Below are 57,022 nucleotides of genomic sequence, written 5' to 3'. Positions count from 1 at the left end.
ATCGAGGCGACGGCGCGGCCCTTGGCGCCGCGGTCGACGGCGATCATCCGGGACCTGGCGGCGTACCAGCCCCAGATGGGAATCCACAGAAGCTCGCGCTTCAGGATGATCGCCGGGTCGTTGACGAGGAAGTGCAGCTTCATCGTCTCCCAGGCCGACTGGTGCTTGGCCGCCAGAATGAAGGACCCGCTCCGAGGGACATGCTCCCGCCCGCGCACCTCGTAACGGATGCCGACGAGCGTACGCTCCAGCCACGAGACGGTTCCGAAATACCACGTGATCACGCGGATCATGCTGCGTCGCGGCAGCAGCAGCGACCACAGGATGCCGACGCAGATGACCGCCGTCCACACATAGAAGGCGACGTTGAAGGCGAGGGAGCGCAGGAAGATCATGGCCGGGAACTTGTCAGGATTCGATCAGCTTCTCAAGCTCGGAGCACGCCCCGGACACGGTGCGGCCCATGATGACGCGTTGCGGCGCTCCAAACCCGAGCCACAAGCGCACGACACCTCCTTTTGGTCAAGAAAGCGGCTTTGGCTTTCTTGTAAAACAAGATTGCTTGAGATTTTTTCGCGAAATGGTAGATTGAAATTTGATAAATAATCCATTGGGGTTGCTGTCTTGGCTGATATTCTCGGTGGAGCGGGTGACGATCATCTGGTGGGCGGTGACGGTGACGACACGCTGTACGGCGGGGCGGGTACCGATACCTTGTTTGGAGGCCTTGGAAACGACGTGTTCCGGTTCGCTCCGGAAACGGGCTATCCCCACGCCGTCATCAAGGATTTCAATGACGGCGACCGTATCGATCTGGCGGCGTTGAACCTGCCCTTCATTGGAGAAGCACCGATTGCGGGAATGCCCGCCGGGTACCACGGGATAGGGCACATCCGCTACAGCGTCGTGGCGGGCAACACCCAGATCGTCATCGACAAAAATGGCGACGGCATGTTGAGCCGGACCATCACGCTGGAGGGGCGGCATGCCCTTGAGGAGCTTGCCGGTTCCTCGGGCATTCTGGTTCGCGTGCAGGACCGTGCGGTCGGCGGCACCGGCGGAAACGACTTGCTGGATGGTGGAGGCGGCCACGACACCCTGATGGGAGGTGCCGGGAACGACACTTTGCGCGGGTTTGGAGGCAACGACAGCTTGGACGGTGGTGACGGTGACGACAGTCTCATCGCCGGGGGTGGTGCGGATACGTTGGCCGGCGGAGATGGGAACGACACGCTGGTGAGTGGTGGCGGGCACATCGTCATGACCGGCGGGGCCGGGCATGATGTCTTCCGCATCCTGCCTACGGACCGACATGACCCCGTCCAGATCACCGATTTCAGCAAGGACGACCGTATCGACCTGTCAGCCCTGGGCATGCCCTTTCTCGGGGAGCTGCCGTATCCCGGCGTGCCGGACGGCTATCGGGGTCGGGGATTCATTTATTACCGGACCACTGCCAAATCCACACTGATCGAGATCGATCGGGACGGTGACGGCATGATGGACCGCACCATCATTCTGGACAAGGGGCTGGTCCTGAACCAGCTGCCCGGAGCGCCGGGCGTCCTGGTGTTGCCAGGCTACCAACCGCCTCCGGAGAGCCCGCCTGGCAATGGCGGTCCGTCTGGCAACCACCGCTTTGTTTCCGGAGGAGGGGAAAACGACGCCCTTTCCGGCGGCAGCGGCGACGACTCGCTGTTGGGAGGCGGCGGAAACGATCTCATTGGGGGCGGCGACGGTGCCGACCTCATCAGCGGCGACGACGGTGATGACACGCTGCTTGGGGAGGACGGAACCGACACCGTGATCGGCGGGCTGGGTGACGATGTCGTCTTCGGCATGGACGGTGACGATCTTCTGACCGGCGACGAAGGCGCGGATACCATCGTCGGCGGTGACGGAGCCGATTCGATCCTGGGTGGCGACGGTGACGATCTTGTGGGCGGCGGCGGCGATAATGATCTGATCGACGGTGGCGCGGGCAACGACACGGTGATTGGGGATGCCGGGAACGACACGCTGTTCGGTGGGGACGGTGACGACCTTCTGCGCGGTTTCGCCGGTGACGATTGGTTGATCGGCGGAGCCGGACGGGACGTCTTCTTGTTTGGCTTCGGCGACGGTCACGACCTCGTGTTCGATTTCAACCCGGAGGAAGACACGTTGAGCTTTGCCGACGTCACCGTTGTCCAACTGATCGCGGGAGCCAAAATCTCAGGTGGGAACACGGTGTTTTCCCTGTCCGACGGCAGCACTCTCACGGTGATCGGGCGCACCGGCATTACGGACGCCTGGTTCACCTGAACGGGAGGCCTTACCGGCTGTCGATGATGGACGCCAGCAAGGACCGCGCGTAGGTCACAAGGTATTTGTTGTATTCCGTCATCAACAGGCTGGCGGTGCCCGGCCACAGCCACCAATCGTTAAGACGCACGTTGGGGGAGGCGACGGGGTGGGGCACCACCTCGACCTCCGGGATCACCATGCGGAACTCCAGCAGGCTGCGCATCATGTGGTAGTTGGCGGTCACCAGCCGCATCGAGCCGTAGCCCTGCGCGCGCAGCCAGTCCGCCGTCTCGTAGGCGTTGCCGATCGTGCTGTCCGCCGAATAGCCGAGCGTGATGCAGCATTCCATCTCGCCGGGGAACTGGCGGGAGCGCTTCAGAAGCTCCTGCACCTCCAGCCCCTCGTAGACGCCGGAGACGAACAGCCGGTGCGCCCGCCCGTCGGCCAACAGCTCCAGCCCGGTGCTCAGCCGGCCGCTGCCGCCGGTCAGCACGACGATGGCGTCGGTGTTGCGGGTCGCCTCGGCGCTGCCCGGCGGCGGCGGGCTGCGGGGGATCGAGGCGGCGAACCAGAACAGCCCGCCGAGCCACGCCAGCCCGCCCAGCATCGCCAGCAGCAGCAGCCGTCGGAATGCCCGCAGGAGACGGGCGCGCCGCGAGGGGACCGCCATCCCTCAGCCTCCGGACGGATGGAGCGGGCGGGCGGTCACGGCATCGACTCCAGCGTGCGCAGCACCGTCCAGCGCGCGGTCAGGGCGGCCAGCAGGCAGGCGGCCAGCGGCACGGCGGCCAGCGCGGCGACGGCCCACCAGGGGGAGGTGGCGAGGTCCGGCAGCAGGCTGGCGTGAAGCCCGGCGGCGGCGTGGCCGATCCCGCCCAGAGTCCCGGCGGCCAGCAGCAGCCCGGTCATCCCGCCGCGCAGGGTCAGGCCGATGACGTGCGATTCGAACTGCCGCGCCACATAGCGGTCGGTGGCCCCCATCAGGTGCAGCAGCTCCACCACATGGCGATGGATGGCGAGGCCGGAGCGCACGGCGAAGATCACCGCCATCACGCCCGCCCCGCCGATCAGCGCCACGATGCCCAGTGCCGCCAGATGCATCGCCCCGGCGAAGCGGCGCAGGTCGGCCAGCCACACCGCGTGGTCGTCCAGCGTGGCGCCGGGCGCGGCGGAGGTCAGGCGCGCCGACAGCGCCGCCGTGTCCACCGGCCCGTTGGTCATCACGTCGATCAGCCGCGGCATCGGCAGCAGCGGGTCGGCGGCCTCCTTGCCCAGCCAGGGTTCGAGCAGCCGGCCGACGTCGCCGCCGGACAGGAGGCTGGCGGTCGCGATGCCGGGGGTGGCGCGCAGGACGGTCAGCGCCGCCTCCGTCCGCTCCTCCAGCGGGGCGGCCTGGGCGCTGTCGGGCAGCGGCATGACCTGCACGGTCAGCCCGCCGGCCAGACCGCTGTCCCAGCGCCGGGTCATGTCCGAGACGAGCAGGGCCCCGGCCAGCGCCAGCGCCGCCAGATAGACCATCAGCGCGGTCAGCCACATCAGGAAGCGCGAGGTGGGGTCCTTCGCCAGCGGCAGGTCGGAGTTTCGGCGGGTTAGCGGCGGCAGGGCCATGGCGTGTCTCCTTCCCTCCGCGTCAGGCCCAGCGCGAGGCGTGCGCCGGCAGGACGTGCAGGCGCCCGTTCTCCAGCATCAGGCGCGGGTGCTCGAAGCGGCGGATCAGCGCCTCGTTGTGCGAGGCGATGACCACGGTGGTGCCCAGCTTGTGAAGCTCCTCGAACAGGTAGAGCAGGCGCATGCCGATGCCGTCGTCCACGTTGCCGGTCGGCTCGTCGGCCAGCAGCAGGCGCGGGCGGTTGATGACCGCGCGGGCGATGGCGACGCGCTGCTGCTGTCCACCCGACAGGGTGGAGGGCAGGGAGTTCAGATGGTTGCCCAACCCCACCCAGCGCAGGATCTCCGTGCAGTGCTCCACCACGTCGGATTCGCGCGCGCCGCCCATGCGCAGCGGCAGGGCCACGTTGTCGAGCGCCGAGAGATGGTCGAGCAGGGCGAAGTCCTGGAACACCACCCCGATCTGGCGGCGCAGCGCCGGCAGATCGGTGCGCTTGACCCGCGCCATGTCCTTGCCGAACAGGGTGACCAGCCCGCGCGACGGGCGGAGCGCCAGATACATCAGCTTCAGCAGCGACGACTTGCCGGCCCCGCTCGCCCCCGTCATGAAGTGGAACGAGCCGGGCGGCAGGGTGAAGCTGATGTCGCGCAGCACCTCCGGTCCGGTGCCATAGCGCAGTCCCACATTCTCGAAACGGATCACAGTCCCACCAAAGGCGCAACGGAAGGCCCCGGCGACGTCCCGCCGGGTGCGCGGATGGACAATGCACCGGCAGGGGCCGGCGCGTCCACCGCTGTCCGTCCCGTCCCGCCGATCATCCGGTTCGGGACGCGGTTCGGGACGGTCGCACGCACCGCCCGTGCGTTCCTTGCTTCACACCCCATGACTACCTATAAGGACAGTCTGCAATTTCGGTGACAACGATCGGCATCTATGATCATCACCTGCCCGGCCTGCGACACACGGTACACTCTTGCCGATTCGGCGGTCGGTCCGCAGGGCCGGAAGGTGCGTTGCGCCCAATGCGGACACATGTGGTGGCAGTCGCCGCAGGATGAGGCCGCCTTTCCCCCCGACGCGGTGACCGAGTTCCATCCGGTCCCGCCGCCGTCCAAGGCACCGGCCGCCAAGAAGTCGGCGCCCGGCAAGCCTCCGGCGGACCCGGGCGCGCGGCGCCGGGCGCTGGTCGGCTGGGGGAGTTTCGTTGCGGTCCTGCTGGCCATCGGCGCCGCCGGTTACTTCGGCCGCGCCACCGTGGTACGGTTGTGGCCTCCGGCCGCCCTGTTCTACGAAACGGTCGGCCTGCCGGTGGAGCCGCCGGGCACCGGTCTCCAGCTTCAGAACGTCCGCTCCGAACAGAAGGCCGAGGACGGCAAGACCGCTCTGCTCGTGGAAGGGCAGATTCTCAACGTCTCCGAAGCGGCGCGCACGGTGCCGGCGCTGCGGGTCACCGCGCTGGGCGCCGACCGTCAGCCGCTGAGGAACTGGACCGTCGAGCCGGTGCCGCCGCAGATCCTTCCCGGTGAGATCGCCACTTTCCGCGATGTCCAGACGGACGCCGCGGGGGTGCTGGAGGTCATGATCACCTTCGATGGGGGTCGCTGAGCACCGCTCCATTAGGATGGTGGGCCCGTTAGGGCGCGTAGCCCCGGATGATCAGGGAAACCGCGCCGTCGACAATCCGGGTCAGCTGCTCCTCGGTCGGGCGCTCGGACAGGCACAGCATGAAGCGCAGGTGCGTGTGCGACTTGACGAGTCCGACGAACTGCTCCGCCGCCAACTGCGGGTCGGGAATGCGCAGCAGGCCGCGGCCGTCGAGGTCGGTCATAAAGGCGCTGATGTGCTCCATGGTGCGGGCCGGGCCCGCCTCGTAGAAGGCGCTCGCCAGCTCGGGGAAGCGGTGCGCCTCGCCGACCACCACGCGGTAGCCGGCCAGCGCCTGTGGCGAGAGGATCAGCGTGACGAAATGGCGGGCGATCAGGCGCAGCCCATCGGCCATGTCGAGCGCGCGCGCCTCCTCGCAGACGGCGGCCATCGCCTGACCCTTGCATTCGCGAGCGACCATGACGCGGAACAGCTCGTCCTTGCTGCCGAAATGGGCGTAGAGGGTCGCCTTGGACACGTTGGCCGTCTTGGCGATGGCGTCCATGCTGACGGCGCCGTAGCCATGGTCCAGGAACAGCTTTCCGGCGGCCTCCAGGATCTGCGCGGGCTTCGATCCTGCCTCCGGGGTGGGGGCGACCAGCGTGCTCATGCGTTCCTCATGTCCTGAAGCCGGGTGTCCTGAAACCGGCCCTGCGTCCTGTTCTACCACGGTGCCGGCGGTGCTTGCGGGACTTCGTATGCCGAGTCCCCGCTGCCGTAGCGCGTTCCGCATTCAACCACAATCCCAAACGTTAAAACTAGACCGTTCAGTTCACTCTTGACAACAGGTAGGCCCGCGATCATCTTTTCGCAAGACTAAACTGAACGGTTCAGTTTCGGCGGGGCGGCAGCAAGCCGGACCGTGCCGGGCAAAGAACCGAAACGGGTGGGTTGGATCACGATGAAAGCCGTGCGGAAGATCGTTCTGTCGGGTGTGGCGGTGGCGGTGCTGGCCGGTGGCGGTTACGCCGGCTGGGAGTGGTGGACCGAGGGTCGCTTCTTCGAGTCGACCGACAACGCCTATGTCCACAGCGACATCACGGTGGTGAGCCCCAAGGTCTCGGCCTATGTGCGGGACGTCCGGGTGGCGGAGAACCAGCAGGTCGCCGCGGGCGACGTGCTGGCTGTGCTGGATGACCAGGACTTCCGCGCCAAGGTGGCAGAGGCCGAGGCCAATGTCGCCGCGCAGAAGGCGGCGCTCGGCACCATCGACAGCAAGCTGCAGCTCCAGAAGGCGATCATCGATCAGGCCGCCGCCTCGGTCTCCAGCGCCGAGGCCGAGCAGCGCCGCGCCCAGCAGGATTTCGACCGCACCCGCGCGCTGGCCAGCGACAGCTGGGCCAGCCGCCAGAAGTTCGAGACGGCAGACGCCGACCTGCGCAAGGCGACGGCGGAGACCGCCCGCAGCCGCGCCGCGCTGGTCGCGGAACAGGATCAGGTCGGCGTGCTGAACGCCAGCCGCAGCGAGACCGACGCCCGGCTGCGCCAAGCGGAGGCCGCCCTGCAGACCGCGCGCAATGACCTGAACAACACGGTCATCCGCGCCCCGGTGGACGGGGTGGTCGGCAACCGCGGCGTCCAGGTCGGCCAGTACGCGCGTCCGGGCGTGCAGCTTCTCTCGCTGGTGCCGCTGCCCGACGTCTATGTGGTCGCCAACTTCAAGGAGACGCAACTCGCCCGCATGCGTCCCGGCCAGCCGGTGACGGTGGAGGTCGACGCCTATCCGGACAAGCATCTGCTCGGCCGGGTGGAGAGCTTCGCCCCGGCGTCGGGCTCGCAGTTCAGCCTGCTGCCGCCGGAGAACGCGACCGGCAACTTCACCAAGATCGTCCAGCGCGTGCCGGTGCGCATCGCCCTGCCGCGCGACAGCGCGCTGTCCGGCCTGCTGCGTCCCGGCCTGTCGGTGGTGGCCGAGGTCGACACCCGCGGCGCCGAGGAGCAGCCGCACGACAGGAACACCGTCATGGGCGCGCTGGTCCCCGGCCGGACGGTCGCGTCGAAGTAACCGCACCGACACCCGTTTTACGTTCCAATCTCTTTCGTCCTGGAGAGGGCGACCATGACCGCCATCACCAACGACGACACCCCCACCGCCCGCAACGCCAATCCCCCGGCGGATGCGGGTGGCGAGACCGCCGCGTCCCGGCTCCAAACTCCCCCGCCCCCCGCGGGCCGGGGCGCGGCGGCTCCTTCCCCTTCCAGTGTCGGGTCCAGCGCCGGGCCGCGCCCGGTGAGCACGCGTGACTGGCTGGGCTTCCTGTCCATGGTCGTCGGCATGTTCATGGCGATCCTGGACATCCAGATCGTTTCCAGCTCCCTGTCGGAGATCCAGGCGGGCCTCGCGGCCAGCGCCGATGAAATCTCGTGGGTGCAGACTTCCTACCTCATCGCCGAGGTGGTGATGATCCCGCTGTCCGGCATGCTGGCGCGGATTCTCTCCACCCGCGTGCTGTTCACCATCGCCGCCGCCGGCTTCACCCTGACCAGCGTCGCCTGCGCCTTCACCTCCAGCATCGAATCGATGATCGTGTGGCGGGCGCTCCAAGGCTTCATCGGCGGAGCGATGATCCCGACCGTCTTCGCCACCAGCTTCTCGCTGTTCCCGCCGGAAAAGCGGGCCGGCGTGTCGGTGATGATCGGTCTGGTCGCCACCATGGCGCCGACGCTGGGGCCGACGCTGGGCGGCTGGCTGACCCAGAGCTTCTCCTGGCACTGGCTGTTCCTGGCCAACGTGCTGCCGGGCATCGCCGTGACCTCGCTGGTGTGGACGCTGGTCGACGTGGACAAGCCCAACCCGGCGCTGCGCAAGGGTTTCGACTTCATCGGGCTGGGGCTGATGGCCGCCTTCCTCGGCAGCCTGGAGTTCGTGGTCGAGGAAGGCCCGCGCCAGGACTGGTTCCAGGACGAGTATGTGGCGATCTTCGCCGTGGTCGCCGTGGTGTCCGCCGTCGGTTTCTTCTGGCGGGTCCTGACCTACGGCAACCCGATCGTCGAGCTGCGCGCCTTCCTGGACCGCAACTTCGCCATCGGCTCGCTCTACAGCTTCATCATCGGCATCGGGCTCTACGGGGCGGTCTATCTGCAACCGCTGTTCCTGGCGCGGGTGCGCGGGCTGAACAGCCTGCAGATCGGCACGATCATGTTCGTGACCGGCGCCTTCCAGTTCCTGTCCGCGCCGATCGCCGGCGCGCTGTCGAAGAAGCTCGACCTGCGGGTGATGCTGGCGATGGGGCTGTGCCTGTTCGGCACCGGCGTCTGGCTGAACGCCCACCTGACCAACCAGTCCGGCTTCTGGGAGCTGTTCCTGCCGCAGGCGGTGCGCGGCCTGTCGCTGATGCTCTGCTTCATCCCCGTGAACACCATCGCGCTCGGCACCCTGCCGCCGGAGCAGCTCAAGAACGCGTCGGGCCTCTACAACCTGATGCGCAACCTGGGCGGCGCCATCGGTCTGGCGGCGATCAACACCGTGTTGCTGGAGCGGGCGTCCCTGCACATGAACCGGCTGGGCGACAACCTGAACCTCGCCCGTCCGCTGGTGCAGGAGACGCTGGACGGTCTGGCCGCCAAATTCGACGGGCTGGTCGCCGACCCGCAGGCCGCCGCCATGAAGACGCTGGCCCGCATGGTCGAGCGCGAGGCGATGGTGCTGACCTTCAACGACTGTCTGCTGCTGATGGCCGGGGTGTTCTTCGCCGGGCTTCTGCTGATGCCGCTGGTGCGGCGTCCAGGCGGCAAACCGGCGGCGGCGGATCACTGATCGCGGCGTGGCCGTCGGGGGTGTGGCCGTCCCGGGTGTGGCCGTCCCGTCGCGCCGGTGAAGCGTCCCGGTGACCGGCGCCTGTCTTCGTGCTATAGGGCAGGCCGTCGCGTCGAAGGGTCTTTCCGCCGTCATGAGCAAGCGCCAATACACCCGCGCCGAGGTCAAGGAACTGCTGTCCGCGCTGGAGCGCCAGTGCCGGGAGGCGTCGAAGCTGGCCCAACTGGCCGAGCATGAGGCGAGCAAGCACAGCTTCGGCGCCTACCGCGAATTCCGCGACAAGGTGGGCGAGTTCCAGGCGCTGGTCATCCTGATCGAGCAGCGGCTGCGCAACCTCGTGGACACCCGCTCCGACGACCTGCGCGACCAGTTCGAGCGGCTGGACACGGTGATGCTGGCTCTTCTGGTACGGGCCAGCATGCGCTTCTTCTTCGTGCTGTCGGCCAACCCGATCCTGCCCATGGGCGCCCGCGAGATTTTCGTGGCGGAGCTGCGCAGCCTGCACGACGCCCACGAGAAGCTGAAGCGCCCCAACTACGCCGGCAAGCTGGGCTCGGACCTGGAGCGCGATCTGGAGACCGCCTCCCTGATCCTGGAGGAGATCATCGACAAGGCGCCGAGCCTGCTCAACTTCCGCGGCGGCGGAGGGGCGTAACCGGCCTCAGCGCTGGATCAGCGCGCTTTCCTTGCCGGACAGCACGAACACCTTGGCGTAGCTCTTGAGAAGCGCGTCGATCAGGGCGTTGACCTTCGGGCTGGACATGGCCCGCGGCTTGGCCGGATCGACGTGGAGGACGCAGCTGTCCTTGACGTCGTTGAAGGCGGCCAGGGCGTGGATGCGGTCGGGCCGGAACTCGTCGGGGAAATTCTCGTCCATCAGCCAGAAGCATTGGAAGTTCCGGCAGGACTGCGGACGCTCCTCATAGACCGTGCATCCCTTGCCCTGGTCGCAGGACACGCACCACTTGGCCGAAGGCTTCTTCAGTTCGGGCACGCCCATCAGCTTGCAGCACAGCGTGCATTCTCCGCAGTTGCGGTCGGCCATAACGCGAGATCCTGATCTGTCCCAATGAAAGAGCGCGGACACTCGCACAAAGGGCGGTGCCGGGGAAAGTGTCCGTTGGATGGGGGGCGGAATGGAGCCGGGATTGGAGGATGCGGGCCTTACGCCAAGCTGGGAAGGACCAGCGGTTCCTCCGCCTCGCGGAGCAGCAGCGCCTCGATGGCGTCGGCGGGGGCCGGGCGGGCGTAGAGATAGCCCTGCGCGTACTTGCACATGATGTCGCGCAGGAACTCCGACTCCATCTCGGTCTCCACGCCTTCGGCGACCGCCTCCATGCCCAGGATGGCGGCCAGCGTGGCGATCACCTGCACGATGGCGGCGTTGCCTTCGCCCGACGAGATGGCCTGGACGAAGCTGCGGTCGATCTTCAGCGTGTCCGCCGGGAATTTGTGCAGGTAGGACAGCGACGAATAGCCGGTGCCGAAGTCGTCGATGGACAGGCGCACGTCCATGTCGCGGATGCCCTGCATCAGAACCCGGCACTTGGCGGGGTCCTTCATCAGCAGGCTCTCCGTGATCTCCAGCTTCAGGCTGGAGGGCGGAACCCCGCTTTCCAGCAGCACGTCGCTCACCAGCCCGATCAGGTCGTCGTCGCTGAACTGGCGGGAGGAGACGTTCACGCTCATGAACAGCGGGGTGGGGCGGGGGAAGCTGGTCTGCCACCGGCCGAGCTGGCGCGCCGCCTCGCGCAGTGCCCATCGGCCCATCGGCACGATCAGCCCCGATTCCTCGGCCAGCGGGATGAATTCGCCCGGCGGGACCAGCCCGCGCTCGGGATGTTTCCACCGCATCAGCGCCTCGAACCCGGCGATCTGGCCTGAGGACAGGGCGACGATTGGCTGGTAATAGAGGACGAGCTGGTTTTGCTCCAACGCCATGCGCAGGTCGGTTTCCGTGCGCATCTGGGCCATCGCCTGACGGCGCAGGTTGCTGTCGAAGACGTCGATGCGCGCCCGACCGCCTGACTTGGCACGGTACATGGCGAGGCTGGCGTCGCGCAGCATCTCCTCCGCCCGGTCGTAGCCGGAGACGCTGAGCGCGATGCCGATGGAGGCGGACAGAACGAACTCGTGCCCGTCCAACGCCAGCGGCCGCGCGACGGCCTCGCCCATGCGCTCCGCGGCGGACAGGGCGTCGCCCACGTCATCGATGCCGTCCAAGAGAACGGCGAACTCGTCCGCCGACAGGCGGGCCAGCGTGTCGCCCATGCGGCGGGTGTCGTCCAACCGCTCGGCGATGGTCTTCAGCAGCCGGTCGCCGACGCTGGATCCCAGCGCGTCGTTGATCGACTTGAAACGGTCGAGATCGATGAAGATGACGGCGAAGGCTTTGCCGCCAGCACGCCGGTTGCGGTCGAGCGCCTGACCGATGCGGTCCAGCAGAAGGGTGCGGTTGGGCAGTCCGGTCATGCCGTCGTGGAAGGCGTCGAACAGAAGCTGCTGCTCCGCCCGCTTCTGGGCGGTGATGTCGGTCATCGAGCCGGCGATTCGCACCGACCGGCCCGACCCGTCGCGAACGGCGAGTCCGCGGACCAGCATCCACAGCTCATCCCCGTCGGCGGCCTGGATGCGGAAGACGTGCTGAAGATGCTCCCGCTCGCCCGTCAGATGCAGGTCGAAGGCAGTGCGCAGCCCGGCCAGATCGTCGGGGTGCACGCGGTCGAACCACTCGCCGATGCGGTTGGACAGGCTGTCCATGGCGAAGCCGAGCATCGCTGCCCAGCGTGGGGAGTAATAGACCTCGTCCGTGTCAAGCCGCCAGTCCCACAGCCCGTCGTTGGCGCCCGCGGCGGCCAGCGCGTAGCGTTCCTCGCTCTGCAGCAGGCGTTGCTCGGCGGTCTTGCGGTCAGTGACGTCGGCCTGGCTGCCGACCAGACGCACCGGGCGGCCCTGCGTGTCCAGCACCGCGATGCCGCGGCAGGCCATCCAGCGGATGCCGCCGTCGGCGTGGTGCACGCGGTATTCGATCTGGAAAACGGTGTTGTCGCCGCCCAGGGCGTCGAGCGCCTCGCGCAACGAACGGCGGTCGTCGGAATGGACGCGCTCCATCCATTCATCCGGGCTGTTGCCGACGCTGCCTTCCTCAAGACCGAGGAGCGACAGCCAGCGCGGCGAATAATAGGCGGTTCCGGAGTCGAGATCCCAATCCCACAACCCATCATTGCTGGCCGCGGCGGCGAGGGCGTATCGCTCCTCGCTCTTGCGGAGCTGGGCTTCGGCGTGCTTGCGGTCGGTGATGTCGGCGACCGACCCGACGAGACGCACCGGATCGCCCGATTCGTCGGGCACCGCCATGCCGCGGCAGACCAGCCAGCGCCAGCCGGAGTCGCCATTGTCCGGCGACAAGCCGGCTCCGGCACGGCGGACGCGGTGTTCGATCTGGAAAGGAAGCGAGACGCCAACCATCTGGCCTTCGAAGGAGGCGTAGAGCCAGTCGATGTCGTCGGGGTGGACGTGGTCGAGCCAATCTTCCGGGCGATTGATCTCGCCCGGCGGCAGGCCGAGAAACTCCTTAAAGCGGGGAGACAGGAACATCGTATCGTTGCGAAGGTCCCAGTCCCAGACGCCCTCGGAGCCAGCTTTCTCGGCCAGCAGATATCGCTCGATCGTGCTGCTCAAAGCCCCCTCACCGCCGCGGCGCGCCCGCATTCTGTCATTCGCAACATAGTGCCCGAATGGTGAATGAGAAATGAAGCCCTGTTGCGAAGGATTTGCGCCATGCTGGCGGAAAGCGTGACCGATCCCGCTTCGCGGGCACTCCGTGGCACGCCTGGGCGCCCTGGGCGAGCCCCGCAGATCCCGTCAACGTAAGGAAGCAGCCGTATGGAGTGGTCCGATCAGGGCGTTGTGCTGTCGGCCCGGCCGCATGGCGAGACCTCGGCGGTCGTCACCCTGCTGACGCGGGACCATGGGCGGCACGCCGGCATGGTCATGGGCGGGCGGTCCAGCCGCACGCGGGCGGCGCTGGAGCCCGGCACGCTGGTGTCGGCGCGCTGGCGCGGGCGCCTGCCCGAACATCTGGGCAACCTGACGCTGGAGGTGGTGCAGGGCTATTCCGCCGCCTTTTTGGACGACCCGTTGCGACTCGCGACCTTGACCGCCGCCTGCGCCCTGGCCGAGGCCGCCCTTCCGGAACACCAGCCGCACCCGGCGCTGTTCGACGGGCTGTTGGCGCTGTTCGGACTGCTGGCCGGCGATGCCTGGGCCGAGTCCTATGTGCGGTGGGAGGTCGGGCTGCTGGCGGAGCTCGGATTCGGGCTGGATCTCGATCGTTGCGCGGTGACGGGGGCGAACGACTATCTCGCCTACGTCAGCCCGCGCACCGGTCGCGCGGTGTCGGCGTCGGCCGGGGAGCCCTACCGCGACCGGCTGCTGCCGCTGCCCGGATTCCTGATCGGTCTGGGCGGCGGGGGGCCGCAGGCGGTGGCGGAGGGACTGCGCCTGACCGGTCATTTCCTGGAGCGCCATCTCCTCAACGGCCCACTGCCGCCCGCAAGGCTGCGATTAAGAGAACGTTACGAGAACGCTGTGGCGCGTGGCCGCTAGATTTGGTATCCACACGCCATGACGTCCCGAGACCCTGCCCAAGACCCCGTCCTCGACATCCAGGAGAAGCCGCTCCGCGACGCGCTGAGCGAGCGGTATCTGAGCTACGCGCTGTCCACCATCATGGCGCGGTCGCTGCCCGACGTGCGCGATGGGCTGAAGCCGGTGCACCGGCGTCTGCTCTACGCCATGAGCCAGCTGCGGCTCGACCCCTCGACTCCGCCGAAGAAGTCGGCCCGCGTGGTCGGCGACGTGATCGGCAAGTTCCATCCGCACGGCGACACCTCCGTCTATGACGCGCTGGTCCGCTTGGCGCAGGACTTTGCGGTGCGCTACCCGCTGGTGGATGGGCAGGGGAACTTCGGCAACATCGACGGCGACAACGCCGCGGCCATGCGGTACACCGAGGCGCGCCTGACCGATGTCGCCAAGGCGCTTCTGGAAGGCATCGACGAGGACGCGGTCGATTTCCGCCCGACCTACGACGGCGACGGGGACGAGCCGGCGGTCCTGCCCGCCAACTTCCCCAACCTGCTGGCCAATGGCTCCAGCGGCATCGCGGTCGGCATGGCGACCAACATCCCGCCGCACAACGCCGCCCAGCTCTGCTCCGCCCTGCGGCTGATCGTGAAGTACAGGCAGCGCCGCGAGAAGGCGCTTCTGGCCGGCAAGGAGGCGCCGCCCCCTCCTTCGATCGAGGATCTGGTCACCCTGATCTCCGGCCCCGACTTCCCGACCGGCGGCGTTCTGGTGGAGCCGCGCGCCAACGTGGTGGAGGCCTACCGGACCGGGCGCGGCTCCTTCCGCCTGCGCGCCAAGTGGGAGGTGGAGAAGCTGGGGCAGGGCACCTGGCAGGTCGTCGTCACCGAGGTCCCGTATCAGGTGCAGAAGGCCCGTCTGGTCGAGAAGATCGCGGAGCTTCTGACCAACCGCAAGCTGCTGCTGCTGGAGGACGTCCGCGACGAGTCGGCGGAGGACGTGCGTCTCGTCCTGGTGCCGAAGAGCCGCAACGTCGACCCCGAGGTCCTGATGGCCTCGCTGTTCCAGACGACCGATCTGGAAATCCGCTTCGCCATGAACATGAACGTGCTGGGCAAGGACAATGCCCCGCGCGTCATGAACCTGTTCGAGGTGCTGGACGCCTTCCTCGACCATCGGATGGAGGTTCTTGAGCGCCGGTCCCGCCACCGGCTGGCCAAGATCGACCACCGGCTGGAGGTGCTGGGCGGCTATCTGATCGCCTATCTGAACCTTGACGAGGTGATCCGCATCATCCGCGAGGAGGACGAGCCGAAGCAGGAGCTGATGCGTGCCTTCTCCCTGACCGAGGTGCAGGCCGAGGCCATCCTCAACATGCGGCTGCGCAACCTGCGCAAGCTGGAGGAGATGGAGATCCAGCGCGAGAACGACGCGCTGAGCGCCGAGAAGGCCGGGCTGACGGAGCTTCTCTCCGACACGGTTCTGCGCTGGGAGAGGATCGGCAAGGAGACGGAGGAGACGCGCAAGCGCTTCGGCGAGGACCGCCGGACGCAGGTGGCCACCGCGACGGCAATCATCGACATCCCCGTCGATGCCATGGTGGAGCGCGAGCCGCTGACCGTGCTGTGCTCTCAGAAGGGCTGGATCCGCGCGGTGCGCGGCCATCTGACCGACGCCGAACGTCTCGACGTCAAATACAAGGAAGGCGACAAGGAAGGTTTCTGGGTCCATTGCGAGACCACCGACAAGCTCCTCGTCTTCGGCACCAACGGCAAATTCTACACGCTGTCCGCCGACAAGCTGCCGCGCGGGCGCGGCTTCGGTGAACCGGTGCGGCTGATGATCGATCTCGGCAACGAGGCGGACATCATCACCCTGTTCAAGCACCAACCCGACCGCCGCCTGCTGGTCGCGTCGGAGGATGGGCGCGGCTTCCAGGTCGAGGAGAACGAGGTCGTCGCCCACACCCGCTCCGGCAAGCAGGTTCTCAACCCCGACGACAACAAGGACGCCAAGATCTGCATCCCAGCGGAGGGCGACCACGTCGCCGTCATCGGCAACAACCGCCTGATGGTGGTCTTCCCGTTGGAGCAGGTGCCGGTGATGGCCCGCGGCAAGGGCGTGCAGCTCCAGAAGTACAAGGACGGCAGCCTGTCCGACCTGAAGGTCTTCACCGTCGCCGAGGGGCTGAGCTGGAAGCACGGCGAGCGGCAGTTCAACGTCACCAACCTGACCGGCTGGCTGGGCAACCGCGCCGGCGTGGGCAAGATGCCGCCCAACGGCTTCCCCAAGGTCAACCGCTTCACGTAAGCCGGCCGTTTCCCGGCCCCATACACCTAACGTTGCGCGCAAACGGGGGGCTTTCGGCCCCCCGTTTCACTTTTGGCGGAATCTCCGACGGAAAATTCCCGAATTGGTAGGGCTGAGCCATGCTCGGGCTTGAAGTCTGCCCCGCGATTCCGGCATAGTCGTTGTATCAAAATGAACTCGGTGCCGCCGACCGAAGGAGTGCCCGAAGGGCGCGCCGGGGGCCGGAGGAACACCGGGCGACAGGGAGGCACGCGCATGGTCACCACAGATCCGTGTGAAGGTACAGCGGCGACACAGGGGCCTGTCTCCATCAGCCCCGGTCCGTGACCCGCACGGTGACGTCGATCCGGCGTTGCCAGACAACTTCCTCAAAAACAACAGCCTTTCGGTTCGCACGCCGCGCTCCCTTTCCGGGGGCCGGAACGGCGGTGTGCGCCCACGCCGGGACGAGAGGACCCAAGGAGACCGCCATGAAACGCCGTACCTTCATCACCAGCGCCGGTGTCGGTGTCGCCGCCAGCACTTTGGCCGCTCCCGCCATCGCGCAGAGCAACCCCGAGATCAAGTGGCGCTGCGCGTCGAGCTTTCCCAAGAGCCTGGACACCATCTACGGCGGGGCCGAGCGGGTGGCCAAGCGCGTTGCCGAGATGACCGAGGGCAAGTTCCAGATACGCACCTTCGCCAGCGGTGAGATCGTCCCCGGCCTTCAGGTGCTGGACGCCGTGAAGGACGGCACCGTGGAGTGCGGCCACACCGTCTCCTACTACTACGTCGGCAAGGACCCGACCTTCGCCTTTGACGCGGCGATGCCCTTCGGCTTGAACGCGCGCCAGCAGAACGCCTGGATGACCCACGGCGGCGGTATGGAGCTGATGCGGGAATTCTTCAAAGGCTACAACATCATCCAGTTCGCGGCGGGCAACACCGGTACCCAGATGGGCGGCTGGTTCCGCAACGAGTTGAAGACGGTGGAGGATCTGAAGGGGCTGAAGTTCCGCATCGGCGGCTACGCCGGCACCATCCTGCAGCGTCTGGGGGTCGTGCCACAGCAGATCGCCGGTGGCGACATCTATCCGGCGTTGGAGAAGGGCACCATCGACGCGGCGGAGTGGGTGGGCCCCTACGACGACGAGAAGCTGGGCTTCAACAAAGTCGCCAAATATTATTACTATCCCGGCTGGTGGGAAGGCGGCCCGCAGGTGTCCTTCCTCGTCAACATGCCGCAGTGGGAGCAGCTTCCCAAGCATTATCAAGCGATTCTGGAGGCGGCCTGCGCCGACGCGACCGCCGACATGCTCGGCAAGTACGACGTGGTGAACATGCTCGCGGTGAAGCGTCTGGTCGGCACCGGCACCCTGCTTAAGCCTTATCCACGAGAGATCCTTCAGGCCTGCTATCAGGCGACCTTCGACGTCTACGAAGAGGAAGCCGCGAAGAACGAGAAGTTCCGTAAGATCTACGAGCAGTGGCGAAAGTTCCGTGACGAAGAATATCAGTGGTTCCGCGTTGCTGAATACACCTTCGATACCTTCGTCTACTCGACTCCGGCGCTGAAGAAGAAATCGTAAAGGAACATTGGTCACGAAAAAGCCCCGCTGAAGCGGGGCTTTTTTGTTTGCCGATGATCGAGCAAGATTCCCGGTTCCGACTCCTCCCCCGTCGGGCGGGAGAGGAGGGAATGGAAGGCCGGTTACTTGCCCTGCAACTGCCGCATGAGGTCGGCGTTGGGGTCCTCGGCCGGTTGTTCCGGCGCGCCGAAGGGCGGCGGCGGCTCGCCGGTATCGAAGGACGGGATATCGATCTGGATGTTGTCGATGTTGATCGGCTCACCACGGTCCAGGCCGCTGAAGACCATCTCCGGGAATATGATGACCAGAGCCACCATGATCAGCTGGATGCAGACGAACGGCACGGCGCCCCAGTAGATCTGGCCGGTGGTGATCTTTTTGATGATCTTCCCGGTGATCTTGTCCTTGTAGTCCTCCCGTGGAGCGACGCTTCGCAGGAAGAACAGGGCGAAACCGAAGGGCGGATGCATGAAGGAGGTCTGCATGTTGACGCCCAGCAGGACGCCGAACCAGATCAGGTCGATGCCCAGCTTCTCCGCGACCGGGGCGAGCAGCGGCACGATGATGAAGGCCAGCTCGAAGAAGTCGAGGAAGAAGGCGAGCAGGAAGACCATGATGTTGACGACGATCAGGAAACCCAGTTCGCCGCCCGGCAGGCCGGTCAGCAGATGCTCCACCCACAGGTCGCCGTTCACGGCGCGGAACACCAGACCGAAGACCGTCGAGCCGATCAGGATGAAGATGACGAAGGAGGACAGCTTCGCCGTCGTGTCCATCGCCTGACGCATCAGCGACCAGCTGAGCTGCCGCTTCATGAGTGCCAGGATCATGGCGCCCGCGGCACCCATGGCGCCGCCTTCCGTCGGCGTCGCGATGCCGAGGAAGATGGTGCCCAGCACCAGGAAGATCAGGACCAGCGGCGGCACCAGCGAGGTCAGCACCCGGAACAGGAGCTGGAAGCCGCGCAGGGAGCGGGCCTCCAGCGGCAGGGCCGGAGCGAACTCGGGGCGGACAATGCTGACGACCAGGATGTAGCCGGCGTAGAGGCCGGTCAGCACCAGGCCGGGGACCAGGGCGCCGGCGTACATGTCGCCGACCGAGCGGCCGAGCTGGTCGGCCAGGATGATCAGCACCAGCGACGGCGGGATGATCTGGGCCAGCGTGCCCGACGCCGCGATGACGCCTGACGCCAGTCGCCGGTCATAGCCGTAGCGCAGCATGATCGGCAGCGAGATCAGGCCCATCGAGATGACCGACGCGGCCACCACGCCCGTCGTGGCGGCGAGCAGCGCGCCGACGAAGATCACCGCGTAGGCCAGGCCACCGCGCAGCGGACCGAAGAGCTGTCCGACCGTGTCGAGCAAGTCCTCGGCCATGCCGGATCGTTCGAGGATCAGCCCCATGAAGGTGAAGAAGGGAATGGCCAGCAGCGTGTCGTTGCGCATGATGCCGAAGACGCGCTCCGGCAGCGCCTGGAACAGCGCCGGGGTCAGCAGACCCAGCTCGATGCCGATCAGACCGAAGAGGAGGCCGTTCGCGGCGAGCGCGAAGGCGACCGGGAAACCCATCAATAGGAAAAGAACAAGCGCCGCGAACATCAGCGGCGCCATGTTCTCAATGAGGAAGGCGGCCATCGTGTGTGGTCCCCGGTCTCTTAGGAGTGGCTGTGCATCTTCTCGCCGGGCTGGTCAATGAGACCGGCCAGGAAGGCGATGCGTTTGATCAGCTCGGACACCGCCTGCATGGTCAGCAGGAAGAAACCGGCGGGAACCAGGATCTTGGCCGGCCAGCGGATCAGGCCGCCGGCGTCGCTCGACATTTCCTTGGTGATGAAGCTGTCCCAGAACATCGGCCAGGAGAGCCACATGATCAGGATGGCCATCGGGAACAGGAAGAAGAGGATCCCGAAGATGTCCACCATGCACTGGACGCGTCTGGAGAAGCGGCCCAGCACGATGTCGATGCGGATGTGTTCGTTGCGCAGGAACGTGTAGCCCGAGCACAACAGGAAAATTGCAGAGAACAAATACCATTGCAGCTCAAGCCAGGCGTTGGAGCTGTAATGGAGGCTGTAGCGGATGGTCGCGTTGCCGGCGCTGACGATCACGGCGACCAGCACCAGCCAATAGACGAGCTTGCCGATGCCGTCGTTGACAGCATCGATCAGCCCGCTGATTCGGAGCAGGAACCTCAACGGAGAGCCTCCCTGTTGGTTTGGAACGGGTGTATCCCCGTCCGTTCCTTTTGTTGCCCTGTGAACGGTGGCGCTGGGCGCCGGTTCAATCTTTTATGGTAACACCATGGGGTGTTTGCTGCGGCAATATTCCGCAGGAGGCCCCGGCAGCGCAAGAGCTTGAAAGCCTTTATACGTGATTGCCCCAATAGTCTCCGATCTCAGGCAATCCGGCGTGCGGTCCGTCAGTCTTCCGGATCGTTTGGCAGGGGGAACCAGCCGTCGCGGCCCAACGCTTCCAGGGGGCGGAACTTGGCCTTGTAGGCCATCTTGCGGCTCTGGGCGATCCAATAGCCGAGATAGACGTAGGGCAGCCCGTCCGCCTGGGCGCGCTCCAGCAGGCTGAGGATCATGAAGCTGCCCAGGCTGCGGCGGTCCTGGCGGGGATCGTAGAAGCTGTAGACGGCGGAATAGCCGTCGGTCAGCCGGTCGGTCAGCATGCAGCCGACCAGCCGCCCCTCCGCGTCGCGGGCTTCGAACAGGCTGGTGTCGGCGCGGCCCTCGTCGATCATGGCGGCGAAATCGGCCATCGCCATGCGCGCCATGTCGGATTCGCCGTGGCGGGAATTCTGATAGAGCGAGAACAGCCGGTACTGCTCCGTCGTGGCGGCGGCTGGCGCCTCCGCCAAAGTCAGGTCGCCGTTGGCTCGGCGGACGCGCTTCTGCGACCGGGTGGGGGCGAAGGCCCCCACCGGGATGCGGACCGGGACGCAGGCTTGGCAGTTCGGGCAGACCGGCCGGTAGACGATGTCGTGGCTGCGCCGGAAGCCGGCGCGCGACAGGGTGGAATTGACCTCCGCCGAATAAGGACCCAACAGCCGGGTGAACAGCTTGCGCTCCACCCGTCCCGGCAGATAGGGGCAGGGCATCGGCCCGGACCGGAAGAACTGCTGGAGCGGGCGGAGTTGCGGCTGGATGACCGACATCGGGCTGGCTGACTTCTGAATCACCGGCCCATGGGCCGGCTGTTGGGGTTCGGCGGTTGGAGACGGTGCTGAACGAAGGCTACTGGGACTGGCTCTGGGTCATGGGGACGGTGTCCTGGCCGAAGAAGGCGCGTCCGATCTCGGTGGTGATGCCGCAGAGCTGGGCCTGCACGCCGTCCAGATACTCGTGCAGGCCGAGTTGGATCACCTCTTCGATCGGGCGGGCCAAAAGCGCGCCGAGCAGTTCGTCCACCTTTTCCATCGCGTCACTGCCATTGCGCAGGGTGTAACGGGACTTCAGGCGGGTCAAGAGGCCGTCGATCTGTCGCACACACATCACAACGGACCGTGGGAATCCCTCGTTGAACATCATGAAGCCGGCGACCGTGGTGGGCGACATGCCGCGCGGGTAGACGCGCCGGAAGGCGTGGTACCCGGCGGCCGAGCGCAGCACCGTCGTCCACTGGCTCATGTCCAGCGTGGAGCCGACCGCCACGGGGGAGGGCAGCAGCGTGTGGTACTTGATGTCGAGCAGGCGGGTGGTCTGGTCCGCCCGCTCGATGTACTTGCCGAGCTGGTAGAAGTACCAGCCCTGGTCGCGGTAGAAGGTGCCCTCGGTGATGCCGGTGTGGGTCTGGCACTCCTCCTTGATCCAGGTGCAGACCTTGGACAGGTTGGGCAGCGCGACGCCCTTGCCGTTCATTTCCACCAGCTTGTTGTGGAACACGTTGATCTGCGTCCACATCTCGGTTGAGATCCAGGGGCGCAGGACGCGGGCGTTCTCCCGCGCCATCCGCAGCATGGACACCAGCGAGTTCGTGTTCTGGGTGTCGAACATGTAGTAATGAACCACCGCCTCCGCCGTGGGGCGGTCGTGGCGGCTGAAGAAGTCCTTCTCGTCGGCGTTGAGCTGGACGATGGAGAACCAGTTGGTCATTCCCCGCGTGTCGCGCGCGAAGGTCTCATGCACGTCCAGGATTCGGGCGAGGTTTTCGGCGCGCTCCATGTAGCGCGCCATCCAGAAAATGCATTCGGCGTAACGGGCCAGCAGATTCACGACGCGCTCCCTTCCTGTGCCCCATCCTGAAGAACCCCATCCTGGAGAACCCAGGTGTCCTTGGACCCGCCGCCCTGCGACGAGTTGACGATCAGCGTGCCCTTCTTCAGCGCCACGCGGGTCAGGCCACCGGGCAGCACCCAGGTGTTCTTGCCGGTGATGGCGAAGGGGCGCAGATCGACGTGGCGGGGATCGATGCCGTCGTCGGTCACGGTGGGGCAGACCGACAGGTCGACCACCGGCTGGCTGATGTAGTTGGACGGATCGGCCAGCAGCTTGGCCCGGCACTCCGCCAGCTCCTCCTTGCTGGCGCGCGGGCCGATGGTGATGCCGTAGCCGCCGGCCTCGCCGACCGGCTTGACCACCAGCTTGTCCAGGTTGTCCAGCGTGTACTGCAGCGCGTCGGCCTCGCGGCAGATGCGCGTGTCCACGTTGGGGATGATCGCCTCCTGGTCCAGGTAGTATTTGATCATCCGCGGGACGTAGCAGTAGATCGCCTTGTCGTCCGCCACGCCGGTGCCGATGGCGTTGGCCAGCGCCACGTTGCCCTTGCGGTAGGCCTCCATGATGCCCGGCACGCCCAGCATGCTGTCCGGGTTGAAGGCCTTGGGGTCGAGGAAGGCGTCGTCGATGCGGCGGTAGATCGAATCGACGCGCGCCAGACCGTTGGTGGTCTTCATGTAGACGCGGTCGTTCTCCACCACCAGATCGCGCCCCTCGACCAACGGCACGCCCATCTCGCGCGCCAGGAAGATGTGCTCGAAATAGGCGGAGTTGTAGGAGCCGGGCGACAGCAGCACGACCTGCGGGTCGGCGACGTCCTGCGGCGCGATCTCCATCATCGCGTCGAGCAGCTTGTGCCCGTAATTGTCCACCGGGCGGATGCCGATGTCCTGCATCAGGTCAGGGAACACGCGCTGCATCATGTGGCGGTTCTCGACCACGTAGGACACGCCGGACGGCACGCGTCCATTGTCCTCCAGCACGCGGAAGGTCCCCTCGCGGTCACGGACCAGATCCGTGCCCATGATGTGAATGTAGGTGTCGAACGGCACGTCCAGCCCGACCATCTGCGGCCGGAAGCAGCCGTTGCCCAGCACGAGGTCGGCGGGGATCACCCCGTCCTTCAGGATCTTCTGGTCGTGATAGATATCGTGGAGGAACAGGTTCAGCGCCGTGACGCGCTGGGTAATCCCGGCTTCCAGATGCGCCCATTCCTTTGCCGAGATGACCCGGGGAATGATGTCGAAGGGCAGAATCCGGTCCACCGCGTCCTTGTTCGAGTAAACGAGGAAGGTGATGCCCAGATTGTACAGTTCACGTTCGGCGTCCTGCGACCGCCGCAACAGATCCCCGAAGTTCAGACCGGCCAGTCTCTGCCGGATCAGCGCCGAGTGCTCGGCTGGATAATCACGGCCTCCGAACAATTCGTCGTAGTAAAGGCCGGGATCATAGTTCGTCAAAAGGTCAGTCGCCTTGCCTTCGGGTACGCTCACAGACTCCCCCGCAGCTAACGCCCTTGATTGACCGATGCCGTATGGCAATGGTGTCTGCCGCGAAGTATGAACCATCGCTTCGCCATTTGAACAGGGCAAACATTCCCCGCGTTGTGCAGCGCATCGACAAAACAAGAAGAGGTACGTTCAAAGGCAAGGAACTAACGCCTTGGTACCAACGCCACATCGGCTTTGGTATCAATTCGTGGCGGCGGGCGCGGCGGCGGTCTTGCTTTCGCGCAGCAACACCATGCTGATGCGGCGGTTGCGCGGACTGCCGGGCTGGTCGGGCACCAGCAGATCGCGGTCGGCGCGGCCGATCACGTCCTGGACGCGCTCCTCCGGGATGCCGCCGGCGATCAGGGCGCGGCGCGTGGCGTTGGCGCGTTCGGTGGAGAGGTCCCAGTTGTCGCGCCCGGCCCCGGAGGTGAAGGGAACGCCGTCGGTGTGGCCGCTGATCGACAGCTTGTTGGGCAGCTTGGCGAGCGCCTTGGCCACCTGCATGACGAGCTGGCGGGTCTGCGGGTACATCTGGCCCGACCCGCCGGGGAACATCGAGACGCGGTCCTGGTCGACGATCTGGATTCGCAGACCCTCCGGCGTCTGGTCGATCATCAGATTCTGGGCCAGCGGCTCCAGCTCCGGCACGGATTGGATGGCCTGCCGGATCTCGGTGGCGGCCTGCTGGAACTGGCGGGCTTCCTTCTGGGCGTCCTGCAGCTTCTCGCCGCCCTCCTTCACCCGTTCCGCGAAGTCGGACAGCCGCTCGCCCGGCTTCTGGCCGGGAATGCCGAGCTGCTTGGCCTGCTCCTCCAGCCGCTTCTGGTAGTCGAGCCGCGACTCGCTGGACTTCTGTTCGGCGGTCGAGGCGGGCGGCGGCGGGGCGGCGTCGGTCGGGTCGTTCGCCTCGTCGTCCTCCTGGGTCGAGTGGCCGGGCGGACCGGAGACCGGAACGTCGGCGGACATCGGCGAGGAGGGGGAGATCTGGGCGCCCGGCGCGGTGATGGTGCGCCCGCCCAGCATGCCGCCGGACCCGGAGCTCTCACGGCTGACCGAGGTGGGCGAGAAATAGTCCGCGATGCCCTTGCGCTGGTCCGACGTGGTGACGTTGAGCAGCCACAGCAGCAGGAAGAAGGCCATCATCGTCGTCACGAAGTCGGCATAGGCGACTTTCCAGGCGCCACCATGGTGGCCGCCATGGCCGCCCTTCTTCTTCTTGATGATGATCGGCCGTTCGCCGCCGGACGGGTTCGCTGACATGAAGCCTTGCTGAGTGGGGCCCTGTGGTCGGGAATTCGTGGCCAGTGCGGACACCCGGAGGGTGGGGTGTTATCCTTAAGATCCATTTAATGCGGCGCATAGCGGCTTCCGCCCGCTTCCGGACGCATCGCGGCAGATGCGGCTTGCACCAAGGGTCTGGCTGGGTTAATCCCGCTGTTTCGCCGCCGCACCCTCGCCCCAATAACCGACGAGCCCACACAGGCCGCCATGACCATCGATTCTCAGGCCTTCGACTCGCGGGCCTTCCGCAACGCCCTCGGATGCTTCGCCACCGGCATCGCCGTGGTCACCACCGTCGCACCGGACGGCGAGCCGATCGGCGTGACCGTGAACTCCTTCTCGTCGGTGTCGCTCGACCCGCCGCTGGTGCAGTTCTGCCTGGGCCGTGCGGCCATGTCGTTCGAGGCCTTCACCACCGCGCCGTCCTTCGCGGTGAACATCCTGGCCGAAGAACAGGCGGAGCTGTCCAACCGCTTCTCACGCCGCGACCTGCAGGAGCGCTGGGACGGGGTGGGTGTCGAGCGCTGGGACAGCGGCGTGCCGATCCTCACCGGCTGTCTCGCCAGCCTGGAGTGCGACCGGGAGCATGTCTATGACGGCGGCGACCACGTGATCATCGTGGGCCGCGTCCGCCGCCTGTCCGGCAGCGAGGACGGAAAGCCGCTGCTCTATTTCCGCGGCGTCTATTCTAAGCTTCCCTGAGCCGGGTCCGGGTCAGGAAATATCCGTCATCAGCTCCGTCGGAAAGCCCGCCTCCTCCATGTGGGCGACGAGGCGCTGGACGTGGCTGCGCCCGCGGGTTTCCAGCACCACGTCGATCTCGGCCATGCGCACCGGCACGTCGTGGAACAGGCGCTGGTGGTGCACCTCCACGATGTTGGCCCCGGCCTCGCCGAGCAGGCGGGCCACCCGGGCGAGCGCGCCGGGGGCGTCGGTGATGCCGATGCGCAGCCGCACCATGCGCCCCTCGTAGACCAGCCCGCGCGTCAGGACCTGCGCCAGGATGCGCGCGTCGATGTTGCCGCCGGACACGACGATGCCCACCCGCTTGCCGCGGAAGCGCTCCGGATCGTCCAGCACCGCGGCCAGCCCCGCCGCCCCGGCCCCCTCGGCGACCAGCTTCTGCACGGTGGCGAGGCGGTAGACGGCCTCCTCCAGCCGCGGTTCGCCGACCTCCAGCACGGCGTCCACGTACCGGCGGACCAGCGGCAGGGTGACGGCGCCGGGGGCCTTGACGGCGATGCCGTCGGCGATGGTGGCGCCGCCGCAGGTGATTGGCTGCCCGGCCAGCGCTTGGCGCATCGACGGGAACATGGCGCATTCCACCCCGACCACCGCAATGTCCGGCTTCAGCGCCTTGGCCGCCACCGCCATGCCGCCGATCAGCCCGCCGCCGCCCACCGGCACCACCAGCACTTCCAGGTCCGGCGTGGCGTCGAGCAGTTCCAGGGCAGCGGTGCCCTGGCCGGCGGCGATCAATGGGTCGTCGTAGGGATGCACGAAGGTCAGCCCCTCGCGCGCCGCCAGCTCCTGCGCGTAGGCCGCCGCGTCGCTCAGCGTCTCGCCGTGCAGTTCGACCCGCGCGCCGAGGCTTTCCGTGCGCTCCACCTTGGTGAAGGGGGTGAAGGAGGGCATCACGATGACCGAGCGGATGCCGAGCCGCGTGGCGTGGCAGGCCACCGCCTGGGCGTGGTTGCCCGCCGACATGGCGATCACCCCGGCCTGCCGCTCCGCCTCGCCCAGGGACAGCAGCTTGTTGAGCGCCCCGCGTTCCTTGAAGGAGCCGGTGAGATGCTGGTTCTCCAGCTTCAGGACCACCGAGCAGCCGGTGATCTCCGACAGGCGGGGCGAGGCCTCGGTGGGGGTGACGGGGAGGTGGCTGCCGATCCGGGCGGCGGCGGCGCGGACGTCGTCCAGAGTCAGGGTCAGGGGCGGGTTCGGAGACGGTGCGGCCTCGGTCATGGCGAGCTCCCTGGACGGGTGGGGGAAAGCGTCAGCAGCGTGGCGCCGTCGCGGGCGAGCGTGCCGCGGTCGCCGGCCAGCCGTAGGCCCGCCCCGTCGCGCCAACCCTGCACCAGATCCCCCCAATGGGGCGACAGCGGGTTGCCCGACTGGCCGGTGGCGATGGAGAAGCGGGAGTTGCCGAGATCCGCCATATCGTAGACCGCGCGCAGTCCCGGACCGTGGACGTGGGAGAAGGGTTCCTGCGGGTCGCGCACGCGGGTGGTGCCTCGGTTGACGGTGAAGGCGCCGCCGCCGGTCGGGATCGACAGGTCGAACATCGAACCGAGCAGAGGCACCCGGCCGAGCAGCCGGTGATTCAGGGCGGCCTTGTGCTCCGCCCCCCAACGCCAGCCGTTCATGTCCGTTCCGTGGCGCCGTTCGATCTCAGCCAGTGCCGATTTCAGGGAACTGGCGAGCATGGCGGTGCAGTCCTCGCGGGCCGGCGTCGTCCGGTCGTCGCACCACTGCGGCGCCTGGGTCAGCACGCGGCGCAGGGCGCGGGGGCGCAGGTCCCAGTAGCTTTGGAACAGCGGTCCCAGCTCGTCGGCGAAGACGCGGCGCACCAATTCCCGCTCCCACCAGGAGAAGATCAGCGGCTCGGGCCGGTCGCGGTCCATGCGCCCGTCCCAGCCGGCCAGACGGTCCAGCGCGGCGTGGGCCTGTCCATTGAGATCGGGCACGCTGCGCAGCGGTTCCAGCATCAGGGGCAGCAGGTCGCGCGCCGGCAGGGACAGCTCGTCCATCTGCTGGGCGGCGACCTCCTCCACCGTGTGCGGGCCGTCGCCGAGCAACTGCACGATCCGCTCGGCGCGGGCGGGGTCCGGCCATTCGGTCGCCAGGGCATAGGGGTAGCCGGGGCCGACCACCGCGTTGTTGGCGTTGACGAACTGGCCCGACGGCGGATCAACCGCCTGGGGCAGAGCGTCGAAGGGGATGTAGCCGATCCAGTCGTGTTCGCCGGTCCAGCCCGGCACCGGAACGCGCCCGTCGCCGCCGCGCCGCACCGGGACCAGCGCCGGCGACAGGAAGCCCAGCGTCCCCGCCGTGTCGGCGTAGACGACGTTCTGCTGCGGCGCCACATGGAGGAACAGCGCCTCGCGCACCGCGGCGGCGTCGGCGGCGTGGTTGAGGCGGTACAGCGCCTCCGCCGTGGTGTCGGCGGCGTCCAGGCCGGGGAAGGCCAGCGCCAGCACATGGCCCTCCGGCGCGGCGTCGGCGGCGTCCGGCGTGGTCAGCACCGGGCCGTGCCGCGTCTCGCGCACCGTCAGCGTCTCGTCCGGCTGGCCGGCGATGCGGATCGTCTCCTGGCGTGTTTCGAAGGCGGCGCTGCCGTCCGGCGTCAGGTAGCGGCCTAGGTCCTGCGGGTCGAGCTTCTCGATGAACAGGTCCTGGGTGTCGCTGTGGGTGGTGGTGAAGCCCCAGGCGACGCGGCCGTTGTGACCCAGGATGTGAAGCGGCACGCCGGGGATGGTCGCCCCGGCGATGCGGTGTTCCGGCGTCACGATGCGCGCCAGATACCACAGGATCGGCGCCTCCAGCCCGAGATGGGGATCGTTGGCGATGATCGGCTTGCCGGTCGCGCTGCGCGCCCCGGTCAGCGCCCATTCGTTGGACGCGGTGTCGAAGCCGAGGTCGGGCAGGGCGGCCAGCGCGCCTTGCAAGTTCATGCCGTCGAGCGCCGCCGCCAGGGTCACTGGGGCGGTGGGGTCGGAGTCCGGGAACAGGTCGCGCATCTGCTCCGGCGTCAGGCTTTTCAGGGCGCTGGCGCGGAACAGCTCGTCCCGGGAATCGCCGGAGAGCTGGAGCGCCATCAACTTGCCCCAGACGAGGCTGTCGGCGGGCCGCCAGGGTTCCGGCGTGTGGCGCAGGAGCTGGAACTCGATGGGCAGGGCCTCGCGGCGCGTCGCCATCCAGGCGTTGACCCCGGCGGCGTAGGCGTCGAAGGCCGTGCGGGCCTCCGGCGACAGCTCCTCATAGGCCTCCTCGGCCCGGCGGTAGACGCCCAGCGTGCGCATGGAGCGGTCGAGCCGCAGCGCCCAGTCGCCGAAGCGCGTGCCGACCAGCTCGGCCAGACGCCCGGCGCCGCTGCGCCGCATCGTCTCCATCTGCCACAGCCGGTCCTGCGCGTGGACGTAGCCGAGCGCGAAGTAGGCGTCCCGCTCGGTGGCGGCGAAGATGTGCGGGACGGCGTTGCGGTCGCGCAGGATCTCAACCGGGCCTTCGATCCCCGGAACGGTGGCGGCTCCCTCGTAGGCCGGGGTCTGCTGCCGAAGCCACAGCAGGAACCCGCCCGCCCCCAGCACCGGCACCACGACCACCAGGGCGAGAACGGCGACCAGGATGGCCAGGGGCTTGCGGACGGCGCGGGGAATCATCGGGAAACCACAGCTCGGAAAGGGGGCTCGGAAAGGGGGTTCGACAGACAGAGATGGGGATGGGGTCCGCCCGGGGCCATGCTCCTCAATTCCGCTTGCGGGCCTCGCAATCCGGACTTACGGCGCCGTGGCTTCCTTCAGGTATTCGACCAGATCGCGGCGGTCGGACGCGCTGGCGATGGTCTGCATCGGCATCTTGCTGCCAGGGGTCATCACGTCGGGGCCGATCTCGAACAGGCGGGCCACCGCCGCCTCGTCCCAGACGATGCCGCTGCCCTTGAGCGCCGGGGAGTAGTGATAGCCCTCCACCGCCCCGGCCGGGCGCCCGAACAACCGCCACAGCGTCGGGCCGGCGCGGTTGCCGCCGTCGGGCGTCAGCGTGTGGCAGAAGGCGCAGGCGCGGAACAGCGCCTTGCCGCGCTCTGGATCGGGCGCGTCGTCGCCCAGCGCGGGGGTGCCGGTGGCCAGCAGGAGGAGGGCGGCCAGCGGCAGTTTCCCGCTCACAGTGTGTCGTCCGGATCGGTGACGGTCAGCGCGACCACGGACGTGTTGATGAGCAGCTTCCCGGCATTCTCGAAATTCACGGTGACGCGGTCGCCGATGGCCGACTGCACCTGCCCCAACCCCCAGTCCGGACGGGCGGGGTGGCGCACCCAGGCGCCGGGAACCAATGAATCGTCCATGCCGCGCCTCCTGCATCCGCTGGAATCGGTTATCGCTTTCGCGGGATGACCGTGGAAAAGCGGCGGCATCCGCGCTCCTGGAATGATACAAACGAACGTCGCCGCCGGCCATCCCCATGGGACGCCGGCATGCAACAGAATGCCGCCCGGCCGGGGGAAGTTCCCAAGCCTGCGGCCATGGTCGCCACCCGTTCCGCCGGCGGTCGGCCATCAACGATCTGGAGACCCCCCGTGCCGCTGGACATCCGCGTGATCGAGCTTGTCGCTTCCCGCATCTGCCACGACCTCGTGAGCCCGGTGGGAGCGATCCGCAACGGGTTGGAGCTGATCGAGGAGATGGAGGACGAGCCCGCCGGGGGCTTTATGGGCGAGGCGGTGAAGCTGATCGAGCATTCCTCCGGGCAGGCCGACCGGCGGCTGCGCGTCTTCCGGCTGGCCTACGGCCTCGCCGGACGGGAGCAGAAGGGCTTCGGCGACACCCGTTCTTCCGCTCAGGGGCTTCTGGAGGGCGGGCGCACCACGCTGGACTGGCCGGCGGGGGTGCCGAACGACCAGCTCGCCTTCAAGCGTGGCGCGTCGAAGGTGCTGCTCAACGTCATCATCCTGGCCGACGAGGCGCTGACCCACGGCGGCACCATCACCGTCGCGGCGGAGGGGGACGAGCAGACGGGGCGCTTCACCATCACCGCCGCCGGACGGCCCGGCGCCCTCAAGGACGAGTCCGCGGCGGCGCTGGCCGGCACGGTGGCCGCCGCCGACCTGACCCCGCGAAGCATCCACGCCTACATGACCGGGCGCTTCGCCGAGGACGACGGCTACCGCGTCGCCGCCACTCCCTCCGGGCCGGACCGGCTGGTCTTCACCGTGGAGTGGTGACGCGGCCCCCGCCGGGGGCGTGATCCGCGCATCGACCCTGACCTCTTCAAAACTGCGACCGATCCGGCGCGCGGCGCTTTGCTGTGACCGTGCGCAGCGCTTGGAGCGCGTCTGTCCGTCATAGGCCGCCGCGCCGGCACCGGCCTTGCGGGCTGTGACCTTGGGCCGGTGGGCTCGGCATGACGGCGGAGCCCAAGGGTGGTATCGAAGGAGGTAAGGTTCTCTTAATCAGTGTTTGACAGGCTCCCACCGTAGCTGGAAAGGCCCGTACCGGCGGCGTCGCGCACGCCGCCCTCCGGACGGCCCGGCCGGAAACGGATACAATTGCGGGCGTGGGGATCGCGACATGGATGATCTGCTCTCCGAATTCCTGACGGAAACCAACGAGAACCTGTCGGTTCTCGACGTGGAACTGGTCCGTCTGGAGCAGAATCCCAACAATCCGGAACTTCTGTCGAACATCTTCCGTCTGGTGCACACCATCAAGGGCACCTGCGGCTTCCTCGGCCTGCCGCGCCTGGAAAAGGTCGCGCACGCTTCGGAAAACGTGTTGGGCAAGTTCCGCGATGGGGAACTGACCATCAACCCCGAAGCGGTCTCGCTGATCCTTCAGGCGCTGGACACCATCAAGAGCCTGCTGGCGGTGCTGGAGGCGACGGAGGCGGAGCCGCCGGGCGACGACCTGCCGCTGATCGAGCGCCTGAACCTGTGCGCCGAAGGCAAGCTGGGTGCTGCCGCTGCCCCGGCCAAGCCCGCCGCGGCCCCGGAGCCCCCGCCGGCCCCCGCGGTGGCGGCGGCGGAGGTGGCTCCGGCTTCCTCGGGCAATCTCACGCTGGACGAGCTTGAGGCGATTTGGAACGCCACCCCCGGCCCGACCAGCACCGCGCTGGCCCCGGTCGCCGCGGAGCCGGCGGAAGAGCCCGCCCCCTCGCACGATCTGGTGGTCCCGGACCCCGATCCGGTCCCCGCTGCCGCCAAGATGCCCGCTCCCGCCGCGGAGGCCGCGTCGGGCGCCGGTGCGGGCGGCGAGGCCGCGACCAAGGAATCGGCGGTCGCCGCGCAGACCATCCGCGTCAACGTGGACCTGCTCGAAAACCTGATGACCATGGTGTCTGAGCTGGTGCTGACCCGCAACCAGCTGCTCCAGATCCTGCGGTCGCAGAAGGAGAGCGAGTTCGCCGCCCCGCTGCAGCGCCTGAATCACGTGACGTCGGAGCTGCAGGAAGGCGTCATGAAGACGCGCATGCAGCCCATCGGCAACGCCTGGGCCAAGCTGCCGCGTCTGGTGCGCGACCTGTCGCACGAACTGGGCAAGAAGATCGATCTCCAGATGCTCGGCGCCGACACCGAGCTGGACCGCCAGGTGCTGGAGTTGATCAAGGACCCGCTGACGCACATGGTGCGCAACTCCGCCGACCACGGCCTGGAGGTGCCCGCCGACCGTGTGCGCGCGGGCAAGTCGGAGACCGGCCGCATCACGCTGAACGCCTATCACGAGGGCGGCCACATCATCATCGAGATCCAGGACGATGGTAAGGGCCTGGCGATCGACCGCATCAAGCAGAAGGCGATCCAGAACGGGATGGCCTCGGAAGGCGAGCTGGCGGCGATGTCCGACCAGCAGATCATCCAGTTCATCATGAAGCCCGGCTTCTCGACCGCGGCGAAGGTTACCAACGTGTCGGGCCGCGGCGTCGGAATGGACGTGGTCAAGACCAACATCGAGAAGATCGGCGGCACGATCGAGATCAAGTCCCAGCAGGGCAAGGGCTCGACCTTCGTCATCAAGATCCCGCTGACGCTGGCCATCGTCTCCGCCCTGATCGTGGAGTGCGCCGGCGAGCGCTTCGCCATCCCGCAGATCAGCGTGGTCGAGCTGGTGCGCGCCGCCGCCGACAGCGAGCACACCATCGAGCGGCTGAAGGGCACGCCGGTCCTGCGTCTGCGCAACCGCCTGCTGCCGCTGGTCTCGCTGCAGGAGCTGCTGCGGCTGGACGACCAGGAAGGCGGGGAGAAGAAGACCGACGAGACCTTCATCGTGGTCACGCAGGTCGGCACCTACACCTTCGGCATCATGGTCGACCGCGTGTTCGACACCGAGGAAATCGTGGTGAAGCCGGTGGCGCCGATCCTGCGCCACATCGAAATGTTCTCGGGCAACACCATCCTCGGCGACGGCTCGGTCATCATGATCCTCGACCCGAACGGCATCGCGTCGGCGACCGGCGAGATGGCCATGGGCGAGACCGCGTCGAAGGAGGCCACTTCCGTCCAGGCGACCCGCCAGGAGGACAAGATGGCCCTCCTGCTGTTCCGCGCCGGGGCCGGCGCGCCGAAGGCGGTGCCGCTGTCGCTGGTCGCCCGCCTGGAGGATGTGGACCTCGCCAGCGTCGAATCGTCCAACGGCATGCCGGTGGTCCAGTACCGCGGCAAGCTGATGCCGCTGGTGCCGATCGATCCGGGCTTCATGATCGGCCAGGAAGGCCGCCAGCCGGTGCTGGTCTTCGCCGACGGCGACCGGTCGATGGGGCTGATCGTCGACGAGATCGTCGACATCGTGGAGGAGCGTCTGGTGGTGCAGCTCACCGCCGACCGTCCGGGCCTGATGGGCTCGGCGATCATCGCCGGCAAGGCGACGGACGTGCTCGACGCGGGCTTCTTCCTGACCCAGGCCTACAAGGATTGGTTCGGCTCGTCCTCGACCGATGCGTACGAGGAGGAGAGGGCGCTCCAGCGCGTGCTGTTGGTCGACGACAGCCCCTTCTTCCGCAACCTGCTGACCCCGCTGCTGTCGGTCGCCGGCTACGACGTCACCGCCGTGGAGAACGCCAACGAGGCGCTGGCGCTGTGCGAGGCGGGCGAGGACTTCGACGTCATCGTCTCCGACATCGAGATGCCGGGGATGAGCGGCTTCGACTTCGCCGAGGCGGTCCGCCAGGGCGGCACCCGCTGGAGCGGCACGCCGATGGTCGCCCTGTCCAGCCACGCTTCCCCGCGCGACCTCGACCGCGGCCGTCAGGCCGGGTTCACCGATTATGTCGCCAAGTTCGACCGTGACGCTCTGCTGTACGCGCTGCAGCAGACCCTGTCCGAGCAGAAAGGTGCCGCATGAGCAACGCCAAGCTGCCCGCCACCACCAAGAAGTCCAAGGGTGACGAGATCACCTCCGGTGGCAGCCAGGACTATGTGACCATGACGATCGCCGACCAGCTGTTCGGCATCCCGGTCCTGCAGGTCCAGGACGTGCTGGGGCACCAGCGGATCACCCGCATCCCCCTGGCCCCGCCGGAGGTCGCCGGCTCGCTGAACCTGCGCGGGCGCATCGTCACCGCCATCGACGTGCGCCTGCGGCTCGGCCTGACGTCGCGCCCCAAGGACAAGCCGGGCATGTCCATCGTGGTGGACCTGCGCGGCGAACTCTACAGCCTGATGGTCGATTCGGTGGGGGAGGTGCTGAGCCTCTCCAACGATGACTTCGAGCGCAACCCGGCCACCCTCGACCCGCGCTGGCGCGAGGTGTCCACGGGCATCTATCGCCTGAACGGTCAGCTCATGGTGGTCCTGGACGTGCCGCGTCTGCTGAACTTCACCACGATGGAAGCGGCCTGAGGCGAAACCCCGGTCGGTGTGCAAAGCGAAGCCTGAGGCCCGTTCACCATGAAAGTTTGTCTGGTCGTCGACGACAGCCGCGTGGTCCGCAAGGTCGCGCGGAAGATCCTGGAAGAGCTGCACTTCGCCTGCACCGAGGCGGAGGACGGCAGGCAGGCCATGGAAGCCTGCGCGCAGAAGATGCCGGACGCCATCCTGCTGGACTGGAACATGCCGGTGATGACCGGCATCGAGTTCCTGCGCCGCCTGCGCAAGATGAGCGGCGGGGACATTCCCAAGGTCGTCTTCTGCACGACGGAGAACGACCTCGCCCACATCCAGGAGGCGCTGTCCGCCGGGGCGAACGAGTACATCATGAAGCCGTTCGACAGCGACATCATCCAGACCAAGTTCGAGCAGGTCGGGCTGCTGTGACGGGCGGGACCACCGCACCGCGCACCGTTCCGACCCTGAAAGGCTGATTGCGTTATGTCCGATCGTTTCGGCAGACCTCCTCCCCCCGCGCCGGCGGGGCATCCGACCGGTGCGGCCGGCGGCGATCCCGTCCGGGTGATGGTGGTCGACGATTCCGCCGTCATTCGTGGCCTTCTGACCCGCGCGCTGGAAGGCGATACCGAAATCCGCGTGGTTGCGTCGGTCGGCGACGGCCAGATGGCGGTCAACGCTCTGCAGCGCAACTCGCTTGACGTCATCGTTCTCGACATCGAGATGCCGGTGATGGACGGGCTGACGGCCATTCCGAAGCTGCTGGCGGTGGCGCCGCAGGTGAAGATCATCATGGCCTCCACGCTGACGCTGCGCGGGGCCGACATCTCCATGCGCTGCCTGTCCGCGGGGGCCGCCGACTACATCCCCAAGCCGACCTCCACCCGTGAGATCGGCGGAGCGGACGCCTTCAAGCGCGAGCTGGTGTCGAAGGTCAAGGCGCTGGGCGCCGCGGCCCGCCGCGCCGGGTCCCGCACCCGCGGCGAGCTGCGCCCGCTGAATCCGGTGCCCGCCGCCTTCCTGAAGCGCGAGCCGCCGCCCGTCACGTTGCGCCCGGCGCCCGCCGTCGGCTCCGTCGGCCAGGTCAAGCCGGACGTGATCGCCATCGGCAGCTCCACGGGCGGCCCGCAGGCGCTGTTCGAGGTGCTGGCCCATCTGAAGACCGGCGTCACCCAGCCGATCCTGATCACCCAGCACATGCCGGCGACCTTCACCACCATCCTGGCCGAGCACATCACCCGCCAGTGCGGGCTGAACGCCCAGGAGGCGAAGGACGGCGAGCCGGTCGTGCCGGGGCGTTGCTACATCGCGCCGGGCGACTTCCACATGCTGGTGACCCAGCGCGCGGGCGCCAACGTGATTTCGCTGACCAAGGACCCGCCCGAAAATTTCTGCCGCCCGGCGGTTGACCCGATGATGCGGTCCATCCTCCGTGCCTTCGGCGGGCGCAAGGTCCTGGCCTGCATCCTGACCGGCATGGGGCAGGACGGGCTGAAGGGCTGCACCGAGGTGGTGAACGCCGGCGGCACCCTGATCGCGCAGGACGAGGCGTCCAGCGTCGTGTGGGGCATGCCGGGCGCCGTCGCCCAGGCGGGCATCTGCTCCGCGGTGCTGCCGCTCAAGGAAATCGGTCCCTACATCCGCAAGTTCGCATCGAGGGCAGCATGAGAGTCGAAGATTTCGACATGTTCTCCACGCTGCTCAAGCAGCGTTCCGGCTTGGTTCTGACCCGGGACAAGGCCTACCTGCTCGAATCCCGGCTGATGCCGGTGGCGCGCAAGTGGAACATGAAGGGGCTGGAGGAACTGGCTTCCACCGTGCGGACGCGCAAGGACGAAGCGTTGCTGCGCGACATCACGGAGGCGATGACCACCAACGAGTCGTCCTTCTTCCGCGACCAGAAGCCCTTCGACCAGTTCAAGCAGATCGTCCTGCCGAAGCTGATGGAGGCGCGGTCGGCGAAGCGGTCGATCCGCATCTGGTCGGCGGCCTGCTCGTCCGGGCAGGAGGCCTACTCGCTGGCCATGCTGCTGAGCGAGGACGCGGCGAAGCTGGCCGGCTGGCGGATCGAGATCGTCGGCACCGACATCTCCGCGGAGATGGTGGAGCGCTCCAAGTCGGGCATCTACACCCAGTTCGAGGTGCAGCGCGGCCTGCCGATTCAAATGCTGGTGAAGCATTTCAAGCAGCAGGGCGACAAGTGGCAGATCAGCCAGCAGCTTCGCCAGATGGCCTCCTTCCGCGAATTCAACCTGCTGGGCGACCTGTCAGGGCTCGGGCAGTTCGACATCGTGTTCTGCCGCAATGTGCTGATCTATTTCGACCAGCCGACCAAGACCAAGGTGCTGGAGGCGATCGCCCGCCAGATGCCGCAGGACGGCGTGCTCTATCTGGGCGGTGCGGAAACCGTGCTGGGCATCACCGACCGCTTCAAGCCGGTGGAGGGCCAGCGCGGCCTCTACAGCCTGGGCGGCTTCCAGGTGCCGAGCGGGCTCCGGGCGGCCGTCTAACCAGGACCGTCTGATTTAGGGCGGTGTGACGGTGAGGCGGTCGGCGGCGCCTTCCTCCATGATCCAGCGGCGGAACGCGGCGATCTTGGGCCGGTCGGCGGTGACCTCCGGGCAGACGAGGTAGTAACCGAAGTCTCCCGGCAGGGCGAGGTCGAACAGCCGGGTCAATCGCCCGCTCGCCAGTTCCTCCAACACCAGGGTGCCGCGCGCCATCGCGATGCCCTGTCCGTTCTCGGCAGCCTCGATGGCAATGCCGATCTCGTCGAAGACCATTTCGGAGCTTGGCTTCAGATCGCCGAGCCCGGCCATGGCCAGCCACGTCGCCCAATAGCTGTGGCCGGTCTCCTCGACCAGAACATGATGGCGCAGGTCGGCCGGCTGCCGCAGCGGCGTCGATCCCTGAAGCAGAGCCGGGCTGCACACCGGGAACACCGCGTCATCGAGGAAGCGGTCAGCCCGCAAGCCCTCCCACACCCCGAGGCCGTGGCGAAGCCCAATGTCGATGTCGGCTTCTCGCTCGAAATCGATCTCGTGCTGGCTGACGCTGATGCGCAGGTGGATTTCCGGGTGGCGGGCGCGGAAGCGGCCGATGCGGCTCATCAGCCAGCGGCTGGCGAAGGAGGGCGAGACGCTCATCGTCAGCACGCCGGAGCGCTCATGCTCCATCACCCGCTCCAGACCGGTGGCCAGCCGCGCGAAGGCGTCGCGCACGCTGGGCAGCAGCAGCTGGCCGGCGTCGGTCAGAACCAGCGCCTGATTCAGCCGGCGGAAGAGCCGGATGCCCAGCCGGTCCTCCAGCGTGCGGATCTGGTGGCTGATCGCGCTCTGGGTGACGTTCAGTTCCTCCGCCGCGCGGGTGAAGCTGAGATGGCGCGCCGCCGCTTCGAAGGCGCGCAGGCCGTTGAGGGGAGGGATCTGCATGGGTCCGCATCCGCCGGATTGTTGCCCGGCCGCATGAAATTCTCTCATGCAGGTTAGAGAAAGCATCCTTTGCGGACAAGCCGCTTCCGGGTGCATTCCTAGGGAACGGAATTCATCAAGCGGAGTGTCGGATCATGGGCAGGAGAGCGCTGGGCGTCGTTTCCGCAGACCGGGACATGACGTCCCCCGGCGGCGCGCGGCGGTTCGTGGAGCGGGCGTTCGGGGAGGTGTTGGGGATGATCGAGCGCCACCGGCAGCGTCGCTCCCTGGCAGCGCTGGACGACCATCTGCTGCGCGATGTCGGGTTGAGCCGCACAGACGCCCGCCGCGAGGCCGAAAAGGCGTTCTGGCAGCAATGACCTTGGATGGCGGCGGGCCTGAACCCGCCGCTCACGGCCACGAATGTTAACAGTGGTGAGCTGCCGGCGGTCAGCCGGCGGCCTGAGCCTGCTGGTGCGGGACGCGCGGGATCGGGGACGCGTCCTCGTGCGGGTCGCGCAGCACATAGCCGCGGCCCCACACCGTCTCGATGTAGTTGTCGCCTTGGGTCGCCGCGGCCAGCTTCTTGCGCAGCTTGCAGACGAAGACGTCGATGATCTTCAGTTCCGGCTCGTCCATGCCGCCATAGAGATGGTTCAGGAACATCTCCTTGGTCAGGGTCGTGCCCTTACGCAGGGACAGCAGCTCCAGGATGCCGTATTCCTTGCCGGTCAGGTGGAGCGGCTGGTTGTCCACCTCCACCGTGCGGGTGTCCAGGTTCACGGTCAGACGGCCGGTGCGGATGATGCTGTCGGAATGGCCCTTGGAGCGGCGGACGATGGCCTGGATGCGGGCGATCAGTTCGCGCTTGTCGAAGGGCTTGGTCAGGTAGTCGTCGGCGCCGAAGCCCAGACCCTTGATCTTGTGGTCCAGTTCCGACAGGCCGGAAAGAATGAGGATCGGCGTGGTCACACGGGCGGCGCGCAGGCGGCGCAGCACCTCGTATCCGTCGATGTCCGGCAGCATCAGATCGAGGATGATGATGTCGTAATCGTACAGCTTGCCGATTTCGAGTCCATCCTCACCGAGGTCGGTAGAGTCGACGATGTAGCCTTCCGACTGGAGCATCAGTTCGATGCTCTTGGCCGTGGAGGAATCGTCTTCGACCAGCAGAACCCTCATGGCGATATCCCGATGTTTGATGGCGCGTTTCTGGCTTCCGAAGCGGCGTTGCTGTCCCGCAGTTCCTTAACCAATTCCCTTAACAGATCCGCTCGTCTGTTTACACAGGTTAACAGACGATTCAGCTTAACGCCAGAGGCATAGCACTTCATTTAACGTTAATGTTTTTGGACGAGCATGACACGGGCGGCATGGCGGCGGACTCTCGGCCCACCGCAAATTGCGCCGCCTGCGCCCGGTTCACCCGTCCCATTCCCGTTTGCTGATCCGCAAGACCGTGCCCGCCGACCTTGCCCGCATCCTTCAGGAAATCGAGTCCGTTTCCGGTTGCAGCCGGTTCGGGCGGGTCACCGCCGTGCTCGGCCTGCTGGTCGAGGTCGGGGGGATCGAGAAGGAATTGTCGGTGGGTGGCCGTTGCATCGTGGAGTCCCGCAACGGCCGGCAGGTCCCCTGCGAGGTGGTGGGCTTCCGCCAGGGCCGCGCGCTGCTGATGCCCTTCGGCTCCATCGACGGGGTCGGGCTGGGCTGCCGCGCGCTGGTGTCGGACAGCCAGCCCATGGTCTTCCCGACGGAGGCGTGGCTCGGCCGCGTCATCAACGCGCTGGGCGAGCCGGTGGACGGCAAGGGGCCGCTGCCCAAGGGGACGCACGGCGTTCCCATCCGCAACAACCCGCCGCCCGCCCATTCCCGCGCCCGTGTGGGCGAGAAGCTGGACCTGGGCATCCGCGCCATCAACGCCTTCCTCACCTGCTGCCGCGGCCAGCGCATGGGCATCTTCGCCGGCTCCGGCGTCGGCAAGTCGTCGGTCATGTCGATGCTCGCCCGCTTCTCCGGCGCGGAGGTCGCGGTGATCGGGCTGATCGGCGAACGCGGGCGCGAGCTTCAGGAATTCATCACCGAGGATCTGGGGGAGGAGGGGCTGGCGCGCAGCGTCGTGGTCTGCGCCACGTCCGACGAGGCGCCGCTGATGCGCCGCCAGGCCGCCTACATGACGCTGGCCGTGGCGGAGGCCTTCCGCGACGCCGGCTGCAACGTACTGTGCATGATGGACAGCGTGACCCGCTTCGCCATGGCCCAGCGCGAGATCGGCCTGTCCGCCGGCGAACCGCCGACGACCAAGGGCTATCCCCCCACCGTCTTCGCCGAGTTGCCGCGCCTGCTGGAGCGCGCCGGGCCGGGCCTCAGCGGGTCGGGCTCGATCACCGGCCTGTTCACCGTGCTGGTGGAGGGCGACGACCACAACGAACCCATCGCCGACGCCGTGCGCGGCATCCTGGACGGCCACATCGTCCTGGAGCGCCAGATCGGCGAGCGTGGGCGCTACCCGGCCATCAACATCCTGCGCAGCGTGTCGCGCACCATGCCCGGCTGCAATTCCCCCATGGAGAACGAGCTGGTGAACCACGCGCGGCGGCTGATGTCGTCCTACGACAACATGGCGGAGATGATCCGCCTGGGCGCCTACCGCAAGGGCACCGACCCGCAGGTGGACGAGGCCATCCATTTCCAGCCGGCTTTGGAGGCATTCCTCAAGCAGGGCAAGCGCGAGGCGACCGACCTCGACAACAGCTACGCCCAGCTTGCCGCCATCTTCGGCATTGAACAGTGGCCGCCGCAAGAATGAGCAGTCTGAAGACCATCATCCGCCTCCAGAAATGGAAGCTCGACGAGAAGCGCCGGGCGTTGGCGGAATTGCAGAACCTCGCCGACCGGCTCCAGGCGGAGATCGAGCGGCTGAAGGAGGAGATCGCGGCGGAGCGCGACACCGCCCGCGGCAACGTCGAATACGCCTTCACCTACAGCAACTACATCCAGGCGGCGATGGAGCGCGGCAAACGCCTGACCCAGTCCATGGGGCAGGTGGAGGCCCAGATCGCCGTCGCCACCGACGAGATGGCCGAAGCCTTCCAGGAGTTGAAGCGCTACGAGCTGGCCGAAGAGGAGCGGCTGAAGCGCGAGAAGGAGAAGCTCAAGCGCAAGGAAGCCAACATGCTGGATGAGACCGCACTGGTCGGATTCCGCCGCCGCCAGCGGGAAGAAAGCGAACTGGAAACCTGACTACCCAGGTCGTTCAATTGACCATGGCGTTGTCGGTGGGTAGATCCGAATAGGCCGCCACGCGCGCGCGGCCGGCGCGTTTGGCGGCGTACAGCGCCCGGTCGGCGTGCTGGAGCGCCACGGACAGGTCTGCGGCGTCTGCCGGCCAGAGCGCGACACCGATGCTGCACCCGATCCGGACGTCGAACCCGTCGGCGGTGATCGGAGCGGAGACGCTGTTGATGATCCGTCTGGCCACATCCATGGCGTAGTGCGCCTGATGAGCGTCCGCCAGGGAGAGCAGCACCGCAAATTCGTCGCCGCCGAGGCGCGCGGCGAAATCCCCCTGGCGCACGCAACGGGCCAGCCGGTCGCCGATCTCCTTCAACACCAGATCGCCCGTGTGGTGCCCATGCTGGTCATTGATCGGCTTGAACCCGTCGAGATCGATGTAGAGGATGGCGATCGCGGTTTGATCCTGCGCCGGCTGCTCGCGAAGGCGCTCCACATGGGCCTCGAAGAAGCGCCGGTTGGCGAGCCCGGTCAGGCGGTCCTCGAAGGCAATGGCGCTCAGTGTCCGTCCCATCGTCCGCATCGCCTGGGCGACTTGGCTGAACTCGGACGGGTGGACCGGCGCGGGCGTGCAGGGGGCATGGGGATCGAAGAGGTCGGACGACAGGAACGCCGCCGACGCCTTGAGATCCCGCAGGCGGCGCAGGACCATCACCTCCATCAGCACCCAGACCCCGCCGACGATCAGGAGCACCACGCCGGCCATGACGCCGGTTCCCAGAAACAGGTTCCGGTCGGCCGCGGCCAGAATGTCGTCGCGCGCGACGGCGACGACGATCTTGGCGCCGGTTTCCTCCAGGGTCGAGAATCCGCTGATCCGGGGAATGCCGTCCAGACCGTCGTCCTCGATGATCCCGGCCTCCTCCTCCATGATTTTTCGCACCATCGGGTGATCGGCCATCGATCGCCCGACAATCCCCTGCGGGTCCGGCACGCGCGCGAGGATCGTCCCTTCGGAATCGAACAGCGATACGGTTCCACCGGACTCATGGGCGATTTCGACGGACAGTTCCGCAAGCCAGTTCAAGTCCACCCCGGCCAACAGGACGCGGATGACCGAACCATCGTCACCGAGAATCGGCAGGGCCGCGACCACGCGGGGTTGCTTGCTGTTCTGCCCGATCAGGAAGTTGCTGACCGTGAAGCCGCGCGTCGTAAGCGCCTCGCGGAAATAGTCACGGTCGCCCACGTTCATGGGCCGGCTCCGGTTGCTGCTGCACAACAGGTTGCCGTCGGGGTTGAACACCCCAAAGCCGGTGCTCCAAGGATAAAGGTCGGTCGCCTGTTTCAACATCGTCGCGCAACGGCCGGGGCTCGCCTCCCGGATGTCGGGGACCAGGGTGAGAAGCTGGAGAACGCTATGCGCCTGCTGAACGATCTGCGCCTGCTGCTGCGCCCCCCGGTCGGCGAGCAGGCGGGTGGCATCGCGCGCCCGCCCGATGTCCTGGTTGCGCTCTTGAAGCAGAAGGACGACGACCAGACCCACCATCGGAAGAAGGGCGAGCAGGATGAAGGCCTCGAGGCGTGCGCGAAGCCCAACGCGCGCCCAGAGGGTTTGGACGCGCCTTAATATTCGTGTACGTTTCAACAGACTCATCCACGCACCGGCCGACCCGCTTTATTCGCATGCGGGTTGAGGAAATCAAGCGGTGAAAGCTGTGACTTGGCGCGGTGCAGCCATGCTGGACGACGGGCGAGGCGGGGATCGGAGGATCAGACGCGCCGCATCCGGGCGAAAAGATGCGGGTTGTCCCAACCGGGCTGGCGGTCCTCGATGACCACGCGCTGGGGGACAGGCAGGGACCGCTCCACCGTGACCTCCACCCAGCGGGGGATCAGTTCGTTGTTCAGATCGTCGAGCACGGCGACGGCCAGGGATTCCGGGCCGGCCGCCGCCGCGGTGTCGGACAGGGCGCCGAGATAAGCGGCGACACCATCCGGCGTCACGACCGCGCGGTCGGGAACGTAGCGCAGGGTCAGGCGGGTGCCGGGCGCCGGTTCCCCGTGCAACTCCACCAGATAGTCGTGGCGGGCGTCCGGGTTGGCGGCGGTGGTCAGAAGCTCGCGGCGGTGCATGGCGTCCAGGCTCGTCAGGCGGTGTAGCTGCTGCCGCCGGCCCCGACGCGGGTCAGCTTGACCCAGCATTTGGCGCCGGACTGGAAGGACAGGCCGCCGATGTAGCCCACGGCGCGGATGCTGTCCGCGAAAATCTGGATCAGGTCCAGGCGGATTTCCGGCTCCAGAGGCGTGTGGCTGCGCAGGATCAGGTCGAACCGGTTGGGCTGCACCAGCCCGTCGAGCTGCATCGGGCCGAGACGGCTGAGATCCAGGTCGAGCAGGAAGCGGCTCCCCTTGTCGCCGCCCTTGCGGCCCGTCTTGCCGTCCTCTTCCGAATTTATGGGATGGATGTGCAGCTTGATCGGCAAAAGCCCGTTGGCGTCCATCATCGGCAGGGTGTAGGGGCGCCAGTCGCCGGGCAGCGGATCGCCCGCCTGCTGCTGAAGGCTGCGGAACTCGCGCTCCAGCTGGGACAGCAGGCTTCCCTGGCCGGATTTTTCCAGGGCGGAGGCGGCGTCCTCCCCCAGCCAGCCGCGGGCGTCGCCGCCGCGGATCGCCGACAGGAAGAAACTCATCGCCGCGCCCAGCTTGCGGTTCGGCTGCGGCATCACCGTGCCGATCAGCGTCTGCGCGGCGGAGCGGTCCACCCCGGCGAGCGCGCTCAGGAGCTGACGCATGGCGGGCCAGTCCCGTTCGCTCAGCGGCCCCGGTTCCGTGGCGAGCGGGGGCGGTGCGGTCTGGAGCGCCTTGGCCGGGTCGGTCAGGACGGCGGTGACGGCGCTGCCCTGCGGCAGGCTCGCCTGAACGTTCAGCGCCAGCATTCCCTGCGGCGTGGCGAGGATCGGCTGGCCCTGCGACGTGCTGCCGGCCACCGTGCCCCTCAGCACCAGCCCGTCAGGCGTCTCCGGCGTTGCTGGGGAGGAGCCGGGGTCCGCACCGGGCATCGTGGGCGCTGCGGTTGGGGTTGCGGTGCCGCGGGGCGAGGCCGGGGCCGGTTGCGGTGCCGCCGGGGATTGAAAAGCGGGTTGGGGCGGGGCGCCGTCCTTGCGGGGCGGGTTGCCGGCGCTCTGGCCGTCCGGTGGCGGAGAGCCATCGTCCGGCGGGACGGCCTGCGGCTGGTCCGGCGGGGGCGTGACGGTCAGGATCTTGAGGGCGACGGTGCCGCCTTGGGTCAGGACCGGTTCCCCCGCAGGCTTCGCGGGGGGCGGTTTCGTGGGGGCGGGTTCCGGCAGGTCCCCGCCGGGATGCGCCGCATCGCCGCCGAGTTCCACCGTGGTGTCGAGCATCGGCTTGCCGGGGAGCGGCGATGGGCCCGACGGCGTGGACGGCGCCTGCGGAGGTACGGGGGTCGTGTTGGGCTGGTCGGCTTGTGTTGGTGTCGGGGCTTGACCGCTGCCGCCGTCCGTGACGGGAAGGGATGGCGCCGGCGCCGGTATGGCGGTGGGCTGGCCGGGCAGGGCCGAGGCCGCACCGGGCGGAGCCGGTGGCTTCGGTGCCGCGGCGATGACCAGTGCCGGAACGATGGTGCCCGGCAGCAGCAGAGGAAGCGGCTGGCCCGCCGGTCCCACCGTCGGCGTGGTGGACGCCGGGCTGGGCAGGATCACCACCGGCGTTGCCGAACCCTGAGGGGCCGAACCTTGTGTGGACGTCGCTCCGGTCTGGCCGGGAATGGCCGGCGTCGGTCCGCCTGCGGTCGGCAAGGTCGGGACACCCGGCGCGGCGGTCGAGGGGGTGCCTTGGGTCAGCACCAGAACCTTCGCCGCGAGGCTCAGTGCGGGGGAGGCCGCGGCGGGGTCGGTCGACGCGGCCTGGGCCTGTTCCAGAAGCACCTGCGCCGGGGTGATCTGGAGAGTCACCGGCTTGTCGGCGGGCAGCGGCGTCGGGGTTTGCACAAGCACCTCGCCAGCCTGGGTGCGCACGCGGGCCAGGCCCTCCGGCGTGGTGCCGACGACGGTGCCGGTCAGCACGACCGGGCGGGCGATGTCCTGCAACCGCTCCGGCAGGGCCTTGACCGTGCCCTCGGCGACCACCGCCGGGGCGGGCGCGGGGGTGGTCGCCGCCGCGGGGGCGGCGGGTGTTCCGGCGACCGGGGGTGGAAGGGCGCCGCCCATCCCGGACTTACTGGCCGTTCAGAAGCCGCTGGGCGATGGCCAGCACGTCCCGCGCAGCGTCGGAACTGGGGGAGCGGGTCAGCAGCGGCGACTGGTTGCGGATGGCGTCGCGCACCTTCAGGTCGCGGCGGATGATGCCGGCCAGGGCGGGCTTGTACTTCAGGAAGTTCTGGCAGGCCTTCAGGATGGTGCCGTAGGTCCGCTCGCCGTCCTTCACGCTCTGCGCCATGTTCACCACGACGCGCAGGTCGGCGGTGGGGTTGGTGGCGTGGGTCAGCTTGATGAAGGCGTAGGCATCGGTCAGCGAGGTCGGCTCGTCCGTCGTCACCACCAGCGTCGTCCCGGCCGGGCCGGACAGGGTGCGCACCGTGCGGTCGACGCCGGCGCCCATGTCCATGATGACGCAGTCGTAGCGCCGGGCCAGCTCCATCAGGTCGTTGCGCAGGCCGGACAGGCGCTGGCTCGGCAGCTGGGCGAGCGTGCCGGAGCCGGAGCGGCCGGCGATGATGTCGAAGCCGCCCTCGGTGTAGCGCTGGGCCGCGCGGCCCAGCGTCACGTCGCCGTTGATCACCGCGCCCAGATCGTTCTTCGGCTGGAAGCCGAGCTGGATGTCGACGTTGGCGAGGCCGAGGTCGCCGTCGAACAGCAGCGAGTTCTTGCCCATCTTGGTCAGCGCGTGGGCGAGCGTGATCGAGAACCACGTCTTGCCGACGCCGCCCTTTCCACTGGCCACGGCGATGACGTTGGCACCGCGCAGCGGGTGAACGTTCTTGAGGGCGGCCGGAAACACCGGATCGGTCATGGGATGGTCCTCGACGAAGAACGAACGGCTTTGGTCTTGGCAGGAGCCACCGGCTTGGGCCGGTTGCGCGCCGCCTTGTCCTCGGCGGGCATCATCAGGCGGGCGAAGGCCACCGGGTTCAGCGGTGTCAGCCCTTCGGCCACCTTGGAGGAAACGCTGGCGTTGCAGAAGGCCATCCGCGCGCGGTGCGCGGTGCCCAGGAGACTGCCCAGCCGACGCGCCATGTCGAGCCGGGTGATCAGCATCCGCCGCACGCCCAGCGCCTTGAAGGATTGGGCGATGTCGGCGGCTTCCATGGCGTCCAGCCCGGCGGGGAGCACGAGGATCGGCTCGGCCACCCCGGCGGACAGCAGGGCCTTGAGGTCGGCCATGTCTTCCCGGTTGTAGGGGTTGCGCCCGGCGGTATCCACCAGGACGACGTCGGCGCCGCGGCTGACCTCGAACGCGCCCGCGAGCGCGTCGGGATCCTCCACCGTCGCCAGTTTGATTTTCATCAGACGCGTGAAGGCGGCCAACTGTTCCATGCCGCCGGCGCGAACCGTGTCGGTGGTGATCACGCCGACCGAGCGTTTGCGGAACACCGCCTGGGCGGCCAGCTTGGCGACGATCAGCGTCTTGCCGCTGCCCGGCGGGCCGACCAGGATCAGCGGCTTGTTGCCGCCGCGCCGGTCCTGCAGCGGGCTGAAGGTGAACATGGAGTCGAGGGCGGCGCCCAGCGCCAGCGCGGGGTCGTCGGTGTCCAGCCCGGCGGCGGCGTCGATCAGCTGCTCGGCCAGGGCCGCGGGCACGCCGTGGCGGTGCAGCACGTCGGCCACCACCTCGCCCACGTCGATCTCCGGCTCCTCCTCGACCACCACCACGGGGCGGGAGGTCCGGGTCGGCTGGGCTGTGCGCGCCTGCGCCATCAGCAGATCGTCGTCCTCCACCGCCGCGGTCACGCGAACGCCGCCGCCGTCCTCCTCGCGCGTGGCGACGATGATGGCATCGTCGCCCAGCGTCTGGCGGACCATGCGCATGGCTTCGGACATGGACTTGGCGTGGAACGACTTCAGCCGCATCGGCCCGCTCCCCGCCCGTCACACTGGTTCGTCATGGCCTGCATCAGATCTGCCCCAGGGTCTTGATCCGCGCCTTGGGGTGGATCTCGTTCTGCGACATCACCACGGTGGCCGGCCGGAACCGCTCGACGATCGAGCGGACGAAGGGACGGATCAGCGGGCTGGTCAACAGGACGGGGGTCTCGCCCATCATGGCGTGTCGCTCGAAGGTTTGGCGGACCGAAGTGATGAATTGCTGAAGCCGGCTTGGCGCCATCGTCAGTTGCCGGTCGTCGCCGTCACCCACCAGCGATTCCGCGAACGCCTGCTCCCACTCGGGGGACAGGGTGACGAGCGGGATGACTCCCATCTCGTTGATGTTCGCGTCGCAGATCTGCCGCGCCAGGCGCGTGCGCACATGCTCGGTGATCTGCGTGATGCTGCGGGTTTGGCTTGCCGCCTCGGACACGCCTTCCAGAATGGTCGCAAGATCGCGTACCGACACCCGTTCTGCAAGCAGGTTCTGCAACACCCGTTGCAATCCGCCCACAGTGATCTGCGCCGGCACCACGTCGGCGATCAGCTTCTGGTGCTCCTTGTCCAGCTCGTCCAGCAGCTTCTGCGTCTCGGTGAAGGACAGCAGCTCCGGCATGTTGTCCTTGATGAGTTCCGTCAGATGCGTGGTGATGACCGTGGACGGGTCGACCACCGTGTAGCCCTTGAACAGCGCCTCCTCGCGGTAGCCCGGCTCGATCCAGATGGCCGGCAGGCCGAAGGTCGGCTCCACCGTCTGCTCGCCGGGCAGGCTCATCGCCTCGCCGCGCGGGTCCATGACGAGAAGCATGTTCGGGCGGATGTCGCCGCGTCCCGCCTCGATCTCCTTGACGCGGATGATGTAGGCGTTGGGCGGAAGCTGGAGGTTGTCCTGGATGCGCACCGCCGGCATGACGAAGCCGACCTCGCCGGCGATCTGACGGCGCAGGCCCTTGATCTGGTCGGTCAGCCGGTGGCTGCCCGCCTGCGGCTGGTTGATCAGCGACAGCAGGCCGTAGCCCAGTTCCAGCCGGATCAGGTCGATGGCCAGCGCCGTGGCGATCGGCTCGTCGGCCATCGGGGCGGCCCCGCCGCCCGGCCCGCCCATGCCCGCGGCCTCGGCGGCGGCGGCCTCCGCCTCCTCCGCCTCCTTCTTGGCGCGCAACTTCGGCAGATACCAGGCGGCGGCCCCGATGGCGGCGATCACCGGGAGGAAAGGCAGCACCGGCATGCCGGGCATCAGGGCCAGCAGGGTCATGGCGCCCGCCGACAGGCCCAGCGCGCTGATGTGGTTGGTGAGCTGCCCGACCACCGCCTTGTCGGTGGAGCCGCCGGTGCCGGCCTTCGACACCAGGAAGCCGGCGGAGATGGAGATGACCAGCGCCGGGATCTGCGAGACGAGGCCGTCGCCGATGGTCAGCTTGGTGAAGGTGTCCAGCGCCTGCAGGATCGGCATGTCGTAGCGCAGGACCGCCAGCGACACGCCGCCGATGATGTTGATGAACATGATCATCAGGCCGGCGACGGCGTCGCCCTTCACGAACTTCGACGCACCGTCCATGGAGCCGAAGAAGGCGCTTTCGTCCTCCAGCTCCTTGCGCTTGGCGCGGGCGGTGGTCTCGTCGATCATGCCGGCGGACAGGTCGGCGTCGATGGCCATCTGCTTGCCGGGCATGGCGTCCAGGGTGAAGCGCGCCGCCACTTCGGCGATGCGGCCCGAACCGGCGGTGATGACCTTGAAGTTCACGATCGTCAAAATCGCGTAGACGATCACGCCGATGATGAAATCGCCGCCCATGACGAAGCCGGCGAAGGCCTCGATCACATGGCCCGCCGCGGATGTCCCCTCGTGCCCCTGCGTCAGGATCAGGCGGGTCGACGCCATGTTCAGCGACAGGCGCAGCAGCGTCGTGATCAGCAGGATCGTCGGGTAGGACGACAGCTCCAGCGGCTTTTCGATGAACAGCACCACCATCAGGATCAGGATCGAGATGGTGACGTTCAGCCCGAGCATCATGTCGAGCAGCATCGGCGGCAGCGGCAGGATCAGCCCGACGACGATCAGCATGATGCCGGCCGCCATGATGAGGTCGCCGCGCTTCAGCGCCCCCTTGGCGACAACCACCATGTCGGTCAGCGCGGACATGTTGCCGCCGCCCGCGCGTGCCCCCGGATTGTGTTCGGTCAATGCCATGCCGCCGCTCCTCCGCCTTTCCCCCGATCAGCGGATCAGTAGGCCGCCCGTTCCTCGCTGCCCGGCGGCGGCACCGGCACGCCCTCCTCGCTGTACTGCTTCAGCTTGTTGCGCAGCGTTCGGATCGAGATGCCCAGGATGTTCGCCGCGTGGGTGCGGTTGCCCAGGCAGTGCGACAGAGTGCCGATGATCAGGTCGCGCTCGACCTCCGCCACCGTGCGCCCGACGAGTCCCTGGACGGCGGGGGCGCCGGACGCCGCCCCGGCGTTGCCGTAGGACGACGCTCCGGCGTTGCCATAGGCCGCCGCTCCCGCGGCGTGGCCCTGCGGCGGCGCATAAGAGGTCGGGTAGCCGGGAGCCGGCTGCCCATAGCCGCGCGGCGCCTGTGGCACCGTGCCGCCCGGCCCGGCGAAGGGGTTGGCGACCGGCGAGTTGGTGGGGATCGATGCCTGCGCCGACCCTTCCGGAGCGAGCAGCTGGCTGGTCAGCATGATCGCGTCCGGCCCGACCGTCTCCGATTTGGAGAGCAGGACGGCACGGTGCATGGTGTTTTCCAGCTCGCGCACGTTGCCGCGCCAGTGATGGGCGCGCAGCATCAGCAGCGCGTCGTCCGACAGCCGCTTCTCGCCCAGACCGTTGGCCTGCGCGTATTTCTTCAGGAAATGGTCGGCGATCATCGGTATGTCGGCCGGCCGTTCGCGCAGCGACGGAATGGCGACGCTGAAAACGTTCAGGCGGAAATAGAGGTCCTCGCGGAAGTTGCCGGCGCGGACTTCGTTCTCCAGGTTGCGGTTGGAGGTGGCGACCAGACGGACGTTCACCTTCACCGGCTGGGACGAGCCGATGCGGTCGATCTCCTTCTCCTGGATGGCGCGCAGCAGCTTGGCCTGGAGCCGCGGGTGCATCTCCGACAGCTCGTCGAGCAGCAGGGTGCCGCCGTTGGCCTCCTCGAAGCGACCCAACCGGCGGGCGACGGCGCCGGTGAAGGCGCCCTTCTCATGGCCGAACAGCTCCGATTCCAACAGGTTTTCCGGGATGGCCGCGCAATTCACCGCAACGAAGGGCGCGTCGGAACGCCGGCTCTTGCGGTGGATGTAGCGGGCCATCAGCTCCTTGCCGGTGCCGCTCTCGCCGGTGATGAGGACGGAGGCGTCGCTGGGCGCCACTTGATCCGCCAAGCGCAGGGTCGCCAGCATGGCCGGGTCCTGGCAGACGATGGCGTGGCTTTCCTCCGCCACCGCTTCCAGTACGGCGGCGATCAGCTCCGCATCGGGGGGCAGGGGGATGTATTCCTTGGCGCCGGCGCGGATCGCCTTGACCGCCGCCGCGGCGTCGGTGCCGATGCCGCAGGCCACCACCGGGATGGTGATCCGTTCCGCCTTCAGGCTTTCGATGAAGGTCGCGATGTCGAGTTTGACGTCGATCATCACGAGGTCCGCCCCCGCCGCCGCCCGCAGGGCGTTCAGGGCGCCCTCGATGCTGTCGGTATGGGACACCTTCGCTCCGCGCTGCATGGCGATCTTGCCAGCGGCGGTGATGTACCCTTCCAACGTTCCAACGATCAGCAGACGCATCTTACGCTCCCCTCGGAGAACCCCGGTCGGAGTCCCGATCGAAGTACTGAATCCGCTTTCCAGGCGGAAGAACGGCGTTCAGGAGCATCTCCAGACGCCGCGGATTTTCCTGACGCGCGATGGATACCGCGCCGATGGTGTAGAGAGTCTTGACGAGCGCGTCCTCCTCCGCCGTCCGCTCCACCTTGGCGGCCAGCGGAGCGAGCGCGACGTTGCCGAGCACCGCCCCGTAGAAGGTGGTCAGCAGGGCCAGCGCCATGGCAGGGCCGATGCTTGACGGGTCGTTCAGGCTGCCCAGCATCTGGACGAGGCCGACCAGCGTGCCGATCAGCCCCATGGCCGGCGCCACCTCCGACGCGCGGCGCAGCACGCCGGCGCTCTTGACCTTGCCGGCGCCCGACGCCTCGACCTCGCCGATCAGCATCCGCTCGATGTCGTCGGGCGGCAGCCCCTCGGCCACCAGCGTGACGGAGCGGTGCAGGAACGACTCGTGCTTCAGCTCCGGCAGGACGTTGCGCAGCGTCTCCGGCGCGCGGCGCGCCGCCTCGGCGAGCAGGAGCACCTGCCGGGCCACGCCGCGCGGGTCGCTGGTCCGGTGGATCAGCACCGCCCCGGCGTCGCGCCACGCGATGGCCACGTCGGACAGCGAGAAGGAGGCGGTGGTGACCGCCAGCGTGCCGCCCAACACGATGATGAGCGACGGCGGGTCGATGAAGGCGCGCAAGCTGCCGCCCGACGCCATGGCGACGAAGATGACCACGGCGGCGGCGGCCAAGCCGACCAGCGTCGCCATGTCCACCCCGCCGCGCGGGCGGGCCGAACGCCCACCCCGGCGGGACGATTCGGCGCTGTCTCGTGTGAGGCTCATCCGCGGTCCGACTTGATGATTTCGGTCATGGTGATGCCCAGCCGGTCTTCCACCACCACGACCTCGCCGCGGGCGACCAAGCGGTTGTTCACGTAGATGTCAATGGCCTCGCCGACCTTGCGGTCCAGTTCCACCACCGCGCCGCGCCCGAGCTTGAGCAATTGGCTGACCTGCATGGTCGATTTGCCGAGCACGGCGGAGATCTGGACGGGAATGTCGTAGACCGCTTCCAGGTCCTTGGCCGGACCCAGGCCGGTCTCGTACTCCGCAATGTCGCTGCGGCCGCCGCCGTCCAACTCGTCGAGGGAGAAGCTGTCCTTGGCCATCGAAGTCTCCAGAAGCCCTTAGAACCTCAAAAAATCCTGTTCGCCGCAATCGGTCCGCCGCGGCGTCAGCCCGGCGGCGCCTCCAGCAGGCCGGCCATCCGCCGCTCGATCTGGGCAAGCAGGCCGGCGGTGTCCCGCTCCACCCCGCCTTCGGCCCATTCGATCCGGCAGCTTCCCGGTGCCAGGCCGGAATCGCCCACCACCATCAGCTTCGCGCCGAAGCCACGGGCTGCGATCACCTGATCCAGATGCTCGCGCACCGCGTCCACCATGTCGTCGGCGACGCGCACCACCAGGCGCGGCTCGTCGATCAGGTCGGTCAGGCAGGCGCGCACCAGCCCTTCCACCTCCATCAGCCCGCCGCGCCGCGCCAGCTCCGGCATCAGCTTGCGGACGATGGCCAACGCGATGTGAACGGGCTGGTCGGCCCGCTGGGCGCTGGTGGCGTAATGCTCGTTCAGCAGATGCTGCACGCCGTTGCCGATGGTTTCCAGGGCGTTGGCGATTCGCGCCTGCACCGTTGCCTCGATCTCGGCGCGGGCGTTCTCGTAACCGTCCTTGCGGCCGGCGTTGTTGCCGTCCAGGAACCCCTTGCCATAGCCCGTCGACTTGCCGGCGGTCTCGCCCTCTGCGAAGCCGGCGGCGCGGGCGGCGGCCAGATCGGCCTCGCCGAACACCGGCGGCGGTGGCTCGGGCGGCAGTTCCGGCTCCGGCTCCGGTTCCGGTTCCGGCAGGGGGATGTTGTCGAAATAGTCGTCGTCGGCCTGACGCTGTCGGCGCGGCGGCGCGTCCACGTCGAAGGACTCGTCGAACAGGAATTTGCGGACCGAGCTCATCGCGTCAGCTCTCCTGGTACAGCCAGTTGCGCAGGATCGACACCGCTTCCTCCGGATGCTTCTCCACGATCTCGCCGACCTTGCGCAGCGAGGAGGCGCGGACGCGGCCTTCGACGCGGTTGATGTCGATCATCTGCTCCAACTCCTCGTCGGCCTGGGCGGCCTCCAGGGCGAGGTCCTGGGCCAGCGCGCCGGTCGGCGCGGCCAGGGCGGCGGGCATGCCGCTCTGGTCGGCCAGCAGGCGGTCCATGTCGTCCTCCTCCTGCTGGTCGGCCTTCTCGAAGGCGCGGGTGATCAGCGGGCGGATGACCAGCAGGATGATAAGGACGGCGACAATGCCCAGCACGACCATCTCCGCGATGCGGAACAGGTCGTCCTTGGTCATGCCGAGGAAGAGTTCCTCGGGCTTCTGGATGTCGTCTTCCGGCGACCAGAAGCGCATGTTGATGACTTCCAGCGTGTCGCCGCGCACGGCGTCGAGGCCGACAGCGGAGCGGACGAGCGCCTTGATGCTTTCCAGCTCCTGCTCCGGCCGCGGCTGGTAGGCCGCCGGGTTGCCGTCCTTGGGCAGGCTGTAGGTGCCGTCGACCAGCACCGCGACCGACAGGCGGCGCACCTGCCCGGATTCGCGGACATGGTTCTTGGTGGTCCGGCTGATCTCGTAGTTGATGGTCTCTTCGCTGCGGTTCTGCTTGTTCTGCGAGATCGGCCCGGCGTTGTTTCCCGACTGCGCGGTCGGCAGGTTCTGGTCCACGGTGACCGGCGACAGCGGGTCGCGGTCGTGGCTCTCGTTCGCCTCCGTCACCGTCTGGGTGGAGCGGACGACCTGACTTTCCGGATCGAAGATTTCGGATTGCGTGGTGATGCGGTCGAAGTCGAGGTCGGCCGAGACCTCCGCCCGCACCTTGCCGTAGCCGACGGTGCGGCCCAGCAGATCTTCGATGATGCGGGCGATGCGGCTCTCGTAGGCGACCTTCTTCTCCTCCGCCGAGGCCAGCATGGCGTCCGCGCTGTCGTTGCCGGTGCCGCGGGCGAGCAGGGTGCCCTTGTCGTCGACGATGGAGATGCGGCTGGGGTCGAGGTTCGGAACGGAGGCGGCGATGAGATGCTGGATCGCCTGGATGTTCTCGCGCGACAGCTGGGCGCCAGGGCGCAGCTTTATGAAGATGCTGGCCGTCGCCGGGTTCTGCTGGCGGGCGAACAGCTCGCGCTTGGGCAGCACCAGATGGACGCGGGCGCTCTGCACCCCGTTCAGCGTCTGCACCGTGCGCGCCATCTCGCCTTCCAGGGCGCGCAGATGGTTGATGTTCTGCATGAAGCTGGTGGCGCCGAAGCCTTCGCCCTTGTCGAACAGCTCGTAGCCGATCGAACCGCCCGAGGGCAGGCCGGCGGCGGCCATCCGCATGCGGGTCGGCCCCACCTGTTCGGCGGCGACCATGATCTTCGTGCCGGTCTTGTCGACCGTGAAGGGGACCTTCGCCTCCTCCAGCTTCTTGGCGATGGCGGCGGCCTCGGTCGGCTGGAGTTCGGCGTAGAGAAGCTCCATCTCCGGGGTGGAGAGGCGGGTCATCAGGTAAACGAAAAATCCGATCAGGAGCAGGCCGACGCCACCGATGGCGGCCAGGCGCGCGGGACCCAGATTGCGCAAGGTCTGCAGAAGGTTGTTCACGCGCTAGTCCCCGATCGGATGCCCCGGTGGATCTCCGGGAAGTTCTTGATTTCGCAGACGCAAAAGAAAGAATTTGCAAAAACCGCGCCGGTCCTTGCCTTAGGCGCGCATGCTGGGCTGTCTTGATGAAGAGAGCGTTAATTCGTGGGCAGAAATTGCCCAGTGCCCGGCAAAATGTGCCTATCGATGCGCGTCGGCAACGCCCTTTTGCCGACCGGTGAGCGAAATCAACGGAATTGATTCGCCGCAAAAGAGAGGTCGACGGATTGTTTCTGTTTCAAGCAATTTAAAATTACCTCGAAAGAAGGAATGATGCGCGGGTGCATAACCATTCACTTTCTGTGGTTTGTTGGAACGTAGGTAGTAAATGTCGCAACGGTGGTTGACTTTGTGTCACCGAAGTCATAGCTGAGTTGCAATGGTCGCTTGTCCGATACCAAAAAGATCGTGGCACAAGCGCGTCGGAATCTTTCCAACGCAGAACCGAATGTTGCTTCGCGCGACATGGGGCTTTGCCACTTTTTCTGATGGGGGAATGTTGTGAAAAAACGTGGACGTGAGAAGAAGGAAGGCCTCAACGAGGTCGATGTGTTTGTTGGGCAGCGCCTGCGCGAACTGCGCATGCTCGCCGGTCTGAGCCAGAGCGATGTCGCCTCGGCTCTGGGACTGACGTTCCAGCAGCTTCAGAAATACGAGCGCGGCTTCAACCGGGTCTCGGCCAGCCGGCTGTTCAAGCTGGCGCAGTTCTTCCGGGTGCCGGTGTCCGTCTTCTTCGAGGGGCTGGAAGAGCGCCATGCCGCCCAGGAAGCGGGAATCGCCAGTCCTCAGGCGGAGGAGTCGGAGGGCACTCTGCGGTCCCGCGAGGCGCTGATGCTCGCCCGTTACTTCCAGAACATCCGCGATCCGCAGATCCGCGGGGCGATCCGGGAACTGGCCGAACGCTGCGCCGACCAGACCGACAGCGACGGCGGCCCGGCCATCGACGCGGATGCGGCGGTGATCGACCCGACCGCCGTTCGTGGACGCCGCGGGCGCAACGCTGGCCACAGCGTCGGGCAGGCGTGAGGAGCGGGCGGCGTAGCCGTGTGGGTCCAGCCCCATGCGGTTCACCCGCCCGGTTTTGTAGGCCCGGTTTCATAGGTAGGCCCGGTCCCGGCGTCACCGCTGGGCCACGTCGGTTCGTGCCGCCCAACCACCTCGGCCCCCCCTGAGGCGGTTGGGCGTGCGCGTTTGATTCGCGTGCGCGTTTGATTCGATTGGGTTCGCGTCAACCGTCGATGACGGGGCCCGACACGAGCGGGCAGAACTTCGTTGACCCTCGCCGTGTCCGGCTTGTCCCGCCGCGTCCCCGGGGGCCACCACCTGCTCTTGAGACAGGAAGCCGCGCACAGCGCCCCTGCTGGGAAAACCCGCCGAGGCGCTGGACGAGCGGCCGCAATCCGTCGATAAGGCAAGCCGGAACAAGGCTGGTGCGGCGACCGCTGAATTCCGCCCGCTCGATCCGCGATCCGAGACGGGCGGGGCTCTCCCGATCTGGCCGGTCACCGATCAGCCACCACGGAACTCACCCAACCACACCGACGGTGTTCGATGCAAAATTCCGAAGAACCGAAGACGGGCTTCCTTGGTCGGCGGGAACTTGACCTCCCGGTTACGATCTTCGAGGTGATGTCCCGTCTGTCGGACGAGCACAAGGCGATCAATCTTGGCCAGGGCTTTCCCGACGAGCGCGGTCCCGCCGACGTTCTGGACGTGGCGGCCAAGGCCATCCTCGAAGGGTGGAACCAGTACCCGCCGATGATGGGCACGCCGGAGTTGCGGCAGGCGCTGGCCGGCCACGGCAAGCGGTTCTACGGGCTGGACATCGATTGGAAGACCGAGGTGCTGGTGACCTCCGGCGCGACGGAGGCCCTTACCGCCAGCCTGCTCGGCCTCATCGAGCCGGGCGACGAGGTTGTGCTGTTCCAGCCCATGTACGACAGCTACCTGCCGATCGTCCGGCTGGCCGGCGGCGTGCCGCGTTTCGTCAGCCTGAAGGCCCCGGACTGGAGCTTCACGCGGGCCGACCTGGAAGCTGCCTTCTCGCCGAAGACCAAGCTGGTTCTCATCAACGACCCGCTGAATCCCGCCGCCAAGGTCTTCTCCCGCGCCGAACTGGAACTGTTGGCGGAGTTCGTCCAGCGTTTCGATTCCTTCGCCGTCTGTGACGAGGTGTACGAGCACATCGTCTTCGATGGGGGTCGGCACATTCCGCTGATGACGCTGCCCGGCATGCGTGACCGTTGTCTGAAGATCGGCTCCGCCGGCAAGACGTTCTCGCTGACCGGCTGGAAGGTCGGCTACGTCACCGGCGCGCCGCACCTGCTCCAGCCCGTCGCAAAGGCGCACCAGTACATCACCTTCACCACGCCGCCCAACCTCCAGGCGGCGGTCGCCTATGGGCTGGGCAAGGACGATGCCTATTTCGCCGGACTGGCCGGCGGACTCCAGGCCAAACGCGACCGGCTGGCCGACGGGCTGCGCGCGG

Annotated in this window: 50 protein-coding genes and 1 pseudogene (2 of these 51 only partly in view); 21 read left to right on the top strand and 30 right to left on the bottom strand. The window is 67.5% G+C overall.

What is annotated here, in order from left to right; translation table 11 throughout:
* Nucleotides 1-395, bottom strand: partial view of a lysophospholipid acyltransferase family protein gene (locus AMK58_RS19725; RefSeq protein ID WP_059399324.1) — the 5' portion only. It extends 388 nt beyond the left edge of the window; the window shows 395 of its 783 coding nt (coding positions 1-395); it begins with the start codon at nt 393-395; its stop codon lies beyond the left edge, outside the window.
* Between the two features lie 229 nt (nt 396-624).
* Between AMK58_RS19725 and AMK58_RS31795 the strand changes: the two genes are divergently transcribed.
* Nucleotides 625-2,304: a calcium-binding protein gene (locus AMK58_RS31795; protein WP_079285422.1), complete on the top strand. Its 1,680-nt coding sequence runs from the start codon at nt 625-627 to the stop codon at nt 2,302-2,304.
* Nucleotides 2,305-2,314: 10 nt separating this feature from the next.
* Here AMK58_RS31795 and AMK58_RS19715 read toward each other — a convergent pair whose 3' ends face one another.
* From AMK58_RS19715 to ftsE, 3 genes are read right to left on the bottom strand one after another with little or no spacing between them, the layout of a single operon-like run.
* A complete protein-coding gene (locus AMK58_RS19715) occupies nt 2,315-2,956 on the bottom strand; it encodes a YdcF family protein (RefSeq protein ID WP_059399323.1) in 642 nt (213 codons plus the stop codon).
* A gap of 35 nt (nt 2,957-2,991) precedes the next feature.
* Nucleotides 2,992-3,894, bottom strand: a complete 903-nt coding sequence (locus AMK58_RS19710; protein ID WP_059399322.1) for a cell division protein FtsX — start codon at nt 3,892-3,894, stop codon at nt 2,992-2,994.
* 22 nt (nt 3,895-3,916) lie between these two features.
* On the bottom strand, nt 3,917-4,597 hold the full coding sequence (gene ftsE, locus AMK58_RS19705; RefSeq protein ID WP_014198283.1) for a cell division ATP-binding protein FtsE: 681 nt from the start codon (nt 4,595-4,597) through the stop codon (nt 3,917-3,919).
* Between the two features lie 231 nt (nt 4,598-4,828).
* On the opposite strand from ftsE, the pseudogene AMK58_RS31975 reads away from it, so the two are divergent.
* Both AMK58_RS31975 and AMK58_RS19700 read left to right on the top strand, forming a co-directional pair.
* Nucleotides 4,829-4,921 (top strand): annotated as a pseudogene (locus AMK58_RS31975) (zinc-ribbon domain-containing protein); the annotation flags it as partial.
* A gap of 6 nt (nt 4,922-4,927) precedes the next feature.
* The gene (locus AMK58_RS19700) at nt 4,928-5,500 is read left to right on the top strand and encodes a DUF3426 domain-containing protein (RefSeq protein ID WP_059399321.1); all 573 of its coding nucleotides are present in this window, start codon (nt 4,928-4,930) and stop codon (nt 5,498-5,500) included.
* A 28-nt stretch (nt 5,501-5,528) separates the two neighbouring features.
* Here AMK58_RS19700 and AMK58_RS19695 read toward each other — a convergent pair whose 3' ends face one another.
* A complete protein-coding gene (locus AMK58_RS19695) occupies nt 5,529-6,149 on the bottom strand; it encodes a TetR/AcrR family transcriptional regulator (protein WP_059399320.1) in 621 nt (206 codons plus the stop codon).
* A gap of 291 nt (nt 6,150-6,440) precedes the next feature.
* Here AMK58_RS19695 and AMK58_RS19690 point away from each other — a divergent pair, with 291 nt between their 5' ends.
* The 3 genes from AMK58_RS19690 (at nt 6,441) to AMK58_RS19680 (ending at nt 9,951) form a co-directional block, all read left to right on the top strand.
* On the top strand, nt 6,441-7,544 hold the full coding sequence (locus AMK58_RS19690) for an HlyD family secretion protein (RefSeq protein WP_035678501.1): 1,104 nt from the start codon (nt 6,441-6,443) through the stop codon (nt 7,542-7,544).
* Nucleotides 7,545-7,598: 54 nt separating this feature from the next.
* Nucleotides 7,599-9,296: a DHA2 family efflux MFS transporter permease subunit gene (locus AMK58_RS19685; protein ID WP_079285421.1), complete on the top strand. Its 1,698-nt coding sequence runs from the start codon at nt 7,599-7,601 to the stop codon at nt 9,294-9,296.
* A 133-nt stretch (nt 9,297-9,429) separates the two neighbouring features.
* Nucleotides 9,430-9,951, top strand: coding sequence for a hypothetical protein (locus tag AMK58_RS19680; protein WP_035678484.1), 522 nt, complete (start codon nt 9,430-9,432; stop codon nt 9,949-9,951).
* A 6-nt stretch (nt 9,952-9,957) separates the two neighbouring features.
* Here AMK58_RS19680 and AMK58_RS19675 read toward each other — a convergent pair whose 3' ends face one another.
* Nucleotides 9,958-10,341 (bottom strand): hypothetical protein, encoded by a 384-nt coding sequence (locus tag AMK58_RS19675; protein WP_014198290.1) that lies wholly within the window; start codon nt 10,339-10,341, stop codon nt 9,958-9,960.
* A gap of 119 nt (nt 10,342-10,460) precedes the next feature.
* Nucleotides 10,461-12,977, bottom strand: a complete 2,517-nt coding sequence (locus tag AMK58_RS19670) for a sensor domain-containing protein (protein ID WP_035678503.1) — start codon at nt 12,975-12,977, stop codon at nt 10,461-10,463.
* Nucleotides 12,978-13,181: 204 nt separating this feature from the next.
* On the opposite strand from AMK58_RS19670, the gene recO reads away from it, so the two are divergent.
* The 3 genes from recO to AMK58_RS19655 all read left to right on the top strand — a co-directional run bounded on the left by recO (nt 13,182) and on the right by AMK58_RS19655 (nt 17,761).
* Complete coding sequence (recO, locus tag AMK58_RS19665; protein ID WP_035678487.1) at nt 13,182-13,904, top strand: DNA repair protein RecO; 723 nt, start codon at nt 13,182-13,184, stop codon at nt 13,902-13,904.
* An 18-nt stretch (nt 13,905-13,922) separates the two neighbouring features.
* Nucleotides 13,923-16,193: a DNA topoisomerase IV subunit A gene (gene parC, locus AMK58_RS19660; protein WP_035678489.1), complete on the top strand. Its 2,271-nt coding sequence runs from the start codon at nt 13,923-13,925 to the stop codon at nt 16,191-16,193.
* Between the two features lie 470 nt (nt 16,194-16,663).
* The gene (locus AMK58_RS19655) at nt 16,664-17,761 is read left to right on the top strand and encodes a TRAP transporter substrate-binding protein (RefSeq protein WP_059399319.1); all 1,098 of its coding nucleotides are present in this window, start codon (nt 16,664-16,666) and stop codon (nt 17,759-17,761) included.
* 122 nt (nt 17,762-17,883) lie between these two features.
* Here AMK58_RS19655 and AMK58_RS19650 read toward each other — a convergent pair whose 3' ends face one another.
* From AMK58_RS19650 to AMK58_RS19625, 6 genes are all read right to left on the bottom strand, one after another.
* Nucleotides 17,884-19,395 (bottom strand): TRAP transporter large permease, encoded by a 1,512-nt coding sequence (locus tag AMK58_RS19650; RefSeq protein WP_059399318.1) that lies wholly within the window; start codon nt 19,393-19,395, stop codon nt 17,884-17,886.
* Nucleotides 19,396-19,415: 20 nt separating this feature from the next.
* Nucleotides 19,416-19,955: a TRAP transporter small permease subunit gene (locus AMK58_RS19645; protein WP_035678512.1), complete on the bottom strand. Its 540-nt coding sequence runs from the start codon at nt 19,953-19,955 to the stop codon at nt 19,416-19,418.
* Nucleotides 19,956-20,179: 224 nt separating this feature from the next.
* Nucleotides 20,180-20,920 carry an arginyltransferase gene (locus AMK58_RS19640; protein WP_035678513.1) on the bottom strand — a complete coding sequence of 247 codons (741 nt, stop codon included), beginning with the start codon at nt 20,918-20,920 and terminating at the stop codon, nt 20,180-20,182.
* Between the two features lie 79 nt (nt 20,921-20,999).
* The gene (locus AMK58_RS19635) at nt 21,000-21,977 is read right to left on the bottom strand and encodes an alpha-E domain-containing protein (RefSeq protein WP_035678514.1); all 978 of its coding nucleotides are present in this window, start codon (nt 21,975-21,977) and stop codon (nt 21,000-21,002) included.
* Nucleotides 21,974-23,473: a circularly permuted type 2 ATP-grasp protein gene (locus AMK58_RS19630; RefSeq protein ID WP_051140577.1), complete on the bottom strand. Its 1,500-nt coding sequence runs from the start codon at nt 23,471-23,473 to the stop codon at nt 21,974-21,976. Before AMK58_RS19630 ends, AMK58_RS19635 begins: the two co-directional genes overlap by 4 nt.
* A gap of 198 nt (nt 23,474-23,671) precedes the next feature.
* A complete protein-coding gene (locus tag AMK58_RS19625) occupies nt 23,672-24,733 on the bottom strand; it encodes a flagellar motor protein MotB (RefSeq protein ID WP_059399317.1) in 1,062 nt (353 codons plus the stop codon).
* Between the two features lie 228 nt (nt 24,734-24,961).
* Between AMK58_RS19625 and AMK58_RS19620 the strand changes: the two genes are divergently transcribed.
* Complete coding sequence (locus AMK58_RS19620; protein WP_035678519.1) at nt 24,962-25,456, top strand: flavin reductase family protein; 495 nt, start codon at nt 24,962-24,964, stop codon at nt 25,454-25,456.
* Nucleotides 25,457-25,468: 12 nt separating this feature from the next.
* On the opposite strand, the gene AMK58_RS19615 is transcribed toward AMK58_RS19620, so the two are convergent.
* The 4 genes from AMK58_RS19615 to AMK58_RS19600 all read right to left on the bottom strand — a co-directional run bounded on the left by AMK58_RS19615 (nt 25,469) and on the right by AMK58_RS19600 (nt 29,816).
* Nucleotides 25,469-26,716: a threonine ammonia-lyase gene (locus AMK58_RS19615; RefSeq protein WP_051140578.1), complete on the bottom strand. Its 1,248-nt coding sequence runs from the start codon at nt 26,714-26,716 to the stop codon at nt 25,469-25,471.
* Nucleotides 26,713-29,133: a penicillin acylase family protein gene (locus AMK58_RS19610; RefSeq protein ID WP_035678521.1), complete on the bottom strand. Its 2,421-nt coding sequence runs from the start codon at nt 29,131-29,133 to the stop codon at nt 26,713-26,715. Before AMK58_RS19610 ends, AMK58_RS19615 begins: the two co-directional genes overlap by 4 nt.
* Before the next feature lie 117 nt (nt 29,134-29,250).
* Nucleotides 29,251-29,637 carry a c-type cytochrome gene (locus AMK58_RS19605; RefSeq protein ID WP_051140579.1) on the bottom strand — a complete coding sequence of 129 codons (387 nt, stop codon included), beginning with the start codon at nt 29,635-29,637 and terminating at the stop codon, nt 29,251-29,253.
* A complete protein-coding gene (locus AMK58_RS19600; RefSeq protein ID WP_035678523.1) occupies nt 29,634-29,816 on the bottom strand; it encodes a DUF3553 domain-containing protein in 183 nt (60 codons plus the stop codon). Before AMK58_RS19600 ends, AMK58_RS19605 begins: the two co-directional genes overlap by 4 nt.
* Before the next feature lie 231 nt (nt 29,817-30,047).
* Here AMK58_RS19600 and AMK58_RS19595 point away from each other — a divergent pair, with 231 nt between their 5' ends.
* From AMK58_RS19595 to AMK58_RS19570, 6 genes are all read left to right on the top strand, one after another.
* Nucleotides 30,048-30,692 carry a histidine phosphotransferase family protein gene (locus tag AMK58_RS19595; protein WP_035678526.1) on the top strand — a complete coding sequence of 215 codons (645 nt, stop codon included), beginning with the start codon at nt 30,048-30,050 and terminating at the stop codon, nt 30,690-30,692.
* Nucleotides 30,693-31,038: 346 nt separating this feature from the next.
* On the top strand, nt 31,039-33,804 hold the full coding sequence (locus AMK58_RS19590; protein WP_035678528.1) for a hybrid sensor histidine kinase/response regulator: 2,766 nt from the start codon (nt 31,039-31,041) through the stop codon (nt 33,802-33,804).
* Entirely contained in the window at nt 33,801-34,301 is a 501-nt protein-coding gene (locus AMK58_RS19585; RefSeq protein ID WP_014198311.1) for a chemotaxis protein CheW, read from the top strand. The genes AMK58_RS19590 and AMK58_RS19585 overlap by 4 nt, the downstream gene beginning before the upstream one ends.
* Nucleotides 34,302-34,349: 48 nt before the next feature.
* Nucleotides 34,350-34,715, top strand: coding sequence for a response regulator (locus AMK58_RS19580; RefSeq protein WP_035678531.1), 366 nt, complete (start codon nt 34,350-34,352; stop codon nt 34,713-34,715).
* A gap of 138 nt (nt 34,716-34,853) precedes the next feature.
* A complete protein-coding gene (locus AMK58_RS19575; RefSeq protein ID WP_051140581.1) occupies nt 34,854-35,954 on the top strand; it encodes a protein-glutamate methylesterase/protein-glutamine glutaminase in 1,101 nt (366 codons plus the stop codon).
* On the top strand, nt 35,951-36,796 hold the full coding sequence (locus AMK58_RS19570; protein ID WP_035678535.1) for a CheR family methyltransferase: 846 nt from the start codon (nt 35,951-35,953) through the stop codon (nt 36,794-36,796). The genes AMK58_RS19575 and AMK58_RS19570 overlap by 4 nt, the downstream gene beginning before the upstream one ends.
* Nucleotides 36,797-36,811: 15 nt before the next feature.
* Here the strand turns inward: AMK58_RS19570 and gcvA are convergent, their stop codons facing one another.
* Entirely contained in the window at nt 36,812-37,717 is a 906-nt protein-coding gene (gcvA, locus tag AMK58_RS19565; RefSeq protein WP_035678538.1) for a transcriptional regulator GcvA, read from the bottom strand.
* 176 nt (nt 37,718-37,893) lie between these two features.
* Between gcvA and AMK58_RS19560 the strand changes: the two genes are divergently transcribed.
* A complete protein-coding gene (locus AMK58_RS19560) occupies nt 37,894-38,076 on the top strand; it encodes a DUF1127 domain-containing protein (RefSeq protein WP_035678574.1) in 183 nt (60 codons plus the stop codon).
* A 70-nt stretch (nt 38,077-38,146) separates the two neighbouring features.
* Here AMK58_RS19560 and ctrA read toward each other — a convergent pair whose 3' ends face one another.
* Complete coding sequence (gene ctrA / locus AMK58_RS19555) at nt 38,147-38,878, bottom strand: response regulator transcription factor CtrA (protein ID WP_014198317.1); 732 nt, start codon at nt 38,876-38,878, stop codon at nt 38,147-38,149.
* 277 nt (nt 38,879-39,155) lie between these two features.
* On the opposite strand from ctrA, the gene fliI reads away from it, so the two are divergent.
* Together fliI and AMK58_RS19545 are read left to right on the top strand one after the other, a co-directional pair.
* On the top strand, nt 39,156-40,502 hold the full coding sequence (gene fliI, locus AMK58_RS19550; RefSeq protein ID WP_035678576.1) for a flagellar protein export ATPase FliI: 1,347 nt from the start codon (nt 39,156-39,158) through the stop codon (nt 40,500-40,502).
* The gene (locus AMK58_RS19545) at nt 40,499-40,936 is read left to right on the top strand and encodes a flagellar FliJ family protein (RefSeq protein ID WP_035678541.1); all 438 of its coding nucleotides are present in this window, start codon (nt 40,499-40,501) and stop codon (nt 40,934-40,936) included. Before fliI ends, AMK58_RS19545 begins: the two co-directional genes overlap by 4 nt.
* Before the next feature lie 13 nt (nt 40,937-40,949).
* On the opposite strand, the gene AMK58_RS19540 is transcribed toward AMK58_RS19545, so the two are convergent.
* The 11 genes from AMK58_RS19540 to fliF form a co-directional block, all read right to left on the bottom strand.
* Entirely contained in the window at nt 40,950-42,584 is a 1,635-nt protein-coding gene (locus AMK58_RS19540) for a sensor domain-containing diguanylate cyclase (protein ID WP_079285419.1), read from the bottom strand.
* Nucleotides 42,585-42,700: 116 nt separating this feature from the next.
* A complete protein-coding gene (locus tag AMK58_RS19530) occupies nt 42,701-43,063 on the bottom strand; it encodes a hypothetical protein (protein ID WP_051140582.1) in 363 nt (120 codons plus the stop codon).
* Between the two features lie 14 nt (nt 43,064-43,077).
* On the bottom strand, nt 43,078-45,156 hold the full coding sequence (locus tag AMK58_RS19525) for a hypothetical protein (RefSeq protein ID WP_059399316.1): 2,079 nt from the start codon (nt 45,154-45,156) through the stop codon (nt 43,078-43,080).
* Nucleotides 45,157-45,163: 7 nt separating this feature from the next.
* The gene (locus AMK58_RS19520) at nt 45,164-45,958 is read right to left on the bottom strand and encodes a MinD/ParA family protein (RefSeq protein ID WP_014198325.1); all 795 of its coding nucleotides are present in this window, start codon (nt 45,956-45,958) and stop codon (nt 45,164-45,166) included.
* Nucleotides 45,955-47,016 (bottom strand): flagellar biosynthesis protein FlhF, encoded by a 1,062-nt coding sequence (locus tag AMK58_RS19515; protein ID WP_035678548.1) that lies wholly within the window; start codon nt 47,014-47,016, stop codon nt 45,955-45,957. Before AMK58_RS19515 ends, AMK58_RS19520 begins: the two co-directional genes overlap by 4 nt.
* A gap of 43 nt (nt 47,017-47,059) precedes the next feature.
* Nucleotides 47,060-49,222 carry a flagellar biosynthesis protein FlhA gene (gene flhA / locus AMK58_RS19510; protein ID WP_035678551.1) on the bottom strand — a complete coding sequence of 721 codons (2,163 nt, stop codon included), beginning with the start codon at nt 49,220-49,222 and terminating at the stop codon, nt 47,060-47,062.
* A 35-nt stretch (nt 49,223-49,257) separates the two neighbouring features.
* On the bottom strand, nt 49,258-50,796 hold the full coding sequence (locus AMK58_RS19505) for a sigma-54-dependent transcriptional regulator (protein ID WP_035678556.1): 1,539 nt from the start codon (nt 50,794-50,796) through the stop codon (nt 49,258-49,260).
* A 1-nt stretch (nt 50,797) separates the two neighbouring features.
* Nucleotides 50,798-51,664: a motility protein A gene (locus AMK58_RS19500; protein ID WP_035678559.1), complete on the bottom strand. Its 867-nt coding sequence runs from the start codon at nt 51,662-51,664 to the stop codon at nt 50,798-50,800.
* Nucleotides 51,661-51,990 carry a flagellar motor switch protein FliN gene (gene fliN / locus AMK58_RS19495; RefSeq protein ID WP_014198330.1) on the bottom strand — a complete coding sequence of 110 codons (330 nt, stop codon included), beginning with the start codon at nt 51,988-51,990 and terminating at the stop codon, nt 51,661-51,663. Before fliN ends, AMK58_RS19500 begins: the two co-directional genes overlap by 4 nt.
* A gap of 65 nt (nt 51,991-52,055) precedes the next feature.
* Nucleotides 52,056-52,826, bottom strand: coding sequence for a FliH/SctL family protein (locus tag AMK58_RS19490; RefSeq protein WP_059399315.1), 771 nt, complete (start codon nt 52,824-52,826; stop codon nt 52,056-52,058).
* 4 nt (nt 52,827-52,830) lie between these two features.
* On the bottom strand, nt 52,831-54,495 hold the full coding sequence (gene fliF, locus AMK58_RS19485) for a flagellar basal-body MS-ring/collar protein FliF (protein ID WP_035678562.1): 1,665 nt from the start codon (nt 54,493-54,495) through the stop codon (nt 52,831-52,833).
* Between the two features lie 540 nt (nt 54,496-55,035).
* Between fliF and AMK58_RS19480 the strand changes: the two genes are divergently transcribed.
* A complete protein-coding gene (locus tag AMK58_RS19480; protein WP_079285418.1) occupies nt 55,036-55,560 on the top strand; it encodes a helix-turn-helix domain-containing protein in 525 nt (174 codons plus the stop codon).
* A gap of 525 nt (nt 55,561-56,085) precedes the next feature.
* Nucleotides 56,086-57,022, top strand: the 5' portion of a protein-coding gene (locus tag AMK58_RS19475; protein ID WP_035678564.1) for an aminotransferase. Its footprint extends 251 nt past the window's final position; only the first 937 of its 1,188 coding nucleotides appear in the window; its start codon is at nt 56,086-56,088; the stop codon falls past the right edge of the window.

The organism is Azospirillum brasilense, assembly GCF_001315015.1.
Lineage (GTDB): Bacteria > Pseudomonadota > Alphaproteobacteria > Azospirillales > Azospirillaceae > Azospirillum > Azospirillum brasilense.
Note: the sequence above shows the minus strand (reverse complement) of the source record. Positions and strands in the feature narration are given on the sequence as shown.

Excerpts from the sequence above, each read along its gene's own strand:
- AMK58_RS19715 (WP_059399323.1), bottom strand. The coding sequence starts at position 2,956 with ATGGCGGTCCCCTCGCGGCGCGCCCGTCTCCTGCGGGCATTCCGACGG.
- AMK58_RS19710 (WP_059399322.1), bottom strand. The coding sequence starts at position 3,894 with ATGGCCCTGCCGCCGCTAACCCGCCGAAACTCCGACCTGCCGCTGGCG.
- AMK58_RS19700 (WP_059399321.1), top strand. The coding sequence starts at position 4,928 with ATGTGGTGGCAGTCGCCGCAGGATGAGGCCGCCTTTCCCCCCGACGCG.
- AMK58_RS19695 (WP_059399320.1), bottom strand. The coding sequence starts at position 6,149 with ATGAGCACGCTGGTCGCCCCCACCCCGGAGGCAGGATCGAAGCCCGCG.
- AMK58_RS19690 (WP_035678501.1), top strand. The coding sequence starts at position 6,441 with ATGAAAGCCGTGCGGAAGATCGTTCTGTCGGGTGTGGCGGTGGCGGTG.
- AMK58_RS19685 (WP_079285421.1), top strand. The coding sequence starts at position 7,599 with ATGACCGCCATCACCAACGACGACACCCCCACCGCCCGCAACGCCAAT.
- AMK58_RS19680 (WP_035678484.1), top strand. The coding sequence starts at position 9,430 with ATGAGCAAGCGCCAATACACCCGCGCCGAGGTCAAGGAACTGCTGTCC.
- AMK58_RS19675 (WP_014198290.1), bottom strand. The coding sequence starts at position 10,341 with ATGGCCGACCGCAACTGCGGAGAATGCACGCTGTGCTGCAAGCTGATG.
- recO (WP_035678487.1), top strand. The coding sequence starts at position 13,182 with ATGGAGTGGTCCGATCAGGGCGTTGTGCTGTCGGCCCGGCCGCATGGC.
- parC (WP_035678489.1), top strand. The coding sequence starts at position 13,923 with ATGACGTCCCGAGACCCTGCCCAAGACCCCGTCCTCGACATCCAGGAG.
- AMK58_RS19655 (WP_059399319.1), top strand. The coding sequence starts at position 16,664 with ATGAAACGCCGTACCTTCATCACCAGCGCCGGTGTCGGTGTCGCCGCC.
- AMK58_RS19650 (WP_059399318.1), bottom strand. The coding sequence starts at position 19,395 with ATGGCCGCCTTCCTCATTGAGAACATGGCGCCGCTGATGTTCGCGGCG.
- AMK58_RS19640 (WP_035678513.1), bottom strand. The coding sequence starts at position 20,920 with ATGTCGGTCATCCAGCCGCAACTCCGCCCGCTCCAGCAGTTCTTCCGG.
- AMK58_RS19625 (WP_059399317.1), bottom strand. The coding sequence starts at position 24,733 with ATGTCAGCGAACCCGTCCGGCGGCGAACGGCCGATCATCATCAAGAAG.
- AMK58_RS19620 (WP_035678519.1), top strand. The coding sequence starts at position 24,962 with ATGACCATCGATTCTCAGGCCTTCGACTCGCGGGCCTTCCGCAACGCC.
- AMK58_RS19615 (WP_051140578.1), bottom strand. The coding sequence starts at position 26,716 with ATGACCGAGGCCGCACCGTCTCCGAACCCGCCCCTGACCCTGACTCTG.
- AMK58_RS19610 (WP_035678521.1), bottom strand. The coding sequence starts at position 29,133 with ATGATTCCCCGCGCCGTCCGCAAGCCCCTGGCCATCCTGGTCGCCGTT.
- AMK58_RS19600 (WP_035678523.1), bottom strand. The coding sequence starts at position 29,816 with ATGGACGATTCATTGGTTCCCGGCGCCTGGGTGCGCCACCCCGCCCGT.
- AMK58_RS19590 (WP_035678528.1), top strand. The coding sequence starts at position 31,039 with ATGGATGATCTGCTCTCCGAATTCCTGACGGAAACCAACGAGAACCTG.
- AMK58_RS19585 (WP_014198311.1), top strand. The coding sequence starts at position 33,801 with ATGAGCAACGCCAAGCTGCCCGCCACCACCAAGAAGTCCAAGGGTGAC.
- AMK58_RS19580 (WP_035678531.1), top strand. The coding sequence starts at position 34,350 with ATGAAAGTTTGTCTGGTCGTCGACGACAGCCGCGTGGTCCGCAAGGTC.
- AMK58_RS19575 (WP_051140581.1), top strand. The coding sequence starts at position 34,854 with ATGGTGGTCGACGATTCCGCCGTCATTCGTGGCCTTCTGACCCGCGCG.
- AMK58_RS19570 (WP_035678535.1), top strand. The coding sequence starts at position 35,951 with ATGAGAGTCGAAGATTTCGACATGTTCTCCACGCTGCTCAAGCAGCGT.
- gcvA (WP_035678538.1), bottom strand. The coding sequence starts at position 37,717 with ATGCAGATCCCTCCCCTCAACGGCCTGCGCGCCTTCGAAGCGGCGGCG.
- AMK58_RS19560 (WP_035678574.1), top strand. The coding sequence starts at position 37,894 with ATGACGTCCCCCGGCGGCGCGCGGCGGTTCGTGGAGCGGGCGTTCGGG.
- ctrA (WP_014198317.1), bottom strand. The coding sequence starts at position 38,878 with ATGAGGGTTCTGCTGGTCGAAGACGATTCCTCCACGGCCAAGAGCATC.
- AMK58_RS19545 (WP_035678541.1), top strand. The coding sequence starts at position 40,499 with ATGAGCAGTCTGAAGACCATCATCCGCCTCCAGAAATGGAAGCTCGAC.
- AMK58_RS19540 (WP_079285419.1), bottom strand. The coding sequence starts at position 42,584 with ATGAGTCTGTTGAAACGTACACGAATATTAAGGCGCGTCCAAACCCTC.
- AMK58_RS19530 (WP_051140582.1), bottom strand. The coding sequence starts at position 43,063 with ATGCACCGCCGCGAGCTTCTGACCACCGCCGCCAACCCGGACGCCCGC.
- AMK58_RS19525 (WP_059399316.1), bottom strand. The coding sequence starts at position 45,156 with ATGGGCGGCGCCCTTCCACCCCCGGTCGCCGGAACACCCGCCGCCCCC.
- AMK58_RS19520 (WP_014198325.1), bottom strand. The coding sequence starts at position 45,958 with ATGACCGATCCGGTGTTTCCGGCCGCCCTCAAGAACGTTCACCCGCTG.
- AMK58_RS19515 (WP_035678548.1), bottom strand. The coding sequence starts at position 47,016 with ATGCGGCTGAAGTCGTTCCACGCCAAGTCCATGTCCGAAGCCATGCGC.
- flhA (WP_035678551.1), bottom strand. The coding sequence starts at position 49,222 with ATGGCATTGACCGAACACAATCCGGGGGCACGCGCGGGCGGCGGCAAC.
- AMK58_RS19505 (WP_035678556.1), bottom strand. The coding sequence starts at position 50,796 with ATGCGTCTGCTGATCGTTGGAACGTTGGAAGGGTACATCACCGCCGCT.
- AMK58_RS19500 (WP_035678559.1), bottom strand. The coding sequence starts at position 51,664 with ATGAGCCTCACACGAGACAGCGCCGAATCGTCCCGCCGGGGTGGGCGT.
- fliN (WP_014198330.1), bottom strand. The coding sequence starts at position 51,990 with ATGGCCAAGGACAGCTTCTCCCTCGACGAGTTGGACGGCGGCGGCCGC.
- AMK58_RS19490 (WP_059399315.1), bottom strand. The coding sequence starts at position 52,826 with ATGAGCTCGGTCCGCAAATTCCTGTTCGACGAGTCCTTCGACGTGGAC.